The organism is Pseudomonas sp. BF-RE-25 (assembly GCF_019956105.1).
Taxonomy (GTDB): Bacteria; Pseudomonadota; Gammaproteobacteria; order Pseudomonadales; family Pseudomonadaceae; genus Aquipseudomonas; species Aquipseudomonas migulae.
In genome coordinates this window covers 56,315-112,255 of the sequence record NZ_JAHBDB010000088.1, presented here as the reverse complement: position 1 = coordinate 112,255, position 55,941 = coordinate 56,315, and the positions used below count along the sequence as shown (strand labels likewise).

Annotated in this window: 56 protein-coding genes, 1 other RNA gene, 1 pseudogene and 1 riboswitch (2 of these 59 only partly in view); of the genes and pseudogenes, 18 read left to right on the top strand and 40 right to left on the bottom strand. The window is 59.7% G+C overall.

All coding sequences use genetic code 11. The features are described from left to right. The 11 genes from ftsW to rsmI all read right to left on the bottom strand — a co-directional run. Nucleotides 1–550 carry the 5' end (the start) of a putative lipid II flippase FtsW gene (gene ftsW, locus KGB24_RS28160; protein WP_008025980.1) on the bottom strand. It extends 668 nt beyond the left edge of the window, so only the first 550 of its 1,218 coding nucleotides appear in the window; it begins with the start codon at nt 548–550; the stop codon falls past the left edge of the window. Next, nucleotides 547–1,893 carry a UDP-N-acetylmuramoyl-L-alanine--D-glutamate ligase gene (gene murD / locus KGB24_RS28155; protein ID WP_223415079.1) on the bottom strand — a complete coding sequence of 449 codons (1,347 nt, stop codon included), beginning with the start codon at nt 1,891–1,893 and terminating at the stop codon, nt 547–549. Before murD ends, ftsW begins: the two co-directional genes overlap by 4 nt. Nucleotides 1,894–1,899: 6 nt before the next feature. Next, on the bottom strand, nt 1,900–2,982 hold the full coding sequence (gene mraY / locus KGB24_RS28150; RefSeq protein ID WP_008025976.1) for a phospho-N-acetylmuramoyl-pentapeptide-transferase: 1,083 nt from the start codon (nt 2,980–2,982) through the stop codon (nt 1,900–1,902). Then, nucleotides 2,982–4,349: a UDP-N-acetylmuramoyl-tripeptide--D-alanyl-D-alanine ligase gene (locus tag KGB24_RS28145; RefSeq protein WP_223415078.1), complete on the bottom strand. Its 1,368-nt coding sequence runs from the start codon at nt 4,347–4,349 to the stop codon at nt 2,982–2,984. Before KGB24_RS28145 ends, mraY begins: the two co-directional genes overlap by 1 nt. Next, nucleotides 4,342–5,805, bottom strand: a complete 1,464-nt coding sequence (locus KGB24_RS28140) for a UDP-N-acetylmuramoyl-L-alanyl-D-glutamate--2,6-diaminopimelate ligase (protein WP_008025973.1) — start codon at nt 5,803–5,805, stop codon at nt 4,342–4,344. The genes KGB24_RS28145 and KGB24_RS28140 overlap by 8 nt, the downstream gene beginning before the upstream one ends. Continuing rightward, a complete protein-coding gene (locus tag KGB24_RS28135; RefSeq protein ID WP_177318160.1) occupies nt 5,805–7,544 on the bottom strand; it encodes a peptidoglycan D,D-transpeptidase FtsI family protein in 1,740 nt (579 codons plus the stop codon). The genes KGB24_RS28140 and KGB24_RS28135 overlap by 1 nt, the downstream gene beginning before the upstream one ends. After that, on the bottom strand, nt 7,544–7,837 hold the full coding sequence (gene ftsL, locus KGB24_RS28130) for a cell division protein FtsL (RefSeq protein ID WP_032828607.1): 294 nt from the start codon (nt 7,835–7,837) through the stop codon (nt 7,544–7,546). The genes KGB24_RS28135 and ftsL overlap by 1 nt, the downstream gene beginning before the upstream one ends. Further along, the gene (gene rsmH / locus KGB24_RS28125) at nt 7,834–8,781 is read right to left on the bottom strand and encodes a 16S rRNA (cytosine(1402)-N(4))-methyltransferase RsmH (protein WP_008037287.1); all 948 of its coding nucleotides are present in this window, start codon (nt 8,779–8,781) and stop codon (nt 7,834–7,836) included. The genes ftsL and rsmH overlap by 4 nt, the downstream gene beginning before the upstream one ends. Then, nucleotides 8,778–9,233, bottom strand: coding sequence for a division/cell wall cluster transcriptional repressor MraZ (mraZ, locus tag KGB24_RS28120; RefSeq protein ID WP_008025967.1), 456 nt, complete (start codon nt 9,231–9,233; stop codon nt 8,778–8,780). Before mraZ ends, rsmH begins: the two co-directional genes overlap by 4 nt. Nucleotides 9,234–9,586: 353 nt before the next feature. Beyond that, nucleotides 9,587–9,940, bottom strand: an RNA gene (rnpB, locus tag KGB24_RS28115) — RNase P RNA component class A. A 75-nt stretch (nt 9,941–10,015) separates the two neighbouring features. Continuing rightward, a complete protein-coding gene (rsmI, locus tag KGB24_RS28110) occupies nt 10,016–10,921 on the bottom strand; it encodes a 16S rRNA (cytidine(1402)-2'-O)-methyltransferase (RefSeq protein ID WP_223415077.1) in 906 nt (301 codons plus the stop codon). 176 nt (nt 10,922–11,097) lie between these two features. Here rsmI and KGB24_RS28105 point away from each other — a divergent pair, with 176 nt between their 5' ends. The 4 genes from KGB24_RS28105 (at nt 11,098) to KGB24_RS28090 (ending at nt 14,544) form a co-directional block, all read left to right on the top strand. Further along, nucleotides 11,098–12,909 carry a penicillin-binding protein activator gene (locus KGB24_RS28105; protein WP_223415076.1) on the top strand — a complete coding sequence of 604 codons (1,812 nt, stop codon included), beginning with the start codon at nt 11,098–11,100 and terminating at the stop codon, nt 12,907–12,909. Beyond that, nucleotides 12,909–13,271 (top strand): YraN family protein, encoded by a 363-nt coding sequence (locus KGB24_RS28100; protein WP_223415075.1) that lies wholly within the window; start codon nt 12,909–12,911, stop codon nt 13,269–13,271. Before KGB24_RS28105 ends, KGB24_RS28100 begins: the two co-directional genes overlap by 1 nt. Before the next feature lie 104 nt (nt 13,272–13,375). Then, the gene (locus KGB24_RS28095) at nt 13,376–13,969 is read left to right on the top strand and encodes a phosphoheptose isomerase (RefSeq protein ID WP_008025961.1); all 594 of its coding nucleotides are present in this window, start codon (nt 13,376–13,378) and stop codon (nt 13,967–13,969) included. Next, complete coding sequence (locus KGB24_RS28090) at nt 13,966–14,544, top strand: BON domain-containing protein (RefSeq protein WP_008025960.1); 579 nt, start codon at nt 13,966–13,968, stop codon at nt 14,542–14,544. Before KGB24_RS28095 ends, KGB24_RS28090 begins: the two co-directional genes overlap by 4 nt. Before the next feature lie 138 nt (nt 14,545–14,682). Here the strand turns inward: KGB24_RS28090 and KGB24_RS28085 are convergent, their stop codons facing one another. The 7 genes from KGB24_RS28085 to rplM all read right to left on the bottom strand — a co-directional run bounded on the left by KGB24_RS28085 (nt 14,683) and on the right by rplM (nt 19,571). Next, nucleotides 14,683–15,096 carry a ClpXP protease specificity-enhancing factor gene (locus KGB24_RS28085; RefSeq protein ID WP_008025958.1) on the bottom strand — a complete coding sequence of 138 codons (414 nt, stop codon included), beginning with the start codon at nt 15,094–15,096 and terminating at the stop codon, nt 14,683–14,685. A gap of 16 nt (nt 15,097–15,112) precedes the next feature. Further along, nucleotides 15,113–15,730: a glutathione S-transferase N-terminal domain-containing protein gene (locus tag KGB24_RS28080; RefSeq protein WP_007905304.1), complete on the bottom strand. Its 618-nt coding sequence runs from the start codon at nt 15,728–15,730 to the stop codon at nt 15,113–15,115. Nucleotides 15,731–15,881: 151 nt separating this feature from the next. Next, entirely contained in the window at nt 15,882–16,664 is a 783-nt protein-coding gene (locus tag KGB24_RS28075; protein ID WP_008025956.1) for a cytochrome c1, read from the bottom strand. After that, nucleotides 16,664–17,875, bottom strand: a complete 1,212-nt coding sequence (locus KGB24_RS28070; protein WP_007943720.1) for a cytochrome b — start codon at nt 17,873–17,875, stop codon at nt 16,664–16,666. The genes KGB24_RS28075 and KGB24_RS28070 overlap by 1 nt, the downstream gene beginning before the upstream one ends. Then, on the bottom strand, nt 17,875–18,468 hold the full coding sequence (gene petA / locus KGB24_RS28065) for a ubiquinol-cytochrome c reductase iron-sulfur subunit (protein ID WP_008025954.1): 594 nt from the start codon (nt 18,466–18,468) through the stop codon (nt 17,875–17,877). The genes KGB24_RS28070 and petA overlap by 1 nt, the downstream gene beginning before the upstream one ends. Before the next feature lie 267 nt (nt 18,469–18,735). Continuing rightward, nucleotides 18,736–19,128, bottom strand: coding sequence for a 30S ribosomal protein S9 (gene rpsI / locus KGB24_RS28060; RefSeq protein ID WP_003228056.1), 393 nt, complete (start codon nt 19,126–19,128; stop codon nt 18,736–18,738). 14 nt (nt 19,129–19,142) lie between these two features. Next, on the bottom strand, nt 19,143–19,571 hold the full coding sequence (gene rplM / locus KGB24_RS28055; RefSeq protein WP_007905295.1) for a 50S ribosomal protein L13: 429 nt from the start codon (nt 19,569–19,571) through the stop codon (nt 19,143–19,145). Nucleotides 19,572–19,816: 245 nt separating this feature from the next. On the opposite strand from rplM, the gene KGB24_RS28050 reads away from it, so the two are divergent. Next, nucleotides 19,817–20,857, top strand: a complete 1,041-nt coding sequence (locus KGB24_RS28050) for an NADP(H)-dependent aldo-keto reductase (RefSeq protein ID WP_008025952.1) — start codon at nt 19,817–19,819, stop codon at nt 20,855–20,857. A gap of 103 nt (nt 20,858–20,960) precedes the next feature. Here KGB24_RS28050 and KGB24_RS28045 read toward each other — a convergent pair whose 3' ends face one another. Next, nucleotides 20,961–22,097: an acyl-CoA dehydrogenase family protein gene (locus KGB24_RS28045; RefSeq protein ID WP_192228963.1), complete on the bottom strand. Its 1,137-nt coding sequence runs from the start codon at nt 22,095–22,097 to the stop codon at nt 20,961–20,963. Nucleotides 22,098–22,341: 244 nt separating this feature from the next. Here KGB24_RS28045 and KGB24_RS28040 point away from each other — a divergent pair, with 244 nt between their 5' ends. Further along, nucleotides 22,342–23,238 (top strand): GlxA family transcriptional regulator, encoded by an 897-nt coding sequence (locus KGB24_RS28040; RefSeq protein ID WP_177318159.1) that lies wholly within the window; start codon nt 22,342–22,344, stop codon nt 23,236–23,238. A gap of 183 nt (nt 23,239–23,421) precedes the next feature. Here KGB24_RS28040 and zapE read toward each other — a convergent pair whose 3' ends face one another. From zapE to KGB24_RS28025, 3 genes are all read right to left on the bottom strand, one after another. Beyond that, nucleotides 23,422–24,516 carry a cell division protein ZapE gene (gene zapE / locus KGB24_RS28035; protein ID WP_008025947.1) on the bottom strand — a complete coding sequence of 365 codons (1,095 nt, stop codon included), beginning with the start codon at nt 24,514–24,516 and terminating at the stop codon, nt 23,422–23,424. Nucleotides 24,517–24,606: 90 nt separating this feature from the next. Further along, nucleotides 24,607–25,962, bottom strand: coding sequence for a tryptophan--tRNA ligase (locus KGB24_RS28030; RefSeq protein ID WP_223415074.1), 1,356 nt, complete (start codon nt 25,960–25,962; stop codon nt 24,607–24,609). 24 nt (nt 25,963–25,986) lie between these two features. Then, nucleotides 25,987–26,616, bottom strand: coding sequence for an alpha/beta hydrolase (locus KGB24_RS28025; RefSeq protein WP_223415073.1), 630 nt, complete (start codon nt 26,614–26,616; stop codon nt 25,987–25,989). Nucleotides 26,617–26,760: 144 nt separating this feature from the next. On the opposite strand from KGB24_RS28025, the gene KGB24_RS28020 reads away from it, so the two are divergent. Then, nucleotides 26,761–27,195 carry a YhcB family protein gene (locus tag KGB24_RS28020; protein ID WP_008025941.1) on the top strand — a complete coding sequence of 145 codons (435 nt, stop codon included), beginning with the start codon at nt 26,761–26,763 and terminating at the stop codon, nt 27,193–27,195. A 276-nt stretch (nt 27,196–27,471) separates the two neighbouring features. Here KGB24_RS28020 and KGB24_RS28015 read toward each other — a convergent pair whose 3' ends face one another. From KGB24_RS28015 to KGB24_RS27985, 7 genes are all read right to left on the bottom strand, one after another. Then, nucleotides 27,472–28,176, bottom strand: a complete 705-nt coding sequence (locus tag KGB24_RS28015; protein ID WP_008025938.1) for an OmpA family protein — start codon at nt 28,174–28,176, stop codon at nt 27,472–27,474. Between the two features lie 102 nt (nt 28,177–28,278). Beyond that, nucleotides 28,279–28,920 (bottom strand): MBL fold metallo-hydrolase, encoded by a 642-nt coding sequence (locus KGB24_RS28010; RefSeq protein WP_008025937.1) that lies wholly within the window; start codon nt 28,918–28,920, stop codon nt 28,279–28,281. Nucleotides 28,921–29,007: 87 nt separating this feature from the next. Continuing rightward, on the bottom strand, nt 29,008–31,746 hold the full coding sequence (locus tag KGB24_RS28005) for a LuxR C-terminal-related transcriptional regulator (protein ID WP_223415072.1): 2,739 nt from the start codon (nt 31,744–31,746) through the stop codon (nt 29,008–29,010). A 174-nt stretch (nt 31,747–31,920) separates the two neighbouring features. Further along, nucleotides 31,921–33,285: a DUF1329 domain-containing protein gene (locus KGB24_RS28000; protein ID WP_008025932.1), complete on the bottom strand. Its 1,365-nt coding sequence runs from the start codon at nt 33,283–33,285 to the stop codon at nt 31,921–31,923. Nucleotides 33,286–33,313: 28 nt separating this feature from the next. Further along, entirely contained in the window at nt 33,314–35,251 is a 1,938-nt protein-coding gene (locus KGB24_RS27995) for a DUF1302 domain-containing protein (RefSeq protein WP_008025930.1), read from the bottom strand. 337 nt (nt 35,252–35,588) lie between these two features. After that, nucleotides 35,589–37,271: a fatty acid--CoA ligase gene (locus KGB24_RS27990; protein ID WP_008025929.1), complete on the bottom strand. Its 1,683-nt coding sequence runs from the start codon at nt 37,269–37,271 to the stop codon at nt 35,589–35,591. A 262-nt stretch (nt 37,272–37,533) separates the two neighbouring features. After that, nucleotides 37,534–38,163, bottom strand: coding sequence for a LysE family translocator (locus KGB24_RS27985; protein ID WP_008025927.1), 630 nt, complete (start codon nt 38,161–38,163; stop codon nt 37,534–37,536). Between the two features lie 243 nt (nt 38,164–38,406). Here KGB24_RS27985 and KGB24_RS27980 point away from each other — a divergent pair, with 243 nt between their 5' ends. From KGB24_RS27980 to KGB24_RS27970, 3 genes are all read left to right on the top strand, one after another. Further along, nucleotides 38,407–39,372, top strand: a complete 966-nt coding sequence (locus KGB24_RS27980; protein ID WP_223413686.1) for a 2-hydroxyacid dehydrogenase — start codon at nt 38,407–38,409, stop codon at nt 39,370–39,372. A gap of 33 nt (nt 39,373–39,405) precedes the next feature. Continuing rightward, entirely contained in the window at nt 39,406–40,404 is a 999-nt protein-coding gene (locus tag KGB24_RS27975; protein ID WP_008025924.1) for a class I SAM-dependent methyltransferase, read from the top strand. A gap of 40 nt (nt 40,405–40,444) precedes the next feature. Next, nucleotides 40,445–40,568: riboswitch (yybP-ykoY riboswitch) on the top strand. Between the two features lie 89 nt (nt 40,569–40,657). Further along, entirely contained in the window at nt 40,658–41,242 is a 585-nt protein-coding gene (locus KGB24_RS27970) for a TMEM165/GDT1 family protein (protein ID WP_008025922.1), read from the top strand. A 123-nt stretch (nt 41,243–41,365) separates the two neighbouring features. Here KGB24_RS27970 and KGB24_RS27965 read toward each other — a convergent pair whose 3' ends face one another. Further along, on the bottom strand, nt 41,366–42,184 hold the full coding sequence (locus tag KGB24_RS27965) for a M48 family metallopeptidase (protein WP_223413684.1): 819 nt from the start codon (nt 42,182–42,184) through the stop codon (nt 41,366–41,368). 19 nt (nt 42,185–42,203) lie between these two features. Here KGB24_RS27965 and KGB24_RS29530 point away from each other — a divergent pair. Further along, a pseudogene (locus tag KGB24_RS29530) lies at nt 42,204–43,745 on the top strand (HAMP domain-containing protein); the annotation flags it as partial. Nucleotides 43,746–43,757: 12 nt separating this feature from the next. Beyond that, nucleotides 43,758–44,600, top strand: a complete 843-nt coding sequence (locus KGB24_RS29525) for a methyl-accepting chemotaxis protein (RefSeq protein ID WP_411736649.1) — start codon at nt 43,758–43,760, stop codon at nt 44,598–44,600. Nucleotides 44,601–44,741: 141 nt separating this feature from the next. Here KGB24_RS29525 and KGB24_RS27955 read toward each other — a convergent pair whose 3' ends face one another. From KGB24_RS27955 to KGB24_RS27945, 3 genes are read right to left on the bottom strand one after another with little or no spacing between them, the layout of a single operon-like run. Further along, complete coding sequence (locus KGB24_RS27955; RefSeq protein WP_008025916.1) at nt 44,742–45,365, bottom strand: SOS response-associated peptidase; 624 nt, start codon at nt 45,363–45,365, stop codon at nt 44,742–44,744. A gap of 35 nt (nt 45,366–45,400) precedes the next feature. Further along, entirely contained in the window at nt 45,401–45,661 is a 261-nt protein-coding gene (locus KGB24_RS27950; protein ID WP_008025915.1) for a putative signal transducing protein, read from the bottom strand. 8 nt (nt 45,662–45,669) lie between these two features. Continuing rightward, nucleotides 45,670–45,852, bottom strand: coding sequence for a CPXCG motif-containing cysteine-rich protein (locus tag KGB24_RS27945; RefSeq protein WP_008025913.1), 183 nt, complete (start codon nt 45,850–45,852; stop codon nt 45,670–45,672). A 139-nt stretch (nt 45,853–45,991) separates the two neighbouring features. Here KGB24_RS27945 and KGB24_RS27940 point away from each other — a divergent pair, with 139 nt between their 5' ends. Continuing rightward, a complete protein-coding gene (locus KGB24_RS27940) occupies nt 45,992–47,158 on the top strand; it encodes a 1-acyl-sn-glycerol-3-phosphate acyltransferase (RefSeq protein ID WP_223413682.1) in 1,167 nt (388 codons plus the stop codon). A 137-nt stretch (nt 47,159–47,295) separates the two neighbouring features. Here KGB24_RS27940 and KGB24_RS27935 read toward each other — a convergent pair whose 3' ends face one another. Continuing rightward, entirely contained in the window at nt 47,296–47,580 is a 285-nt protein-coding gene (locus KGB24_RS27935; RefSeq protein WP_008025909.1) for a hypothetical protein, read from the bottom strand. A gap of 195 nt (nt 47,581–47,775) precedes the next feature. On the opposite strand from KGB24_RS27935, the gene KGB24_RS27930 reads away from it, so the two are divergent. Next, on the top strand, nt 47,776–47,982 hold the full coding sequence (locus tag KGB24_RS27930) for a hypothetical protein (RefSeq protein ID WP_008025908.1): 207 nt from the start codon (nt 47,776–47,778) through the stop codon (nt 47,980–47,982). A 207-nt stretch (nt 47,983–48,189) separates the two neighbouring features. Here the strand turns inward: KGB24_RS27930 and KGB24_RS27925 are convergent, their stop codons facing one another. After that, nucleotides 48,190–48,774, bottom strand: a complete 585-nt coding sequence (locus KGB24_RS27925) for a YajG family lipoprotein (RefSeq protein ID WP_223413680.1) — start codon at nt 48,772–48,774, stop codon at nt 48,190–48,192. Nucleotides 48,775–48,976: 202 nt separating this feature from the next. Here KGB24_RS27925 and KGB24_RS27920 point away from each other — a divergent pair, with 202 nt between their 5' ends. Both KGB24_RS27920 and mqo read left to right on the top strand, forming a co-directional pair. After that, the gene (locus KGB24_RS27920; protein ID WP_008025904.1) at nt 48,977–49,210 is read left to right on the top strand and encodes a hypothetical protein; all 234 of its coding nucleotides are present in this window, start codon (nt 48,977–48,979) and stop codon (nt 49,208–49,210) included. Between the two features lie 737 nt (nt 49,211–49,947). Continuing rightward, nucleotides 49,948–51,456: a malate dehydrogenase (quinone) gene (gene mqo, locus KGB24_RS27915; RefSeq protein WP_008025902.1), complete on the top strand. Its 1,509-nt coding sequence runs from the start codon at nt 49,948–49,950 to the stop codon at nt 51,454–51,456. Nucleotides 51,457–51,607: 151 nt separating this feature from the next. On the opposite strand, the gene KGB24_RS27910 is transcribed toward mqo, so the two are convergent. From KGB24_RS27910 to KGB24_RS27895, 4 genes are all read right to left on the bottom strand, one after another. Further along, nucleotides 51,608–51,895, bottom strand: a complete 288-nt coding sequence (locus KGB24_RS27910) for a PA4642 family protein (protein WP_223413679.1) — start codon at nt 51,893–51,895, stop codon at nt 51,608–51,610. A gap of 63 nt (nt 51,896–51,958) precedes the next feature. Further along, nucleotides 51,959–52,444: a hypothetical protein gene (locus KGB24_RS27905; RefSeq protein ID WP_223413678.1), complete on the bottom strand. Its 486-nt coding sequence runs from the start codon at nt 52,442–52,444 to the stop codon at nt 51,959–51,961. Between the two features lie 155 nt (nt 52,445–52,599). Then, nucleotides 52,600–53,073, bottom strand: a complete 474-nt coding sequence (locus KGB24_RS27900) for a WbuC family cupin fold metalloprotein (protein ID WP_223415262.1) — start codon at nt 53,071–53,073, stop codon at nt 52,600–52,602. Between the two features lie 4 nt (nt 53,074–53,077). Then, nucleotides 53,078–53,635 carry a hypoxanthine-guanine phosphoribosyltransferase gene (locus tag KGB24_RS27895; protein ID WP_008025895.1) on the bottom strand — a complete coding sequence of 186 codons (558 nt, stop codon included), beginning with the start codon at nt 53,633–53,635 and terminating at the stop codon, nt 53,078–53,080. A 163-nt stretch (nt 53,636–53,798) separates the two neighbouring features. Between KGB24_RS27895 and upp the strand changes: the two genes are divergently transcribed. Together upp and KGB24_RS27885 are read left to right on the top strand one after the other, a co-directional pair. Beyond that, nucleotides 53,799–54,437 (top strand): uracil phosphoribosyltransferase, encoded by a 639-nt coding sequence (gene upp, locus KGB24_RS27890; RefSeq protein ID WP_008025893.1) that lies wholly within the window; start codon nt 53,799–53,801, stop codon nt 54,435–54,437. Between the two features lie 2 nt (nt 54,438–54,439). Next, nucleotides 54,440–55,714, top strand: coding sequence for a uracil-xanthine permease family protein (locus KGB24_RS27885; RefSeq protein ID WP_008025891.1), 1,275 nt, complete (start codon nt 54,440–54,442; stop codon nt 55,712–55,714). 123 nt (nt 55,715–55,837) lie between these two features. Here KGB24_RS27885 and hemH read toward each other — a convergent pair whose 3' ends face one another. Further along, a protein-coding gene (hemH, locus tag KGB24_RS27880; RefSeq protein WP_223415261.1) for a ferrochelatase crosses the window boundary here: on the bottom strand, nt 55,838–55,941 show its final stretch. The gene runs 919 nt beyond the window's last position; the window shows 104 of its 1,023 coding nt (coding positions 920–1,023); its start codon lies beyond the right edge, outside the window — the gene reads right to left on this strand; the stop codon is at nt 55,838–55,840.

Genomic DNA, 55,941 nt, shown 5'->3' with positions numbered 1-55,941 from the left:
TCACGACGGTGGCACCGAAGTCCGGTTCCATCAGCAACAGGCCCGCCATCGGCAGCAGCACGATGAACGGCTTGAAGAAACCCATCCAGCTTTCACGCACTTCTTTCTGGCGACGCACCAGATAACCGGCGAGGTAGATCACCACGAACACCTTGGCAATCTCGGAAGGCTGAACGTTGAAGAAACTGAAACCGATCCAGCGCATCGAACCGTTCACTTCACGGCCGATCCCCGGGATGATCACCATCACCAGCAAGCCGAACGCACCGATCAGCATCAGCCAGCCCAGGCGTTGCCAGGTGGCGATCGGAATCATCATGGTGACGATGCAGGCAGCCAGGCCCAGCACCACGTAGATCAAGTGGCGAGTCATGTAGTACAGGGCACTGCCCGACTGCACGGCCCCCACTTCGGTCGAAGCCGAGGCGATCATGACCAGTCCGAGGCCGATCAAGGCCAGGCAACCGGCAAGCATCGGAAAATCGAGGTCGATGCCGCGCCCGGTGATGAGCGGCGAAGGAAACGGCTTGATGATGTTGAGCAGGCTCATGCCAGATCCTCCACTGCCTGGACGAACTGGTGACCACGGTCTTCGTAATTCTTGAACATGTCGAAACTGGCGCAGGCCGGCGACAACAACACCACGTCGCCCGGTTGCGCAGCGGCGCGGCATTGCTGCACAGCTTCGACCAGCGAAGCAGCGCGGATCAGCGGCACGGCGTCGCCAATGGCCTCACCGATCTTGTCGGAGTCGCGGCCCATCAGGATCACGGCGCGGCAGTTGGCCGCCACCGGATCACGCAGATCATTAAACTCGGCACCCTTGCCGTCGCCACCGGCGATCAGCACGACCTTGCCGTCGATGTCCGCGCCCAGGCCTTCGATGGCGGCCAGTGCGGCGCCGACGTTGGTGGCTTTGGAATCGTTGTAGTAGCTCACGCCGTCCAGGTCACGAACCCACTGGCAGCGATGTTCGAGACCGGCGAACGTGCGCAGGCTCGACAGCATGGCGTCGAACGGCAGGCCGACCGCGTGGCCCAGGGCCAGCGCCGCCAGGGCATTGGACTGATTGTGGGCGCCGCGAATTTTCAGCTCGCGCACCGGCATCAGATTCTGGAATTCGAAGGCGAGGTATTTCTCGCCGTCTTCTTCGCGGATACCAAACGCCTTGAAATCGGGTTTGCTCAAACCGAAGGTCCAGCAGGGCTGACCTTCGCCCATCAACGGACGGCTCAGGGCGTCCTGACGGTTGACCACGAACTGCCTGGCACCACGGAAGATCCGGTGCTTGGCCAGGTGATAGGCCGGCAGGCCGCTGTAGCGGTCCATGTGGTCTTCGCTGACGTTGAGCACGGTCGCCACTTCGGCGTTGAGCTGGTCGGTGGTTTCGAGCTGGAAGCTCGACAGTTCCATCACGTACAACTCGATGTCATCACGAAGCAGGTCCAGCGCCGGCGTGCCGAGGTTGCCTCCGACAGCGACGCGCTTGCCGGCCGCAGCTGCCATCTCTCCCACCAGCGTGGTCACGGTGCTTTTCGCATTGGAACCGCTGATGGCGACAATCGGCGCCTTCGCGTTATGCGCGAACAGCTCGATGTCGCCGGACAACTTCACGCCACGAGCAGCGGCGGCCTGCAGGGCCGGGGTCGCCAGCGCCAGACCAGGGCTCACGTAGAGCTCGTCGGCGCGGCACAGGAATTCGACGTCCAGTTCGCCACAACGCACTTCCACGTGCGGATAGTCACGCTTGAGCGTGGCCAGTTCCGGTGGATTTTCCCGCGTATCGGCCACGGCAAACGACGTGCCCCGGTTCGCCAGGAAGCGAACCAGGGACATGCCGCTCTTGCCGAGGCCGACAACGATGCGGAAGTGGTCAGAAGCGATCAGAGACACGAGTTTCTACCTCAGCTTCAGAGTGGCAAGGCCGATCAGCACGAGAATCACGGTGATGATCCAGAAACGGACGATCACGCGCGGCTCGGGCCAGCCCTTGAGTTCAAAGTGGTGGTGAATCGGCGCCATGCGGAATACGCGGCGGCCGGTCAACTTGAAAGAGGCAACCTGAATGACGACGGACAGGGTCTCCATCACGAACACGCCGCCCATGATGAACAGGACGATTTCCTGACGGACGATCACCGCGATGGTGCCCAGGGCCGCGCCCAGCGCCAACGCGCCGACGTCGCCCATGAAGACTTGTGCCGGGTAGGTGTTGAACCAGAGGAAGCCGAGGCCCGCACCGATCAACGCACCGCAGAACACGATCAGTTCACCGGCGCCGGGTACGTAAGGGATCAGCAGGTATTCGGCGAATTTCACGTTACCCGACAGATAGCAGAAGATCCCCAGGCCACCACCGACCATTACGGTCGGCATGATCGCCAGGCCGTCGAGGCCGTCGGTCAGGTTGACCGCGTTGCTCGAACCTACGATCACGAAGTAAGTCAGCACGATGAAACCTGCGCCCAGCGGAATGCTGTAGTCCTTGAGCATTGGCAGGATCAGGGTGGTTTCGACCGGCGTCGCGGCGGTCATATAGAGGAAGATCGCCGCGCCGAGGCCAAACACCGACTGCCAGAAATACTTCCAGCGGCTCGGCAAGCCTTTGGAGTTTTTCTCGATGACCTTGCGATAGTCATCGACCCAGCCGATGGCACCGAACAGCAACGTCACCAGCAACACGGTCCACACATAGCGGTTGCTCAGGTCAGCCCAGAGCAAGGTGCTGACGCCGATGGACGACAGGATCAGCGCGCCACCCATGGTCGGGGTGCCGGATTTGGACAGGTGCGATTGCGGGCCGTCGTTACGAACGGATTGACCGATCTGACGGTTCTGCAACGTGCGGATCATCCACGGGCCATAGCACAGCGACAAAACCAGCGCGGTCAGCACACCGAGAATCCCGCGCAGGGTCAGGTACTGAAAGACCGCGAAGCCTTTGTAGAACTGTTGCAGATACTCCGCTAGCAGCAGCAGCATTAATGTTTCTCCAGACTGGACCCGCACAAAGCGGCAACGATGTTTTCCATCGCAGCGCTGCGCGAGCCCTTGATCAAAATGGTGGTGTTTGTGTCTTGCTCGGCGCCGAGGGCCTTGATCAGTTCAGCCTGAGTGGTGAAGTGATAAGCCTGCTCGCCAAAAGCGTTTACGGCGTGAGTCATCAATGGCCCGACCGCGTAAAGCGCAGAAACCTTGCCACGGGCATACTCGCCCACGTCGCGGTGCCCCTGCTCCGCCCAATCGCCCAACTCGCCGATATCCCCGAGCACCAGAACGGTGCGGCCGGAAAAGCCGGCGAGTATATCAACGGCCGCGCACATCGAGGTGGGGTTCGCGTTGTAAGTGTCATCGATCACGCGCATGCCATTGCTGGCCAGTTGCGCGACGGTACGGCCCTTGACCGGCTGCACCGCGCCGAGGCCGGTGGCGATGCCGGACAGCGACACGCCCAAGGCGTGCGCGGCAGCGGTGGCGGCCATGGCATTGGTGACGTTATGGGTGCCGAGCAGGTTCAGTTGAACGCGCTCCACACCGTCAGGGCTGTGCAGATTGAACGCCGGGCAACCGCGCGCATCGCGGTCCAGATCGCTGGCGTAGAAGTCGGCGCTGACGTTGCTCAGGGCAAAGGTCAGCACTTTGCGACCGGCGGCGCGGGTCTTCCAGATGTCGAATGCCTTGTCGTCGAGATTGAGCACGGCGATGCCATCGGCCGCCAGCCCTTCAATAATCTCGCCCTTGGCTTCCACGATTTTTTCCGGCCCGCCGAACTCGCCGACGTGGGCGGTCCCGGCGTTGTTGAGCACGGCCACGTGGGGCTTGGTCATGCCAACGGTGTAGGCAATTTCGCCGAGCCGCGAAGCACCCAGCTCGATCACGGCGGCGGTATGTTCCGGCGCGAGTTCAAGCAAGGTCAGCGGCACGCCGAGGTCATTGTTCAGGTTGCCACGGGTCGCCAACACCGGACCGCGTGTGCGCAGGATGCTCGCAAGCATTTCCTTGACCGTGGTCTTGCCGCTGGAGCCGGTGATGGCGGCGACCGGGTGAGTAAACGCAGCACGGTTCATCGCCCCCAGTTGCCCGAGGGCCTGGCGGGCGTCCTTGACCAGCAATTGCGGCAGCCCACTGTCGGGCACTTCGCGCTCGACCAAGGCAGCCACCGCGCCTTTGTTCGCCACGTCGTTCAGATAGTCATGGCCGTCGAAGCGCGGGCCGGTCAAGGCAATAAACAGTTGGCCCGGCTTGATCGCACGGCTGTCGATGCTGACGCCATCGAACGTGGCATCGGCGATGATCATGCGGCCATTCAGCGCGCCGGTCAGTTCGCTCAGTTTCAAGTGTTTAAGCATGAGCCACCTCCCACGCGGTCAGTGCGCGATCAGCCTCGACCAGATCAGAGAAGTCATGACGCTGGCCGTTGATTTCCTGATAGTCCTCGTGACCTTTACCGGCCAGGACAATCACGTCATCCACCGAAGCACTGGCGATCAATTGCGCAATGGCCTGACCACGACCGGCGACGAACGTCACCTTATCCACGTTGGTGAAACCGGCGCGGATGTCATCGAAAATCACTGCAGGGTCTTCGGTGCGCGGATTGTCATCGGTGACCAGCACGCCGTCAGCAAGACGTTCGACCACTTCAGCCATCAGCGGGCGCTTGCCGCGATCGCGATCACCGCCGCAGCCGAACAGGCACAGCAAGCGACCTTTGGCGTGCGGACGCAGGGCCATCAATACTTTTTCCAGCGCATCCGGGGTGTGGGCGTAATCGACCACCACCAGCGGTTGAGTACCGCCGCCCAGGCGCTGCATGCGACCGGCCGGGCCTTCGAGTTTCGGCAGGACCTTGAGGATTTCGTCCAGCGCGTAGTCGAGACCGAGCAAGGCACCGACCGCTGCCAGGACGTTGCTCAGGTTGAAGCGACCAAGCAAGGTGCTGCGCAGATGATGCTCGCCTTGCGGCGTGACCAACGTGGCGCGCACGCCTTCGTCGTCGAACTGCGCTTCGCGGCAAAACAGGTAGGCGCTGCTGTCGAGCAAGCTATAGGTGATCAAGCGCGACTCACGTTTTTCAGCAGCCAGTTGCCGGCCGAAATCGTCGTCGAGGTTCACCACCCGGCATTTCAGGTCGTTCCAGTCGAACAGCTTGGCCTTGGCTTCGCCGTAGGCCTGCATGGTGCCGTGGTAATCCAGATGATCGCGGGACAGATTGGTCATCACCGCCACATCAAACGCCAATGCCGTTACGCGGCCCTGATCCAGACCATGGGAAGACACTTCCATGGCCACGGCTTTGGCACCGGCCTTTTTCAGGTCGGCGAGGGTCGCTTGCACGGCGATCGGGTTCGGCGTGGTGTGCAGGCCGCTTTCCAGCGCGCCGTAGAAACCAGTGCCCAGTGTGCCGACAATGCCGCAATGCTGGCCGAGCAAATCCAGTGCTTGCGCAACCAATTGGGTCACGCTGGTTTTGCCGTTAGTGCCGGTCACGCCGACCAGGTTCAGGTGGCGGCTCGGTTCACCGTAGAAACGCCCGGCGATATCGGACAGCTGCGCTGCCAGGCCTTTGACCGGAATCAGCGGCACGTCGGTGATCGGCAGCACGGTTGCGCCTTCGACTTCATACGCCACGGCTGCAGCACCGCGCTGCAAGGCGTCGGCAATGTGCGCGCGACCGTCAAACTTGCCACCAGGAACGGCAAGAAACAGATCGCCAGCCCGTACATTACGGCTGTCCAGTGTCAGTTCGCGGATCAACAGATCGCGGCCGGCGTGGGCGAAAATCTTGTTCAGGCTCAGAGACATCAGCCGCGCCCTCCATTGGCTTTCAGCGGAACGACCGGTGTTGCGTTGGCTTGTTGCACCGGCGGCAGGTTGTCCGGCGTGACGTTCATCAGGCGCAGGGTCCCGGACATCACTTTGCTGAACACCGGCGCCGATACCAGGCCACCGAAATAACCGGCTTTGGTCGGTTCATCGATCACCACCACGATGGCGTATCGCGGATCGCTCATCGGGCCGAAGCCTGCGAACAGCGAGCGGTAGGAATTCTCGGCATAGCCTTTGGTGCCGACCGACGTTTTACGCGCCGTACCGGACTTGCCGCCGACGTGATACGCCGGCACTTGCGCACGGAATACACCGCGCGGTGCTTCGATCACTTGTTGCAGCATGGTTTGCATGGTTTTCGCCACGGCTTCCGGCAGCACTTGCGTGGTTTGCGGTGCCTTGTCGGTCTTGATCAGGGTCAGTGGCGCGAGGCGACCGTTGTTGGCCAGGGCCGAGAAGGCGTGGACCAACTGGATCGCGGTCACGGAAATACCGTAGCCATAGGACAGCGTGGCAGTTTCAGCCTTGCGCCATTCGCGGTAGTTCGGCAGGTTGCCCACGCGTTCGCCCGGGAAGCCCAGGCCGGTGTCCTGGCCGAGGCCGACTTTCTGCGCCAGGCGGAAAATGGTTTCGCCGCCGATATCGAACGCGACCTTGCTCATGCCGACGTTACTGGAGTTGATCAGAATGCCGGTCAGGTCGAGTACCGGGCCTTCAGTCTTGGATACGTCCTTGATGGTGTACTTGCCAATCTGCAGGCTGCCCGGGTAAACCTCGACGGTGTCGGTCGGTTTCCAGCGGCCGGTTTCGATTGCGGCACTCATGGAGATCGCTTTCATGGTCGAACCCGGTTCGAACACGTCGATCATTGCGCGGTTACGCATCATCGCCGGTTGCAGGTTGCGACGGTTGTTCGGGTTGTAGGTCGGCTGGTTGACCATGGCGAGGATCTCGCCGGTCTTCACGTCCATGATCACCAGGCTGCCGGCTTTCGCGCCGTTCTCGATGATCGCGTTGCGCAGTTCGCGGTTGGCCAGGTATTGCAGACGCAGGTCAATGGACAACGCCAAGGGCTTACCGGCCTTGGCGTTTTTGGTCACCTGAACATCTTTGATAAGTCGACCGCGCCGGTCCTTGATGACCTGCCGCTTGCCAGGAACACCGGCGAGCCATTCGTCATAGGCCAGCTCGACACCTTCACGACCGTGGTCATCAATGTCGGTAAAACCGACCATATGTGCAGTCACTTCACCGGCCGGGTAGAAACGGCGGAATTCTTCGATGCCGTAGACGCCCGGCACTTTCAGGTCGAGCACGGACTGGCCTTGCTCAGGCGTCAGCCCGCGCACCAGATAGATAAATTCTTTATTAGCCTGCGCTTCGAGACGTTCGGCGAGGGCTTTCGGATCCTGACCCAACGCGGCCGCCAATGCCGGCCACTTCTCTTTGGCCGTTTGCATTTCCTTGGCGTTGGCCCACAGCGTGGTGACCGGGGTACTGACAGCCAAAGGCTCGCCGTTACGGTCGGTGATCAGACCACGGTGAGCCGGAATCGGAATGTGACGAACGCTGCGCGCGTCGCCTTGGCCTTTCAGGAAGGCACGGTCGACCACTTGCAGGTCAATGATGCGCCAGCAAATTGCCGCGACCATGACGCCGAGCAAACCCACCACCAGGCGAAACCGCCATGGAAAAAGTGCGCCTTCGAGTTTCATCATGGCGCCACCATCTGCACGTCAGCGGCGCCAGGAATGTGCATCTTCAGCTGCTCGGTGGCCAGTACTTCGATGCGGCTGTGCGCAGTCCAGGTGCTCTGCTCGAGAATCAACCGGCCCCATTCCGCCTGCGCCTTGTCGCGCACGCTCAACTCGTTGTAAAGCGAGTTCAACAGCTGACGGTTCCAGTGGGCGCTGTACGACACGCCGATGGCCGACACGAGCACGCCAACAAACAGCAGCAGCATGAAAAAGCTTCCGCCGGGAAGTGGCTTGGCGAAAAGCTTGCTCACCGCAGCTTCTCCGCCACGCGCATGACGGCGCTACGGGAACGTGGGTTGGCTTTGAGTTCGGCCTCGGAGGCGGACTGCGCTTTGCCATGGATTTTGATTTTCGGTTCGAACGCGACGTGACGTACCGGCAGGTTGCGCGGCAGGTTGTCGGCTTCGCCTTTTACCAGCTTGCGCATGAACAGTTTGACGATGCGGTCTTCCAGCGAGTGAAAACTGATGACCACCAGGCGGCCACCGATTTCCAGGGATTCCAGCGCGGCTTCAAGACCGGCTTCCAGATCACCCAGCTCGTTGTTGACGTGAATACGCAGGCCCTGGAATGCACGGGTCGCAGGGTTCTTGCCCTTTTCCCATGCCGGGTTGGCGACTTTCAGGACTTCAGCCAGATCGCCGGTGCGTTCGAATGGCTTGATGTCGCGACGCTCGGCCACGGCACGGGCCATGCGCCCGGAGAAACGTTCTTCGCCGTACTCCTTGAACACCCGGGCGATTTCTTCCACCGGCGCGGTGTTGACGAATTCGGCAGCGCTGATCCCGCGGGACGGGTCCATGCGCATGTCCAGCGGGCCATCATTGAGGAAACTGAAACCGCGCTCAGGGTCGTCGAGCTGTGGCGAAGACACGCCCAGGTCAAGCAGAACGCCGCTGACCTTGCCGGCCAGACCGCGTTCGGCGACTTCCGAACCGAGCTCGGCAAAGCTGCGCTGCACAACGACAAAGCGGCCGTCTTCGGCCGCTAGCGTCTGCCCGGTGGCAATCGCTTGAGGATCCTTGTCGAATCCCAGCAACCGACCCTCGGGACCGAGCTGGCTGAGGATCAACCGGCTGTGTCCGCCGCGCCCGAACGTGCCGTCCAGATAGCAGCCATCAGGACGTACGGCGAGAGCCTCGACGGCTTCGTCAAGCAGTACGGTGATGTGGTTAAAGCCGCTATCAATAGTCACAGGATCAAATCACGCAGTTCATCAGGCATGGCGCCCGGTTGTTGAATAGCAGCCAGGTCAGCGGCAGAAACCGCATCCCAGGCATCCTCGTCCCACAATTGGAACTTGTTCAGTTGGCCTACCAGCATCGCGCGCTTATCCAGCCGGGCATATTCACGAAGACGCGGCGGAACCAGGAAACGACCACTGCCATCGAGTTCGAGGTCGACGGCATTACCAATCAGTAAACGTTGCAGGCGGCGGTTCTCTTCGCGAAGCGAAGGCAGTGCGCGCAGTTTGGTTTCAATAATTTCCCACTCATCGAGGGGGTAAACACACAAACACGGATCAACGGCATCAATTGTGACGATTAACTGACCGGAACTACGCGAAACGAGCTCGTCACGGTACCGGCTCGGCATGGCGAGACGGCCCTTTGCGTCGAGACTGATAGCGTTAGCTCCGCGAAACACGTCAGCGTTTCTCCAAATATTAGCGTTTTGCGTTCAAAAAACCCACTTCATGCCACTTTCCACCACTTGCGCACACTATAGGAATGCGGCCACCGCACCGTCAAGGCGCGGATTAAAGGAAAACCCTTACAGAACTGAGATTTAGGAGCGTATTGGGAGGGGTAACGGCAATCTGGCGGATGAATTTGCTCGATAACTTGAATCAGCACAGAAGGCTGCGTTCAGAAGTTAAAGTAGTTTGTTAAGAGTAAGATTTTTTCGGTATTACAAAAGAGGTTATGCGATTGATTGTGCAGGAGGGAAATTGCCATTACGAGCGCCCTGCTCAACGATTCAAACAGGGAGGAAAAAAGGTGGAGAGTCGATCTGTAAGCCGGGTTCTGTCTTGAACAGTCATTCGTCTACGATGGCCATCACTGGACATCTTTAGCAACCTACCCGGTCCCAGCGCGGGCCACGCCTTGGGACCCTATTTGGTCTTGCTCCAAGTGGGGTTTACCTAGCCACGAACTGTTGCCAGACGTGCGGTGCGCTCTTACCGCACCTTTTCACCCTTACCGGCGCCGAAGCGCTTAGGCGGTTATTTTCTGTGGCACTTTCCGTAGGCTCACGCCTCCCAGGCATTACCTGGCACTTCGCCCTATGGAGCCCGGACTTTCCTCCCCCCCCTAATTTTCATAGAGGGCAGCGACTGTCCGATCGACTCTCCGCCGCGAAGGTTAACGGCAGAGCGGCCGAAGAACAAGCGTTAAACGCCATCAGCCACGCCTGCACGTCGGGATTTACTCGCCCTTCTGCTTATCCAGCGCGACCTGATACAGGACATTCTTGCGTTCGCCGGTAATTTGCGCGGCCAATGCTGCGGCCCGCTTGAGTGGCATTTCTTCGAGCAACAGATTGAGGATGCGCATGGCTTCACTGCTGACGGCATCTTCCGTCTCGGGGGCGGACCAGCCCGCCACCAACACCACACACTCACCGCGCTGCTGATTGCTGTCCGACTCGACAAACTCGCGCAGCTCGGCCAACGGCAGGCCTTTCAGGGTTTCGAAGGTTTTGGTCAGTTCGCGCGCCAGCAACGCCAGACGCTCGCCACCGAAGACCAGCTCCATGTCTTGCAGGCATTCCAGGATCCGGTGCGGGGCCTCGTAGAAAATCAGCGTGCGCGGCTCTTCCTTTACCAACTCCAGACGAGCCCGACGACCGACTGCCTTGGCCGGCAGGAAGCCTTCGAAGATAAAACGGTCCGACGGCAAACCCGCCGCCGACAGCGCCGCAATCAATGCACAAGCCCCCGGGACCGGCACGACATTGATTCCGGCCGCACGGGCCTGACGCACCAGATGATAACCCGGATCAGAGATCAGCGGCGTCCCGGCGTCGGAGATCAGCGCCACATCGTCACCGGCAAGCAGGCGGGTAATAAAGCGGCTACCTTCATCCCGCTCGTTGTGCTCGTGGCATGCCGCCAGCGGCGTGGGGATGCCGAAATGCTGCATCAACCGCTGAGAATGACGGGTATCTTCGGCAGCGATCAATGCCACTTCGCGCAGGATCTTCAGCGCGCGCGCACTGATGTCGTCCAGGTTGCCGATGGGCGTCGCCACCACATAAAGCGAGCCAGCAGCGGAATTCAAAGCACCTGGAGCAGTCAAAGCGCACACCTCATGATCGGTAAAAGCCGTCATTGTAGCGCGTAGCGACGATTGCGATACGCGCAAGCAACCCCGGGTTTTTCAGGCTACGGTGCAGTGCTGCAACATTTGTACGAGCTAAATTGATCGATTCACGCCAGTAACATCGCGCCCCGGCCAGTGCTTGGGTACAATTCCACGCTTATTTGATCGAGTATCAGGAACACTACATGATCGCTTGCCTGCGGCTGTTCACTGCCCTCTGCCTCGCTGCCTTGCTGGCGGCTTGCGCCAGCTCGCCCTCTTCCAGCCTTGGCGAACTCCCACGGACCCCGGATGCCAGTATCGAGCAACTGCTCGATCAGGCCGCTAAAAGCAAAACGCCGGAACAAGCCGCGCTGTTTCGCCTGAGCGCGGCCGACCTCGCTTATCGCCAGGGCAATGCCGGCCAGTCCGCGCAAATCCTGCAACAAGTGCCGGTCGAGCAACTCAAGCCAGGCCAACAGGTCTTCGCCAACACGCTGGCGGCTGAACTGGCCATGACCCGCAATCAGCCGAAAGCGGCGCTGACCGCTTTGAGCCATCCAAGCCTGCAACGCCTGGGTGAATTGCCGGAGGAACAACAGATTCGCACCGGCACCGTGCACGCCCGCGCCCTTGAGGCCGATGGCCAGACCCTCGCCGCCGCACGGGAGCGTATTTTCATCGCGCCGATGTTGAGCGGTGAAGCGGCAGGCAAAAACCACGAAGCGATCTGGACCCTGATCGCTTCGCTGCCAACCGACCAATTGCAGCCAACCACCAAGGACGACCTCGGTGGCTGGATGGGCCTGGCGCTGGTGGTTAAAACAGCCGGCACGCTTGAGCAGCAACAAGCTGCGATCGACAACTGGCGCACCCAGAACCCTAAACACCCGGCCGCCATTCAGTTGCCGCTGTCACTGACCAAACTCAAGGAACTGGCCAGCCAGCCTCTGAGCAAGATCGCCCTGCTGCTGCCGCAAGACGGCCCGCTGGCATCGGTCGGCAAAGCGCTTCGCGAAGGTTTCATGGCAGCACACTACCAGGCTCAACAGGCCGGCCAGAAGCCGCCTGCCATCGAGTTCTATGACAGCTCGCGCCTGACTTCCCTTGACGAGTTCTATCGCAAGGCTCAGGCCGATGGCGTGCAACTGGTCGTCGGTCCGCTGGAAAAACCACTGGTCAAACAGCTCAGCACTCGCCCACAGCTGCCGATCACGACCCTGGCGCTGAACTACAGCGAAGGCGAACAAGGCCCGGCCCAGTTGTTCCAGTTCGGTCTTGCCGCTGAAGACGAAGCCCGCGAAGTATCCCGTCGCGCTCGCGCCGATGGCCTGCATCGCGCCGCGATCATGGTGCCGAAAGGCGAATGGGGCGACCGCGTACTCCGAGCGTTCAGCCAGGACTGGCAGGCAAACGGTGGCAGCATCGTTGCCACCGAGCGCGTTGATCAGCCAGTGCAACTGGCCCAGCAGATTGCCGACATGTTCCAGCTGCGCCAGAGCGAAGGCCGCGCCAAGAGCCTGCAAAGCACCGTCGGTTCGCAGGTCGCTGCCCAGCCTTCGCGTCGCCAGGACATCGAGTTCATCTTCCTGGCCGCCACACCTCAGCAAGCCCAGCAGATCAAACCGACCCTGAACTTCCAATACGCAGGCGATGTGCCGGTTTACGCCACGTCCCACGTATTCAGTGCCAGCGGCGACGTGAACCAGTACAACGACATGAACGGCATTCGCTTCTGCGAAACCCCATGGTTGCTGGACGCCAACGACCCGCTGCGCAAGCAAGTGACCACACAATGGCCACAAGCCGCCGGCAGCCTGGGTCGTTTGTATGCGATGGGCGTCGACGCCTACCGCCTGGCTCCGCGCCTGGGGCAACTCAAGGCGCTGCCGGACAGCCGCATCGAAGGTCAATCGGGTAGCCTGGGCATGACTCAGAACCAGCGCGTCGTGCGCCAGTTGCCGTGGGCACAGTTCGCCAACGGCCAGGTTCAACGCCTGCCGGACACCCCGCGCTGATGCCTGACCGGTCACGCCAGCAAAGCGGTAAAGATGCCGAGCGCCATGCGCTCGAGCATCTGCAACAACAGGGTCTGCGCCTGCTGGCGCAGAACTGGTTGTGTAAACGCGGCGAGCTTGATCTGGTCATGCTTGATGGCGATACAGTAGTATTCGTTGAAGTTCGCTACAGAAAAAACACTCAATGGGGTGGCGCGCTCGATAGCATCGATGAGCGCAAACGGCAGAAACTGATTTCTGCCGCGCAGTATTTTCTTCAGCGCGAGTCGCGTTGGGCCAATTCCCCTTGCCGTTTCGACGTGGTTGCCATCGACAGCAGCCTCGATCAGTTGAACTGGCTGCAGAATGCCTTCGACAGCTGATCGCGTGCGTCCCGAACCGGACACTTTCACCCGACAATTTTGCTCTTTGCTTTGCGGGCTGCACATTCATGTGCCGAGTAGCCGCGCTAATTAAGGTCACACAGATGGACATGCAATCCCGAATTCGCCAGCTTTTTCAGGCCAGTATCGACACCAAGCAAATGGCGATGGACGTACTTGCACCGCACATCGAGCAAGCCAGCCAAGTGATGGTCAACGCCCTGCTCAACGAGGGCAAAATGCTCTCCTGCGGCAACGGCGGTTCCGCGGGCGATGCCCAGCATTTCTCGTCCGAGCTGCTCAACCGCTTTGAACGTGAGCGTCCGAGCCTGCCGGCCATCGCGTTGACCACCGACAGCTCGACGATCACCTCGATCGCCAACGACTACAGCTACAACGAAATCTTCTCCAAGCAGATCCGCGCGCTCGGCCAGCCGGGCGACGTACTGCTGGCGATTTCCACCAGCGGCAACTCGGCGAACATTATTCAAGCGATCCAGGCCGCACATGATCGCGAAATGATTGTCGTAGCATTGACCGGTCGCGATGGCGGCGGCATGGCGTCGCTGCTATTGCCCGAGGACGTCGAGATTCGCGTACCGGCCAACGTCACCGCACGTATTCAGGAAGTCCACCTGCTGGCGATCCATTGCCTTTGCGATTTGATCGACAGCCAACTGTTCGGGAGTGAAGAATGACCCCTAATCGCCTAGGCCTTCTGGCCTTGACCCTGTGCCTCGGCATCAGCGGCTGCACCTCGGTGGTGAATGCCAGCCGTGAAGCGCCGATCGATGATGATCGCGGCACACGCACCTTAGGCAGCAAGATCGACGACTCTCTGATCGACACCAAAGTCGGCGTGAACATCGCCAAGGCCGATCCAGCCCTGGACAACGATTCGCACATCGTCGTCACCAGCTTCAACGGCGTCGTACTGCTCGCCGGGCAAACGCCACGCGCCGACCTCAAGGCCAAGGCCGAACAGGCCGCTGCCGCCGTGCAGCGCGTGAAAACGGTGCACAACGAACTGCAGGTGCTGCCGCCTTCCGGTTTCCTCGCCCGCCAGAACGACACCTGGCTGACCTCCAAGATCAAGACCCAGATGCTCACCGATCCGAACATCCCGGGCTCGCGCATCAAGGTTGTCACTGAAAACGGCATCGTCTATTTACTGGGTCTGCTGACCAAGCAGGAAGCCGCCCAGGCGACCAATCTGGTGCAGGGTGTTTCCGGCGTGCAGAAGATTGTGAAGCTGTTTGAGTACATTGACTGATACTAGCGGCGATCTAGAGACCGTCATCACCCTGTAGGAGCCAGGCTTGCCGGCGAAGGCGATTTCGAGGACGCCTTCGCCGGCAAGCCGGCTCCTACAAGTAATAAAAAAGGCGATCCTTTCGGATCGCCTTTTTTATTACTTCACCACTTTCAAACTTGGCCGACCGCTTGGGCGCGGCGGCTCACTGTCCGGCGGCGGAAGATCATCATCCGGCTCGATCTCTTCCTCGTCTTCCATAGGCGATTCCAGATCGAACACCATGCCCTGACCGTTCTCCCGGGCGTAAATACCCAGGATCGCTGCGATAGGCACGTACAGGGTGTGCGGCACGCCACCGAAGCGCCCTTCGAAGCTGACCGCTTCGTTGTCCATGTGCAGATGACGCACGGCGGCCGGTGACACGTTCAGGACAATCTGTCCGTCACTGGCAAAACCCTGAGGCACCTGCACCGACGGATACTCGGAATTGACCAGCATGTGCGGGGTGCAATCGTTGTCCACAATCCACTCGTAGAGCGCGCGGACCAGATAAGGTCGACTGGAGTTCATAGCGGCTCCTTAAGCCTTAGCGCATATCGCGTTCGACGCCAGACAGACTTGCCTGGAAAGCCTCACGCGCAAACGAGCGCTCCATGTAATCAAGCAACGGCTTGGCGGGCCGTGGCAGTTCAATACCCAAAATCGGCAAACGCCAGAGTATTGGTAGTAGGCAGCAATCCACCAGACTTTGTTCCTCGCTGAGGAAAAACGGCTTGTCGGCGAACAGCGGCGACACGCCAGTCAGGCTTTCACGCAGCTCTTTACGAGCAACGACACGGGCAGCTTCCTTGGTCCGCGAATCCAGGATCAGATCCACCAGACCACACCAGTCACGCTGAATACGATGAATCAGCAAACGGCTGTTGGCACGCGCCACTGGATAAACCGGCAGCAAAGGCGGATGCGGGTAACGCTCATCCAGATATTCCATCACCACGGTCGACTCCCACAACGCCAGGTCACGATCGACCAGGGTGGGCAGGCTTCCGTAAGGGTTCACCTCAATCAGTTTAGGCGGCTGGCGGCCAGCTTCCACGTAAATGATCTCGGCGCTGACACCCTTCTCTGCAAGTACGATGCGCACTCGGTGGGAATAGTGGTCGGCGGGGTCGGAGTAACAGGCCAACCGATTGGTCACGCCCATGGCGGTCCTCCTCGCTTGTTGAAATTATCGGAAGCGGAAAAACGAGCGCGCCCAGAGGGCGTCTCCCGTAACGCCTGGATAAACCAGACTCGTTACACCTTCAGAGACGCCCTTGGGCGCGCGCGATTAACAGCAATTGCTTGAAACTTTATCAGTGCACATCTTTCCAGTATTCGCGCTTGAGCAAGTAGGCGAATACGAAGAAGAACGCCAGGTACAGCAAGACGTAGGTACCAATGCGCTGATGCTGCAGCTTAACCGGGTTAGCCGAGTAAGCGAGGAAGGTTACCAGATTCTTGACCTTCTCATCGAACTGCTCTTCGGTCAGAGCACCGCTCTTCGGCACGATGGTCAGCTGATCGCACGCTTCATGAGTCAGCGCGGTACCGGTCAGCGGATCATATTGCTTCTTGCCGTCTTCGACGATCTGGACCTGTTTGCAACCGACGACCTGACGACCTTGCAGGCCCACCAGGACGTTCGGCATGCCCACGTTCGGGAAGACCTTGTTGTTCACGCCCCAAGGACGCGACGGATCTTCGTAGAACGACTTCAGGTAGCCGTAGAGCCAGTCCGTACCGCGAACACGAGCCACCAGGGTCAGGTCGGGCGGTGCAGCACCGAACCAGGTCTTGGCGTCAGCCGGCTGCATGCCGATGCTCATGTGGTCGCCGATCTTGGCGCCAGTGAACACCAGCTTCGACAGCATCAGATCGTGAGGAATGCCCAGATCGTCGGCAACACGCTCGTAGCGCTGGAACTTGGCGCTGTGGCAGCCCATGCAGTAGTTGGCGAATGTACGCGCGCCATCTTGCATGGCGGCCTTGTCGGAAACGTCGATGTCGACCTTTTCCAACTCAGGGCCACCGTGCTCGGCAGCGAAGGACAGTACAGGCAAAGCAGCAAGAATCAGTACAGCAAATAGCTTTTTCATCAGCCAGTCACCCTTTCCGGAACCGGTTTGGTCTTCTCGAGCCTGGTGTAGAAAGGCATCAGAATGAAGTAGGCGAAGTACAGGAAAGTACACACCTGCGACAGCAACGTACGGCCTGGAGTCGGCGCCAGAACACCCAGCACGCCCAGAATCACGAACGAGATGCAGAACACCCAGAGCCAGATTTTGCTCAACCAGCCTTTGTAGCGCATAGACTTGACCGGGCTACGGTCCAGCCATGGCAGGACGAACAGTACAGCGATGGCCGCACCCATGGCGATAACGCCCAGGAGCTTGTCCGGAACCGCCCGCAGAATCGCGTAGAACGGTGTGAAGTACCAGACCGGAGCAATGTGCTCTGGGGTCTTGAACGCGTTCGCCACTTCAAAGTTCGGCTTCTCGAGGAAGTAGCCGCCCATTTCCGGGAAGAAGAACACGATCGAGCAGAAGATGAACAGGAACACCACCACGCCGACGATATCTTTCACGGTGTAGTACGGGTGGAAGGCAATGCCGTCCAGCGGTACGCCGTTTTCGTCTTTGTATTTCTTGATGTCCACGCCGTCCGGGTTGTTCGAGCCGACTTCGTGCAGCGCCAGTACGTGCAGCACCACCAGACCGAGAATCACGATCGGCAGGGCAACAACGTGCAGGGCGAAGAAGCGGTTCAGCGTGATACCGGAAATCAGGTAGTCACCACGGATCCACTGAGTCAGGTCGTTACCGATAACCGGGATCGCACCGAACAGCGAGATGATCACCTGGGCACCCCAGTAGGACATCTGGCCCCACGGCAGTAGGTAACCCATGAAGGCTTCCGCCATCAGCGCCAGGTAGATCAGCATGCCGAAGACCCACACCAGCTCACGCGGCTTCTGATACGAACCGTAGAGCAAGCCACGGAACATGTGCAGATAAACCACGATGAAGAACGCCGAAGCGCCGGTGGAGTGCAGCAGACGCAGGATCGAGCCGTACTCGACGTCACGCATGATGTATTCGACGGAAGCAAACGCTTCTTCCGCCGACGGGGTGTAGCTCATGGTCAGCCAGACACCGGTAACGATCTGGTTGACCAGAACGAGCAGCGCCAGGGAACCAAAGAAGTAGAAGAAGTTGAAGTTCTTCGGGGCGTAGTACTTGCTGAGATGGTCTTCCCACATTTTGGTCGCGGGAAAGCGCGCATCAACCCAATCCATGAACTTGCTCATCACGCTTTCTCCGTATCGACGCCAATGACAATAATCTCATTGGTCTCATAGGAATGCGGGGGAACTGGCAGGTTCAAAGGCGCAGGTTGCGACTTGTAGACGCGGCCAGCCAGATCGTAGTGGGAACCGTGGCACGGGCAGAAATAGCCGCCCACCCAGTCCTTGCCCAGATCAGCAGGTGCCACTTCGGGGCGGAAGGTCGGCGAGCACCCCAGGTGCGTACAGATACCGATCAGCAGCAGAACCTCTGGCTTGATCGAACGCGTTACCGGGTCGACATAGGTCGGTTGTGTCGAGTTCTTGGAGGTCGGGTCAGCCAGCTGGCCCTCGATCTTTTTCAGATTCCCCAGGATTTCCTCGGTACGGCGGACAATGAACACCGGCTGACCGCGCCACTCAGCAATCATCTGCTGGCCTGGCTCGATTTTGCTGACATTCACTTTCACCGGTGCACCTGCGGCTTTCGCCTTGGCACTGGGAAACCATGACCCCACGAACGGGACCGCAGCCCCCACCGCTCCTGCAGCACCCACCACGGATGTGGCTGCTACCAAGAAGCGACGCCGGCCTGCATTCACGCCGTCATTGCTCATTCAGTCCTCTCCCATCAGCTTTGTGGCCTGTTAAATCAGGCATCTACTAAGTAAAACTATGTACTTATAAAAATTTTGCCGAATGGTAATGAAAAGCCCCAATTCTGACAAGGTAATTACCGAAGGGCTCCACTGCCAAGCCTTGTAGTATAGGGGCTCTGCGGATGTGGCAAGTTGTCACAGAGCAATTCTTTGATAAATCGCACCCATAAAAAAACGCCCAGCTCCGTGAGGAAACTGGGCGTTCTTTTTGAACGTGAAAGCGAATTAACGCTTCGAGTACTGCGGACGCTTACGCGCTTTACGCAGACCGACTTTCTTACGTTCAACTTCACGGGCATCGCGAGTAACGAAGCCAGCTTTGCGCAGAGCGCTACGCAGGGTTTCGTCGTAGTCCATCAGAGCGCGAGTGATGCCGTGGCGGATTGCGCCAGCTTGACCACTTACACCACCGCCGATCACGGTGACGTAGATGTCGAACTTCTCGACAGTCTCAGTCAATTCCAGCGGCTGACGAACTACCATGCGGGCAGTTTCGCGGCCGAAGAAATTATCCAGCGAACGGTTGTTGATGGAGATGTTACCAGTACCCGGACGCAGGAAAACGCGTGCGGTTGCGGTCTTGCGACGGCCAGTGCCGTAATTTTGAGTCGCCGACATAATGAACTATTCCGTTAAAACTTCAGTTCTTGGGGCTGCTGAGCAGTATGAGGGTGTACAGCGCCCGCATAGACTTTCAGCTTACGATACATGTCGCGACCCAGCGGGTTCTTAGGCAGCATGCCTTTGACCGCGGTCTCGATCACGCGCTCAGGGGCTTTAGCGATCAGCTTTTCGAAGTTGATCGACTTGATGCCGCCCGGGAAACCGGAGTGGGAGTAGTAGATTTTGTCGGTGGTTTTAGCACCGGTTACACGAATCTGCTCGGCATTGATAACGACGATGTAATCGCCGGTGTCAACGTGAGGAGTGTACTCAGCTTTATGCTTGCCACGCAGACGGCTCGCGATTTCGGTGGCCAGACGACCCAGGGTCTGACCTGCAGCGTCGACGACAAACCAGTCGCGCTGTACTGTTTCCGGTTTAGCAGTAAAAGTTTTCATTCTTTATAGCCTCAGGGGCCGCCCTGTAAATTAGACGGCGGATCTTACTGAATAGTGCGTACTTTGACAAGTCAAAGGCAGCCGGATACAGACGCTTTCGGGGGCTCGGGTCGGCGCGTCCGTTCAACGGCAAGATTCTTCGGCGGCGGCGCATCACTTCCACTGCAGAAAGAGGTGCGCAATTATGCAGATTGCGAAAAATATTTCAACCTGCTTTTATGATTGTTTTGCCCAAGGAGCACCTGATGGATTATCGACAGCTAGGCCGAACCAATCTGAACGTGAGCGCCATCTGCCTCGGAACCATGACCTGGGGCGAGCAAAACAGTGAAGCTGAAGCCTTCGCACAGATTGAACGGGCCAAAAGCGCCGGGATCAATTTCATCGACACCGCCGAGATGTACCCGGTACCACCGAAAGCTGAAACCTATGCCACCACCGAGCGCTACATCGGCAATTACTTCAAAAGCCGCGGTGATCGTGCCGACTGGATCCTGGCCAGCAAGATCGCCGGCCCCGGCAACACCATCGACTACATCCGTGACAAAAACCTGCGCCACAACCGCCAGCACATCACCGAAGCCGTGGATGCGAGCCTCAAGCGCCTGCAGACCGACTATATCGACCTCTATCAATTGCACTGGCCGGAGCGCAGCACCAACTTCTTCGGTCAACTTGGCTACAAACACAAGAGCGAAGCGAACCTGACCCCGCTGGAGGACACCCTCGAAGCGCTGGACGAACAGGTCAAGGCCGGCAAGATCCGCCACATCGGCCTGTCCAACGAAACGCCGTGGGGCACGATGCGTTTCCTGGCACTGGCCGAAGCCCGTGGCTGGCCGCGTGCAGTGTCGATCCAGAACCCGTACAACCTGCTCAACCGCAGCTTCGAAGTCGGCCTGGCGGAAATCGCCATCCGCGAACAGTGCGGCTTGCTGGCCTATTCGCCGCTGGCGTTCGGTTTCCTGTCGGGCAAGTACGAAGGTGGCGCGCGTCCGCCGAAAGGTCGCCTGAGCCTCTACAGCCGCTTCAGCCGCTATTTCAATCCACAGTCGGAAGCCGCCTGCAGCCGTTATGTGGCGCTGGCCCGCGAGCACGGTCTGGACCCGGCGCAAATGGCCTTGGCGTTTGTGACGCAGCAGCCGTTCGTGACCAGCAACATCATCGGCGCGACGACGCTGGAACAGCTGGACAGCAACATTGCCAGCTTCGAGCTGAAACTTTCCGATGAAGTGCTGGCGGGGATCGAGGCGATCCACAAGGATCACCCGAATCCAGCACCGTAACTCGCACATGCAGGAGCGAGCTTGCTCGCGATGGACGTGAACGATAACGCGTGCAACCTGGAAAGACGTGTCGTCCTCAAATTCATCGCGAGCAAGCTCGCTCCTACAAGGATCTGGCAATAATCTCCTTCATGATTTCGTTGGTGCCGGCATAAATCCGCTGCACCCGCGCATCCGCCCACGCCCGGGCGATCGGGTATTCCCACATGAACCCGTAGCCGCCATGCAACTGCACGCACTCGTCGAGCACCTTGCATTGCAGGTCCGTGCCCCAATACTTGGCCATCGCCGCCGTCGGCACATCGAGCTTGCCTTGCAGGTGCAACTCCAGGCAGCGATCGACGAAGACCCGGCCAATCTGGATCTCGGTCGCCATCTCCGCCAGCTTGAAACGGGTGTTCTGGAAGTCGGCAATCGCCTTGCCGAACGCCTTGCGCTCGCGGGTGTATTCCAGCGTCCATTGCAGCGCAGCCTCAGCCGACGCCAGTCCGCCAACAGCAACCGTCAGACGCTCTTGCGGCAATTCCTGCATCAGATACGCGAAGCCCATCCCGGCCTGGCCCAGCAGGTTTTCTTTCGGCACGCGAACATCCTGGAAGAACAGCTCCGAGGTGTCCTGCGCTTTCATGCCGACTTTTTCCAGGCGCTTGCCCTTGGCAAAGCCCGGCGTGTCGGCCTCGACCAGAAACAGGCTGGTGCCTTTCGCGCCTGCCTTCGGATCGGTCTTGGCCACGACAATCACCAGGTCCGCGAGATAGCCGTTGGTGATGAACGTCTTCGAACCGTTGATCACATATTCATCGCCATCGAGCACCGCCGTGGTTTTCACCCCTTGCAGGTCGGAACCGGCACCCGGCTCGGTCATGGCAATAGCGGTGACCATTTCGCCGGACACCAGTTTTGGCAGGTATTTGTGTTTCAGCGCTTCGCTGCCGTAATGCAGGATGTACGGCGCGACGATGTCGGAATGCAGGGAAAAACCGATCCCGGTAAGCCCCAGACGCCCCACCTCTTCGATCACCACCGCACTGTAGAGAAAATCCGCTCCCAGCCCGCCGTACTCTTCCGGCAGATGCGAGCAGAGCATCCCCGCCTCCCCTGCCTTGTTCCAGAGTTGGCGGTCGATATAGCCTTGTTTTTCCCATTGCCCATGAAACGGCACGGCCTCTTTTTCGAGGAAGGTTCGCACGCTGTCGCGAAAAAGTTCGTGCTCGGAACTGAACAAGGTTCTGGGGATCATGCGGCACCTGTCGTTATTGTTAGAAGGAATAGACCTTCAGAGACTAAGCCTCGCTTCCGATACAGGACACTGGACACATCCGACAAAAAATAAGACGATCCAGCCGTCTGGTGACCACTTTCCCCTATAAGAATAAAGTTGAATTATGTCTAACCAAGTCTCCACGCCCTTGCGGCGCGTCAGCATCCTGGCTATCGACCGGGTTTTCGCTTCCACCCTCATGCAAGCCAAGGATTTCTTCCACCTGGCCAGCCTGCGTTACGGCAAACAACTGGGCCAGGGCCTGACACCGGCGTTCGAAACGCGCCTGGTCAGCCCCGACGGCAAACCGGTCAACAGCTTCAGCGACGTGATCATGCCGGTGGACGGCGGCCTGGAAAACGCTGACGTCATCATCCTCCCGGCGTTCTGGGACGATTTCGAAACCCTTTGCCAACGTTACCCACAGATCCTGCCGTGGTTGCGCCAGCAGCATGCGCGCGGCGCGGTACTGTGCGGCGAGGCCACCGGGGTGTTCTGGCTCGCCGAAGCCGGGTTGCTCGACGGCAAGGAAGCGACCACTTACTGGCGCTTCTTCAACGCGTTTGCCGAGCGTTTCCCGAGGGTTTATCTCAATCAGGACAAGCACCTGACCGACGCCGACAACCTCTATTGCGCTGGCGGCACCACGTCGGCGTGCGATCTCTATATCTACCTGATCGAGCGCTTCTGCGGCGCCAACGTGGCCCAGGCCGTGGCCCGCGACATTCTCTATGAAGTGCAGCGCAGCTACTCGCCGGGACGCATCGGTTTCGGTGGCCAGAAGCTGCACCAGGACGTGATCATCCTGCAGATCCAGCACTGGCTCGAAGAGCACTTCGCCGACAAGTTCCGCTTCGAGGACGTTGCACGCGAACACGGCATGAGCATCCGCAACTTCATGCGCCGCTTCCAGACCGCCACCGGCGACAAGCCGCTGCATTACCTGCAACGCCTGCGCATTGAAACGGCAAAGGGCTTGCTGTCCGGCAGCCGCAAGAGCATCAAGACCATCAGTTATGAAGTCGGTTACGACGATGCGAGCTTCTTCGCGCGGCTGTTCCGCCAGCACACCGAGTTGTCGCCGAACCAGTATCGCCAGCAGTTTCAGCAAGCGGCGTAAGGACGAGGCACACAAATCCAATGTGGGAGCGAGCCTGCTCGCGATGGTCGTCAACGATGACGCGTAAAATCTGGTGCCCCGCGGCGAACTCGGGTTCATCGCGAGCAAGCTCGCTCCTACATGGGATCTTGGGCGCATAAAAAAGGCCTGCAATTGCAGGCCTTTTTCATTTTCCGAAATTTCCTACGGCTTGTGTGCCCGGGACAGGAATTCGTGGGATTGCATTTCCAGCAGACGGCTGAGGGTGCGCTGGAATTCGAAATTCAGGCGACCGCCGGTGTAGAGGTCTTTGAGCTCGACTTCGGCGGAAATTATCAGCTTCACGTTACGGTCGTAGAACTCGTCGACCATGTTGATAAAGCGTCGGGCGATGTCGTCGGTGGTGACGCTCATCTGCTCGACACCGCTGAGCAGCACGGCGTGGAAGATCTTGCCCAGTTCGATGTAATCGTTCTGGCTGCGTGGGCCGTCGCAGAGTTCGCGGAAGTCAAACCAGGCCACGTCATCGCAGGTGCGCAAGGCACGGATTTCGCGGTTCTCGATGATCAGCACATCGTTCTCGATGGCCGCCGTGCATTCCGGCGTCAGCGCACGGAAGCTCTTGCGCAGGCTTTCGTGAGACGCCTCATCGAGCGGGAAGTGGAACAGCTCCGCTTGCTCGAGGTGACGCAGACGATAATCGACGCCGCTGTCGACGTTGACGATCTCGGTGTTCTGCTTGATCAGCGCGATGGCCGGCAGGAAGCGCGCACGCTGCAAGCCGTCTTTGTACAAACCGTCCGGGACGATGTTCGAAGTGGCAACCAGGGTCACGCCGTTCTTGAACAGCTCTTCCATCAGCGTGCCGAGGATCATCGCGTCGGTGATGTCGGAGACGAAGAATTCATCAAAACAGATCACTCGCGACTCGTCGGAGAAACGCTTGGCGATGATGGTCAGCGGGTTTTTCTCGCCGCCGAGGGTCTTCATCTCTTCGTGCACACGCTTCATGAAGCGGTGGAAGTGAGTCCGGGTCTTTTCCTTGAACGGCAGCGCTTCGAAGAAGGTGTCGACCAGGTAAGTCTTGCCACGGCCTACGCCGCCCCAGAAATACAGGCCCTTGACCGGCGCCTGTTCTTTCTTGCCAAACAGTTTGCCGAGCAGGCCCGGTTTGTTCTGCGAGGCCGCGACCAGATCGTCGTACAGGCGCTGCAAATGGCGCACGGCGGTTTCCTGCGCGGCGTCATGGAAGAATTCCGGGCGTTTCAGATCAGCTTGATATCGTTCTAGGGGCGTCATAATTCGTTAGCAAGGCAACAAAAACGGGCCGTCACTGTAGCGATGGCCCGTGGGAATGGCAATCGGCCCTTGGTCGGACCGAGCCGTTGATTATTCCTGAACCGGCGTCAGCGCAATCCGCAGAGCGCCGATGGCAACGTCACGGGCCGCCGTGTCGGCGAACGCCGGGCTATCGGCCACGCACTCACCTTCCAGCCAGACGCTGAAGCTCAGGTCTTCATTCCGCACGTCCAGAGGCTGGCCCGCTTGCAGTTGCTTGGTCACCTGACCAGCGGTTTTACCGTCGGCGAAGTTGCGCGACAACAGCAGTTGCTCGCCATCGGCCGCCAGCAGGCGGAAGCGGAAACTGCCGTCGTCTTCGCGGAAGCTGACAAAACGTGCAGCTTTCGCGGCTTTCTTCTTGGTGGTCGCCGCGACTTGCGTCTGGGCCACGAAAGAACGCAAGCCGACCGCTTCGCGCAATTCGTTAAGGAAAGGCGTCGCTACGGCACGGGCCTTTTTCGCACCGATTTGCAGGATGTCTTCCAGATCAGCCGGGCGTTCGATCAGTTGGTGATAACGCTCGCGGGACTCGCCCAGTTCGCTGTCGAGCAGCTGGAACAGACGATTCTTCGCCTCGCCCCAACCCAGGCCCTGCAACAATTCGCTGCGGAATTCGTCGGACTGTACCGGGGTGGCAAAGGCCTGGAACAGCGTGAACAGGTGCGAATTGTCCGGATCTTTGGCTTCGCCCGGCGCGCGGGAGTCAGTGACAATCCGCGAGATCGCGTCTTTCATCTCTTTGGCGCTGCTGAACAACGGAATGGTGTTGTCGTAGCTCTTCGACATCTTGCGACCGTCGAGGCCGGGCAGCGTCGCGACGCTTTCTTCGATCAGCGCCTCGGGCATGGTGAAGAATTCTTTGCCCTGGCCAAACAGATGGTTAAAGCGCTGACCGATATCCCGGGCCATTTCCACGTGCTGGATCTGGTCACGACCGACCGGCACCTTGTGCGCGTTGAACATCAGAATGTCCGCGGCCATCAGCACCGGATAGCTGTACAGGCCCATGGTGATACCGGCATCCGGGTCTTCGCCGGTTTCGACGTTCTTGTCCACCGAAGCCTTGTAGGCGTGGGCGCGGTTAAGCAAGCCCTTGGCCGCAACACAGGTCAACAGCCAGGTCAGCTCCGGGATTTCCGGGATGTCGGACTGGCGATAGAACGTCACGCGGTCCACATCCAGGCCACCGGCCAGCCAGGTCGCGGCGATTTCCAGACGCGAGCGCTGGATGCGCAGCGGGTCATCGCATTTGATCAGGGCGTGGTAGTCGGCCAGGAAGTAGAACGAATCGGCATTGCTGTCGCGGCTGGCAAGGATCGCCGGGCGGATGGCGCCGGCGTAGTTGCCCAGGTGCGGCGTGCCGGTGGTGGTGATGCCGGTGAGGATACGGGTACGAGTCGTCATGGGTAATCGCTTGTCAGACTGCAATCAATTCGAAAGACGCGGCAGGATCAGATCCTTGAGATCGGTCAGCTTGCCATGAAAAAAGTGTCCGCATTCTGCCACTTTCAGCAGCTCATGGGGACGATCGAGTTTCTCGGACCAGTCGTAGACGGCTTGCGGGTCAATGACTTCATCTGTTTCCGGCTGGATCAGGGTCAGCGGGCAGTTCACCGGCAGCAGGTCGTAACCATTGAGCCGGGTAACAGCGGCGGCCACCATGAACAAATGCTTGAGCTGTTCGCCCTTGGCCTCCAGTCGTCCGCCGAGACTTGCTGCAACAAAACCGCCGAAGGAAAAACCGAACAACGTCAGCGGCAAATCAGGATGTTTCGCCCGTAGCCATGCGGCCGCTGCCTGGGCGTCGTCGACTTCGCCGGTCCCCATGTCGTGCGAGCCTTCGCTGGCACCGACGCCACGGTAGTTGAAACGCAAAGTAATCAAACCGGCATCGCGCGCGGTGCGCTGCAGGGTCGAGACCACTTTGTTGAGCATGGTGCCGCCCTGCACCGGGTTCGGGTGGCAGATCAGCGCGATGCCGCGCGGCTGCTCGATATCCAGGTAAAGTGCTTCCAATTGCCCGACCGGGCCGTCAATCACTACAGGGGTTTCGCGCATAAGCAAGGAAGGAACTCCGTGACCTCGAATCGGGTCGACTCGTCTAGCAAATTGTCTGTGCCGATGTATTGCGAGTGAATCGCGGTATACAGCGCAGGTTCGAGCCGTTAACGTAAAGCAAAGCCGTTTATAGAGGAAGGACTCGTGGAACACTCGCTCTTAGTTTGGTTGTTGCCGACTCTTGCCCTGGTTGTGGGTGTCGCCATTGGATTCCTGATCGCTCGCCTGGTGCCGAACGCCGCGCCGAGCAGTACCCAACGTCAGCTGGATGACATTCAGGAACGTTTTGACAGTTATCAGAACGAGGTGGTTACCCACTTCAACAGCACTGCAAACCTGGTCAAGAAACTGACTCAGAGCTATCAGGAAGTGCAGGATCACCTCGCCGAGGGTGCCAACCGCCTGGCCCTGGACGAGCAAACCCGCCAACGCCTGCTGGCTTCGCTGCACGCCGACGCGGCAGCGGCCCCACGGGAACGCCTGACGCCACCGCGCAATCAGGAGCCGCCTCGCGACTACGCCCCCAAAGCCCCGAACGCGCCGGGCATGCTTGATGAGCATTACGGCCTGAAGAAGTAATCAGGTTTCGCGCGATACACAAAAGCCCTCGGACGAGTGATTGTCCGGGGGCTTTTTTTTTGCTGATCCAATACCTTTGGTGCCGACTCGGCCCCTTCGCGGGCAAGCCCGCTCCCACAGGGATCGCGTACCTATCAAGCGACTCGGTCACTGTGGGAGCGGGCTTGCCCGCGAAGGGGCCAGAACTTTCGACACAAAAAAAACCGCCCGATCTGTTTAGGATCGGGCAGTTTTTTTTACGCCTGGGGTTCAGTCAGGTGGGTAAAGGGGCTGCGTTTACTGCTGTGGATACTCTTGACCCGGAATCGCCTTGAGGTTGACCTCGACGCGACGGTTCTGTGCCCGGCCATTGGCATCGGCATTGCTGGCAACCGGGCTATCCGGGCCGGCGCCACGTGCCGACAGGTTGGCACCACTGACACCTTGGGACGTCAGGTAAGTCGCCACGCTCTGCGCACGACGCTGGGACAGGTCCATGTTGTGCTGACGGCTCCCGGTGCTGTCGGTGTAGCCAACGATTTCGATCTGGTTCTGGTTGAACTCTTTGAGCGAACCGGCCAGGTTGTTCAGTGGCTGATAGAAGCTGGAAGCGATGTTCGCCGAATCGGTGGCGAACGTGATGTTGCCCGGCATGATCAGCTTGATCTGATCGCCCTGGCGCTGCACTTCAACACCGGTGTTGGCCATGCTGGCGCGCAGTTTTTTCTCTTGCTGGTCGGCGTAGTAACCGTACCCGGCAGCCGAAGCACCCACTACGGCGGCGCCGATCAGCGCACCCTTGCCACGGTTATCGTGGCTGATGGCGGCACCGGCCAACGCACCCGCCAGAGCGCCGAGGCCGCCGTACTTGGCGGTTTTGCTCATGCCCGTGGAACCACCGTCGGCCTGCCCCTGGCTGCTGTCATATGGGTTGGGCGAGGCGCAGCCTGACAGCAAGGCCACAGCCGTAGCGACAATAATCAAACGCTGCTTGGTGAACATGAAGAGCTCCTACTTTTTGCATTCTGGGATGCAACGGGTCTTAGGCATTGGTTCTTTGCGGGTGTTGGATCATTTCGGGCGCAGAAAATTCCGTCGCCCCCCTTAAGCCCGCACAAAAGGGTTGTCGCGCATTTCATCACCCAGACGCGTATCCGGACCATGACCGGTCACCACCGTTGCGTCCTCATCAAGGGTGTACAGGCGCTGTTTGATCGACCGCACGATGGTCGCCTGATCGCCACCCCACAAATCCGTGCGCCCTACCCCGCGACGAAACAACGTGTCACCGGCAATCAGCAGCTTAGCCTCTGAAAACCAAAAGCTCATGGAACCCGGCGTATGACCTGGCGTGTGCAACGCCACGCCGCAACCGCAGGCGAGTTCTTCATCGTCGGCCAACCAGCGATCCGGCGATGGAACCGGCGTGTACGGCACACCGAACATCTGGCATTGCATCTCCAGATTGTCCCAGAGGAACTGATCCTCTTTGTGCAAGTGCAGGGTCGCGCCGGTTTTCTCCTTCAACTGACCGGAGGCCAGGAAGTGATCGAGGTGCGCATGGGTATGGATGATGCTGACAACCTTCAGACCCAGGGCATCGAGCCGTGCGAGGATCAATTCGTGATTGCCGCCCGGATCGACCACGATGGCCTTCTTCGTCACCGGATCGCCGATGATCGTGCAGTTGCACTGCAAAGGGCCGACGGGGAAGGTTTCGCGGATGAGGGTCGGTTGCTGGGACATCGGGGCATGCTCGATAAAAACGGGGACGAGGGATTTTCGCACACAATTGCGTCCAGCCATTGACCGCCTGTGTATCGTCACACTACGTCAGCCCAACACTCCCAATGCCTTGGCCCGTGCCACCGCTTGCGTGCGCCGTTCAACCCCGAGTTTGCTGTTGATGTGGCTGGCGTGGGTTTTCACCGTGTGCAGGGAAATGAATAGCTGATCGCTGATTTCCTGGTTCGAGCAGCCTTGGGCAATGAGTTTCAGAACCGACAGTTCGCGGGAACTGAGTTGCTCGCAGGCTTGTGAGGGCTCCGGAGCAAGGCGTGCAGCGGTAACGGGGAGTCGCTCCGACAGGCTCTGCGATACCGTCGCTTTCGCGCAGTTCTGCAGTTGATCGCGAAGCCAGTCAGGGCATTTATTCAACAAGCCATCAAAAGGCTGCAGCGCGCCGCCACTGGCCGCTTCAAGGGCCTGAGCGAAGGACTGCCGGGCTTCAGGCTCGCGGTTGTGCGCAAGGAGCAGTTCGGTTTTTTGTGTCAGCGCCATCACACTGAGCAACTGACGACCGGTTTGCTGACCATGCTCGAGTAACGCATTCAATCGCCCTTCGGCCAGCATCGGCTGCGCCTGAATGACCTCAAGCAAGGCCTGCTGCAACTCGATATGCAGTGGCAGTTGCGGATGGAATTCCGGCGGTGCCGCAGGCGTTTCGCCGTTGTAGGTCTGGCCCAGTCGTGCGAGCCAGGCTTCCGCAAGATCGGTGCGTCCCTGGGCCAGCCAGAGTTCGCATTTGACCAGGGTAATCATCGCCAGGTAGTAAATCGGCGGGACGTCCCAGATATGCATCAGCCGTTCGGCTTCGGCGAGTTCGGCAAAGGCCTTGGCGAACTCGCCGCTGCTGCCTTCGAGCCGGGCAATCACGCAATGGCCGATCAGGACACTGATGTCGCGACAGGCGCGGGCCTCAGTCAAACCGGCCTGTAAACGCAGCCGCGCGGTCTGAGGTTGCAGACGCAGGGCCAGAAGAAATCCTTCGTACAAGGTCAATCGAGCGCGCACGGCATACAGCCGCTGCGGCGACAACCCTTGCAGGCGTTGCAGCCCCTGACGGACTTCGTCCAGCGAGCGCAGGATTTCCCCTCGCGCCTGCAACACGCGCGCCCGGTCGTAATGGGCCAGCGCTTCGAACAACGGATTACCCACCCGTTGCGCCAGTTCAAGAGAGTCGCGGTTCAAGCCACGGGCACGCCACAAGTCGCCGTCGGCAATGGCCAGGTTGGAAAGGGTCGAGAGACACATCAGGCGCTGGCCGTAGCGTTTCGATGGCAGGCTTTCCAGCGCTTCGGTGCAATACAGCAGCGTCAATTCGCGGTTGCCGCGCCCGCGGGCAATGATCCCGCTCAAGGCCAGCCATTGCGCCAGCATGGATTTCTGCGCAGTGGCCGACGGTGCCGGCAGGAAGCGGCTCAGATGACTGGCCAACTCTTCGGCGGCGTCGAGCTGACAGGCCAGCCCCAAGGCCCAGCTGTAAAGCACGATCAACCGTGGCGTGCTGATCAGCAGGCTGTCGGGCAAGTCCATTTTCCAGCGCAGCAACATGCCGACATTCTGTTCCGCCAGCAATTGCTCTTCCGAAAGGTTCTGCACCAGGTTGGCCGCGACATCCAGATGCCCGGCGCGCAACGCTTGCTCCACCGCCTCATCGAGCAGGCCCTGGGCATTGAACCAGCGACACGCGCGCAGATGCAGGCTGGCCGCCGGCACCATCGCCTGTGAGGTTGGTCGAGTGCGCAGCAGGTCGGAAAACAGATGGTGATAGCGGTACCAGTGGCCATGCTCGTCCAGCGGTACGAGGAACACTTGGTGCGCAAGCAGAAAACGCAGGATCTCGGCGCTGTCATGCGCCTCGCGAACAGCATCGCACAGCTCGCTGCAAAAACGCTCTTGAGGGGCCGTGTCATAAAGGAACGACTGCACCTCGGCGGGCAGACAATCGATGACCTCTTCGAGCAGGTAATCGCGAATCAGCCCTTCCCCACCGTGCAGGGACTGGGGTAACGCACCGTCGGAGCCCGCTTCGGAGGCCGCCAGCAACCAGAAACGCAAGCCGGCAACCCAGCCTTCACTGCGCTGGATCAGGTTTTCCAGTGCTTCGCCGCGCAACGAACTGCTGTGCCGATCGAGCAGGGTCAAGGCTTCATCGTGGGTCAGGCGCAGATCCTGCTCATTCAACTCGAGCAGTTGTCGCGACAACCGCAGCCGTGCCAGATGCCAGTCCGGACGCTGGCGGCTGGTGACCATCACCAGCAAGCCGTCGGGAAGGTGATTGAGGAAAAACTGCAGGCAACGATCGAGCACCGGCCCCTGGGCCAGATGATAGTCATCGAGGACCAGTAGCAATGGCGCCGTCGGCAACAGGTGCACGGCCAACTCATCGAGCAAACCGTCCAGCCATTCTTCAAAAGCAAACGGCTGATGCCGCTGACGCATTTTCAACAGCCCCAGAGACTGGCGGCCCAACTGCGGAAAAAAGTCCTGAAGACCTTCGAGCAATCGCTCCAGAAAACGGCCTGGATCGTTGTCCCGCGGACTCAACCCCAGCCAGAGACTTTGCCAATGCGCCGGCAGCCCCTGGCAGAACTCCACAGCCAATGAGCTCTTGCCAAACCCCGCCGGCGCGCTGACCAGCAGCAGCCTGCCGCCGAGACCGGCACTGAGGCGCTCGCATAAACGAGGCCGCAGCACATGGCCGTCGGGCAGCGGAGGCCGATAAAAACGCCCGTCCAATGTTGCGACGGTAACGCTTGCAGGGCCCGGGAGTGGGGACAGATCAGTCATGGCCGGCTCTTGTTTGAAATGCTGTTGGCGGCGTTGCAGATGTCCGCAGACTAGCGGTAAACGAAGAGGTAATGAAGGTTATTGCTACAAATGGCTACAAAAAGTCTACGAACAAAAAAAAGCCCCGAACCAGTCGGGGCTTCTTTCGAGGATGCGGCCTCTGTTCAGTTCAGGTTAACGAACCCCGGTCTGACGCAATGCCGCAGGCGTGAAGTCGCTGGTGGTGGCAGTGAAACCGAAGTTGTATGCCGACTTCTCTTCGTTCTTCATGCCCAGTGCCAGGTAACGGCCGGACTGCAGGTCGTACAGGGCTTCCAGGGTGTACCACGGCACTTGAACGTTGTAGTAGTTCTGGGAGTGAGCTTCCGCTACACGCCAGAGTTGATTGCGACCGTCGTAGTGATCGATCACCGCTGCTTGCCAGGTGTCTTCGTCGATGTAGAAGTCACGCTTGGCGTAGATGTGACGCTGACCTTCCTTCAGGGTTGCAACCACATGCCAGACCCGACGCAGCTCGTAACGAGCCAGGTCCTGGTTGATGTGACCGGCCTTGATGATGTCGGCGTACTTCAGCTTCGGATCGTCGAGCTTGTAGCTGTCGGAGGCGATGTACATCTCTTTCTTGCCTTCGAGCTTCCAGTCGTAACGATCCGGCGCACCGTTGTACATGTCCAGGTTGTCGGAGGTACGCAGGCCGTCCGCCGCGGTACCCGGCCCGTCATAGGACACTTGCGGTGCACGACGCACACGACGCTGACCGGCGTTGTAGACCCACGCCGAACGTGGTTCCGCCACCTGATCGAGGGTTTCGTGCACCAGCAGCACACCACCGGCCAGACGCGCCGGCGCGGTCACTTCCTGCTTGAAGTAGAACAGGATGTTGCCCGGGTTCGCCGGATCGAAATCCTTCATCTTGTCGCGGAATACGAACTGGTCCTGAAAGTAGACCAGGCTGTACGAGCCATTCGGCTGCGGAGTGGCCTGGGTCACCAGACGGGTCACGCTGCCACCGCGATAGCGGGTGATGTGGTTCCAGATGACTTCGACACCGGTTTTCGGAATCGGAAACGGTACCGCGGTTTCGAAGTTTTTCAGCCCGTTGCCGCCGGACACCAGCTCAGTGGCGGTGGCGTTTTTCTTGATGGCAGCGAACACGTCATCCGGCACGGTAGCGCCGCGATGGGACGGGTAAACCGGCATCTTGAAGGTTTCCGGGTAACGCTTGAACATCGCGTACTGGCCCGGAGCGAGCTTGTCCTTGTACTGGTCGACGTTCTGCGCCGTGATGGTGAACAGCGGTTTTTCACTGGCGAACGGGTCGGACAGGAAACCTTTGGCGTCGGCGGTGCCGGCGTTTTTCGCCATCGGCTTCCAGGCTGGAATCGAACCGTCGGCATTACCCGCCATCTCGGCGCCCATTGGCGTCAGGCTCTTGCCCAGCTTGTCCGCTTCGGCCGCAGGGACCGCTGCCATCACGCTGGTCGCCAGCAGCGTAAGCCCCAGAAATCCGGCGTGGAACAGACTCTTTGTTGTTTTCATAGGTGTGTTCGTCCTGAAAATGCAGTGCTTAGAAGTTCACGCCGAAGCTGAGCGCAACGAAGTCGCGGTCATCCACGGTGGTGTACTTGCCGTCAAAGAAGTTGGTGTAGGCCAGGGACGCGGTGTAGGTGTTCTGGTACTCGGCATCGAGACCCAGGCTGACCGCTTTGCGACCTTCCTCGAAGTTGCCGCCAGGGCCAGGCGAGTAACCGTCGACGTCATGGGACCAGGCGATGTTCGGCTTGAAGTTCACACCGGCGATCACGTCGTTGTATTCCCAGATCGCACGAGCGCGATAGCCCCAGGAATCTGTGGTGGTGAAGCCATCGTTTTCACAGTAACGACTGACGTTGTTTTGTGGTCCACCCGCCAGAGTCGAAGCGTTCAATGCCTGGCACTGCCCACCTGGCAATGGGCCAGGGCCGTAGCTCGGGTCACGCCCGTAACGTGCTTTCGATGTGCTTTCCAGGCCGCCGACGTGAGTCCAGCCCACCTCGCCCACCAGCGTCAGTCGCTCAGCGCCCATCACCTGATCGAAGAAGTGCGTGAAGGTCGTTTGCAGCTGGCTCACTTCCTTGCGGCGATAACCATGTTGATCTTCCCCTGGACGCCCTTGAAGTACGGAAACGTTAGGGTTCAGTGGCGTCAGGCCGGAAAAGAGAATGTCGGTGGTGTTGAGCTGAACCGGTGCGTTCGGACGGTAGCTGAACTCACCACTCCAGGCGGTACCCGTAGGCAACGTGGTGGAGAAGCTCAGGCCATACAGGCGAATGTCTTCCGGGTATTCGACGAAGTAGCTGGAGTTACCCGCCACTTGCAACGGCAGCAAGGTCGGAGCCAGGCCAGCCGCGACACCTAACGGAACACCCGCGCCAACCAGGGAGCCCACCAGGCCCGCCGCGCTGTAAGCGCTCGCCGGGGCACCCTTGCCGCTGAAAATCGGCGCACGGCTGTGGTAGTTCATGAAATAGGCACCGAATTCGGTGTCCAGTGGATCGAACATGTACTTGAAGGACACGCCGAACTGGCCGCTGTCACGTGCATCGCGATCCGGGCCGCGACGAACGATGACACCTTCATCCGGGTTACCCCAGGACACACCACGGGCAGCCAGGGTGTTGATGGCGGCATTACGCAACCCGGCCGGCAGTCCCGCGCCCGCCAGTGCGCTATTGAGGCCGTTACGGGTACGCAGCACGGCCAGGTTTTGGTCGCAGCCATCCGCAATCACGTCCGGTTGCGAGAAGAATGTGCCGCAGTTGTCGGCAACGGTCTGGTCCCACTCGATTTGATAGAACGCTTCGGTCGAAAGGTTCTCGGTCAGGCTCTGGGACACGTAGAACATGTTGACCGGGATCAGGCCTTCCTTGATCTCGGCACCTGGACGGCGGAACGCGGAAACGTCGATCGGGTTGATCGAGTTGATGCCGCCACCGATGAACGTACTCTCGCCCCAGCTGACCACTTGCTTGCCCAGACGCACGGAACCCGGCTGATCGGCAACCGAGTAGTTGTGGTAGACGAAGGCGTCGAGAATTTGCCCGCCGGAGGACTTGGCGCCTTCCTTGCGGTTGTTGTCGCTGATGTCCTTGAACGGACGGTCTTCGTCCTTGAGTTCGAAGTCATACCAGTATTTGCCCCGGACGAAGATACCGGTGTCGCCGTATTTCAATTCAAGGTCATGGATGCCTTTGAAGATCTTCGAGAAAGTTTCCCCGCTCTTGAAGTTCAAGTGGCCGTCATCGGAGGTCTGGGACAGGCCACGGCCACCGTTGTTGACGCCGATGAGGTTCTTGTTGGCACTCTCGGTAGACCAACTGGCACCAATCGACAGGGATGAGTCGAATTGACCTTCGATTTCACCAACGTTGAAACTGACGCCGAATGCGGGCCCGGCGAGCGTAGAGGCAAGACTGACAGCCAGAGGCAGTTTTGCCCGGCGCCAGAACTGGTTTACTGATGTCATCGACGCTACTCCATGTGCATTATTGTTATGGCATTGAGTACTTTTAAAAACGCTGTGGTTGACCGGAAGCCAAGGCATTCCGAATTCACTCCAAAGTTGCATCGCCCCGTTTTGTGCGTGTGCCCCGTTCTTAAAAATCCTTGAGCGGACTATAGCCAGCAGGTAGTACTGCTTGATCCCTCTAAAGTGTGATTTGCAGCTGCCGGCCACTCTGGAACAGTCCTTTCGCCAGGCCGACACCTGTCGGCACGGCAAGGATGGCTGAAAATTCTGATTTCACAAGCCAAGCGCTTGCTTGGTGGGGCTGGCGTGCCATTTCGGGCACGCCGGAAGACGCTTAAAGCGTCGAAAGGAAGGTGCTGTTGTTGGCCTGCCACTCAGTGATGTCGAGGCGGATCCGCTTCTTGTCGAGTTTGCCGACACTGGTCTTGGGAATTTCAGTAACAAGGGCGATCTGGCTCGGGATGGCCCACTTGCTCAGGTGCCCCAGTTCCACAAATGGCTTGAGGTGTTCCTTGAGTTCCCTGGCCCCGATTACATGGCCCTCGCGGATCACCAGCAAGGCAAACGGGCGCTCCCCCCACTGCGGATCGGCAATGCCCACCACTGCTACTTCACGTACCGCTGCATGGCGACTGATCAGGTCTTCCAGGTCCAGGGAGGAAATCCATTCGCCACCGGTCTTGATCACATCCTTGATCCGGTCGCGAATGTCGATCACGCCCATGCTGTCCAGCGTCGCCACGTCCCCGGTGTGCAGCCAGCCACCGGCCCAGAGCTCGGCACCCTTCTGCGGTTCATTGAAATAGCCTTCGGTGAGCCACGGCGCACGCAGCACCAGCTCACCCTGGGTCTCGCCATCGGCGGGCAGGAAGTTACCGTCGGTGTCGACAATGGCCGCTTCCACCAAAGGCCCCGGCACACCGGCCTTGATCCGGTACGTGGTGCGTTCGTCTTCGGTGCCCGCCATCAGCTCATCGTTGAGGTGCGCACAGGAAACCAGCGGGCCGGTTTCCGACATGCCGTACGCGGCGGTCAGCTGAATGCCTTTGGCTTTGGCGGCTTCGTACAACGCACGATTCAATGCACTGCCGCCGATGACGATTTTCCAGCCGCCGAAGTCGGTGCCTTGCGCTGCCTTGGCGTTGAGAACCATCTGCAGGATGGTCGGTACGCAATGCGAGAAGGTGACCTTTTCCTTGCGCCACAGCTCCACCAGGTATTCGGGATCGTAGCGCCCCGGATAAACCTGCTTGAGCCCGAGCATGGTCGCCACATACGGCAAGCCCCAGGCGTGCACATGGAACATCGGGGTGATCGGCATGTACACGTCGTTGGTGCCCAACAGCCGCACGCTGTCGATGGCGCCCATGATGGTCGACACGCCCATGGTGTGCAGCACCAGTTGCCGATGAGTGAAGTACACGCCTTTGGGATTGCCGGTGGTGCCGGTGGTATAGAAGGTGGTCGCGACCGAATTTTCGTCGAAATCCTGGAAGTCGTACTGCGTGCTCGCGGCCGCCAGCAACTGCTCGTATTCACCGACGAGGTTCGGCAGGTCGGCGGTTTTTTCCGGCAGGTCGGTCAGCAGCAGGGTTTTCTCGACCGTGGTCAGGTGCCCGGCAATCGCGTTGTACAGCCCGACGAATTCGCTGTTGACCAGCACGAAGCGGTCCTCGGCGTGATTCATGGTGTAGAGGATCTGTTCCGGCGACAGGCGCACGTTGATGGTGTGGATCACCGCGCCGATCATCGGAATGGCAAACATGCATTCCAGATAACGATGGCTGTCCCAGTCCATCACCGCCACGGTATCGCCGGCCTTGACGCCGGCCGCCGTCAGCACGTTGGCCAGGCGTGCGACCCGTTCGATCAGGGTCGGATAGCTGTAGCGCAATTGATCGCGGTAAATGATCTCGCGGGTTTTCTCATAGCGCGCGCCGGACATCAGCAGCCGTTTGATCAGCAGCGGATACTGGTAAGCGCCTTCGGCTGGGGGGATAACGCGAGTCTGCAACATAAGAATCCCTTTTCTGACTGCACGGTCGTGGCTGAAAGTAAGCACTCTAGTGCCCTTCCATGACAACCAAATCAGCCGAAGGAATGATTTGCAACATTCAGCAAATGCTAGCGTTGCGCCAGCATTTAACAGCTATCCAGACCTGTAGGAGCCGGCTTGCTGGCGATGGTCTTGCAGGCGCCGCATCCTTTCCAGAATAGATGCGTCATCGTTAAAGACCATCGCCAGCAAGCTGGCTCCTACAAAGGGTGGTGTTCGTCGATCAGTGCATCTCGGTAAACGCGAGTTTCACGCCGATGGCGATCAGCACGGCGCCCATGGTCCGGTCGAACCAGTGGCCCATGCGGGCGAAACCGGCGCGTACACGCTGCTGGCTGAACAGCATCGCCACCAGGCAGAACCAGAAAGCCGTCGCCGCCGCCAGGTAAACCCCGTAACCGGCCTGCACCGCCAATGGCGTATGCGGATTGATCACCACGGTGAACAACGACAGGAAGAACAGCGTGGCTTTCGGGTTCAGACCGTTGGTCACGAAACCCGAGGTGAAGGCGCCGCGAGCGGTGCGCTCACCCGCTTCCTTGTGCAGATCGTCAGTCACCGGTTTGGCCGGTTGCGCGCGCAGGGCCTTGAAACCGATGTACAGCAGATACGCGGCGGCGGCCCATTTCAAGGCGTTGAACAGCACGATCGACTGGGACACGATCAGGCCGATACCGAGCAGCGAATAACCGACGTGCAGGAAAATCGCCGTACCGACCCCCATCGCCGTCCAGGTGCCGGCGCGACGACCGTGGGTCACGCTCTCACGCACCACCACGGCGAAATCCGGGCCGGGGCTGGCGACGGCCAGCAGGTGAATCAGGGCAACGGTCAAGAACTCTGTCCAGTACATGGGGGCTCCTCTGGGGGGCAAATTGGTCGAATTAACACGTGCAGACTGACATCGTCCCTGTGGGAGCGGGCTTGCTCGCGAAGGCGTTGTGTCAGACAACATCAATGTCGACTGACACAACGCCTTCGCGAGCAAGCCCGCTCCCACAAGGTTCGGCGTAGGCCTGGCATTGCGTAACGATTTGTTTCATCTGGTAGGCTCGGCAGATTACGCCTTCAGTTCAATGCACAAAAGGTACAGTTGATGACGAACTCTCGCCGCGCCGTTTTCCTCGACCACCCCTCGCTGGACCTCGGCGATCTCGACCTCAGTCCTTTGCGCGCCTGCTTCGATGATTTGCAACTGTTTGCGCAGACCACGCAGGATCAAGTAATCGAACGCCTCAAGGGCGCCACCGTCGCCATCAGCAACAAAATCCTGATCGACGCCGCCGCCATCGCCGCCAGCCCCGAACTGAAGCTGATCCTGATCACCGCCACCGGCACCAATAACGTCGATCTCGCCGCCGCCCGCGCCCATGGCGTGACCGTCTGCAACTGCCAGGGTTACGGCACGCCATCGGTGGCGCAACACACGATCATGCTGCTGCTGAACCTGGCGACGCGCCTCGCCGATTATCAGAAAGCCGTCGGTGAAGGTCGCTGGCAACAGGCGAAACAGTTCTGTCTGCTGGACTACCCGATCGTCGAACTGGAAGGCAAAACCCTCGGCTTGCTCGGTCATGGCGAACTGGGCGGCGCGGTCGCACGACTGGCCGAAGCCTTCGGCATGCGCGTGCTGCTTGGGCAGATTCCGGGGCGCCCCGCCCGACCGGACCGTTTGCCGCTGGATGAACTGCTGCCGCAAATCGACGCGCTGACGTTGCACTGCCCGCTCAACGAACACACTCGCCACTTCATCGGTGCCCGCGAACTGGCCTCGATGAAACCCGGCGCTTTCGTGGTCAACACCGCTCGTGGCGGCCTGATTGATGAACAGGCGCTGGCCGACGCCTTGCGTAGCGGCCACCTCGGCGGTGCGGCCACCGACGTGTTGAGCGTCGAACCGCCGAGCGCCGGCAACCCGTTGCTCGCCGCCGACATTCCACGCCTGATCGTTACGCCGCACAACGCCTGGGGCAGTCGCGAGGCGCGGCAGCGGATCGTTGGCCAATTGACCGAAAACGCGCGGGGATACTTCAGCGGTAAGGCGCTGCGGGTCGTCAGTTGATAAACTGCTGCACTTTTTTTCAAGGAGCAGAGTATGGATCCGCGCAGTGAAGTACTGCTTCGTCAGGCCGAGTTGTTCCAGGGTTCGGTGCTGCTGGCCGGTTTGCCCGCCGATGATTTGCTCGGGCGCCTGCCCGACGCCCACGGCTGGTGCTGGCACGCCGGCGATCAGGCCGCGCTGGATGCCCGCTTCACCGAGCGCAGCCATTTTGGCGTGACCGCGCCCGAGCGCGAATTCGACACCGCCGTGGTGTTTCTGCCCAAATCCAAGGACCTCACCGATTACATCCTCAACGCACTCGCCTCACGCCTGGCCGGACGCGAGTTGTACCTGGTGGGTGAAAAACGCAGCGGCATCGAAGGCGCGGCCAAACAACTGAACCCGTTTGGCAAACCGCGCAAGCTCGACAGTGCGCGTCATTGCCAGCTGTGGCTGGTCACCGTGGCCGATGCGCCGCAAGCCAAATCCCTGGAAAGCCTGGCCCAGACCTACGAGTTGCCGCTGGCCGAAGGGCCACTGAAGGTCATCAGTCTGCCGGGTGTATTCAGCCACGGCCGGCTGGATCGCGGCAGCGCGTTGTTGCTGGAGCACCTGGATAAACTGCCAAGCGGCCATTTGCTGGACTTCGGTTGCGGCGCCGGTGTTTTGGGCGCGGCGGTCAAACGTCGTTATCCGCACAATCAGGTCACGCTGCTCGACGTGGATGCGTTTGCCGCTGCCAGCAGTCGCTTGACCCTGGCTGCCAATGGTCTGGAAGCAGACGTCATTACCGGTGACGGAATCGATGCCGCGCCGATGGGTTTGAGCGCGATTCTGAGCAACCCGCCGTTCCATGTCGGCGTGCACACCGATTACTTCGCCACCGAGAACTTGCTGCGAAAAGCTGCCAAACATCTGAAAAACGGTGGCGAACTGCGGCTGGTCGCGAACAGCTTCCTGAAGTACCAACCGCTGATCGAAGAGCACCTCGGCGTGTGTGCGATCAAGGCCGAAGGTCAGGGTTTCCGAATCTACCGGGCCAAACGCGGTTAGCAATTTGTACTTGCCCTATCGGATTTGCCTAGGCAGAATCCGCTCCGTCCTAGGGGAGTAGTCTCCCACGAGCGCCATGCTCGTCCGGCATACGTCAACATACTTGGTCCTCAGACCATGGCGTATGCGACCCAAGCGTCCGCATCAGACGGATCGCCAGGGTTTGACAAGACCTATGACACGAACACCTTACCCGGGGCGGGAAGGCTGTACGTGTCATAGCCGTGTCGACCCGCCCCTTAGGAAAACCCTGATGCTGGATTCACTTCTCGTTCCCACCGCAATCGTTGCCTTGGCCGAAATCGGCGACAAGACGCAACTGCTCGCGCTCATCCTTGCTGCCCGCTTTCGCAAACCGTGGCCAATCATCGCCGGCATCGTCGCCGCCACCCTGGCCAACCACGCGGCAGCCGGTGCGGTAGGTGCCTGGGTTGGCAGTTTCTTCTCGGATGCGGTGTTGCACTGGATCCTCGCCGCGAGCTTCGCTGCGACGGCATTGTGGACTTTGGTGCCGGACAAGATGGATGACGATGAAGCCAGCACCGCCCGCAAATTCGGGCCGTTCCTGACGACATTGATCGCGTTCTTCCTCGCGGAAATCGGTGACAAGACCCAGATCGCGACCGTGATGCTGGCCGCGCAATACCCGGAACTGTGGCTGGTGATCATCGGCACCACCCTGGGCATGTTGATTGCCAACGTGCCGGTGGTTTTGGCGGGTAACTTTGCGGCAGACAAATTGCCATTGACCCTGATTCGTCGACTGGCGGCGTCGGCGTTCTTCGTCCTGGCGATTGTCGCGGTGTACAAGGCGATGCAGAGCAGTGGGTGGGTTTGACGTCGTAGGTCGTTAGACCGCGTTATCGTTCTTCGCGGGCGAGCCTCGCTCCTACAGGATTTTTACTGACCTGTAGGAGCGAAGCTTGCCCGCGAAGGCGTCAGCGGCATCAACGCCGATCGATCAGGACTTCCGCGCGTTCTCGTACAACGGCATCACCTTCGGAATCGCCGCCTGCAACGAAGCAATCCGACTGGACGATGCCGGGTGAGTGCTCATGAACTCCGGTGGAGAACCTTCCGAGGCCTTGCTCATCTTGTTCCACAGGGTGATCGCGGCGTTCGGGTTGTAACCGGCACGGGCCGCCAGTTCCAGGCCGATCAGGTCCGCTTCGTTTTCGTTGGCGCGACTGTTGGGCAGCGTCATGCCGTAGTTGGCCACGGTGTCCGCCAGAGCCAGGCTGTCCGGGCCCAGACCGAGCAAGGCGCCCGCGCCCTGCTTGGCCATTTCGATACCGTACGCCTTGGACATCGCTTCACGACCGTGCTCACGCAGGGCGTGGGCGATTTCATGGCCCATGATCGCGGCGATTTCATCGTCGGTCAGTTGCAGGCTGTCGATCAGCCCGGTGTAGAAAATGATCTTGCCGCCAGGCCCGCAGTTGGCGTTGAGCTCGTCACTCTTGATCAGGTTGACTTCCCATTTCCACTGGGCCGAATCCGGACGGAAAATCGGCGCCTGGGCGATCAGCCGATCAGCGATCACCTGGATGCGCTTGGCATCGTTGCTGGTCTTGTCCAGCACACCTTTGTTGGTCGCCTCGCCAACGGTCTTTTGATAAGACTGGGCGTACATCTGGTTGACCTCATCCGAGGACAACATGCTGAACATGTACTGCTTGCGCTCCACGCCCACGGCACCGCCGCTGGTGGTGTTGACCGACTGACAACCCGCGAGCAGCAGACCCGCGCTCAGAGCACACAAAACCAATCGCTTGTTCATCACAAAACTCCCTCGAAACATGCCGCGTATCCTAGGCGTCGATTTGTATCGGCGCCAGATACAACAGACATACAGACGCGGATTTCGGACAAAGCTCTCATCAACAGTAGGAAAAAATTCACATACCGCCACCCGCCACGGCCAGTCACGGCCGGCAATGATTCAATTGCGACATCGACGGCTCCAAAACAGCCATTTCGTCGCACCTCACTCATGGCCCTCGAGCCCCCTGCCGATACAGCACCGCAGAAGTCCTCTTGCGTGCGGAGCACCCATGAAATTCAAGTCCATCCAGTTTTCCGTGGCGGCCCTCGCTGGCGCCATCGTATTAAGTGTCGTGGCAGCCCTGGTGCTGTACGCGCTGTTTTCCGGCGCACGGACGCAAGACATGGTTCAGGATCGGACCCAGGCGCAATTCGAGCAAGTCATCGAGCAGCGCCTGACGTCCCTGGCGCAAACCCAGGTCAGCCAGATCCAGCGTGAACTCGAAGCGCCGCTGCTGATTGCCGGCGGACTGGTGCGGGTCAACGCCCTGATCGGCACGCCAGGCGCCGATGGCCAGCCGCAACTGAACCTGAGCCGCGAGCAATTGATCAGCCTGATCAAGGAAAACGTCGCCAAAAACCCGAAGATTCTCGGCACCTACATCGGTTGGGAAAAAAACGCCCTCGACCACAACGACGCAGCGTACGTCGACACCAAGGTCATCGGCATCGACGCCAGCAACGGGCGCTTCCTGCCGTGGTGGTTCCGCAACGAAGACGGCAGCCTGGGCCTGGACAAACTGGTAGACGTCGACGACCAGAAAACCCTGTCTACCGGCGTGCGCGCCAGCGAGTACTATCTGTGCTCGAAAGAAACCAAAAAATCCTGCGTGATCGATCCGGCACCCTACAAGGTCGGCGACAAAATCGTCATGCTCGCCTCCTTTATTGAACCGATCATGCTGAACGGTGCGTTCCAGGGCATCGTCGGCGCCGACCTCTCGGTGAACTTCATCCAGGAAATGCTCCTGGGCGCGAACCAGAAGTTGTACAACGGCTCGGGCGTCATGGCGCTGATCGGCGGTAATGGCCGGATCGTTGCCTACACCAAGGACCCGAGCAAATTCGGCGAGAAGGTCAGTGACATCCTCGACAGCCAGCAGATCGCCAACATGGCCAATCTGAAGCGCGGCGAAGTCACCTACACCGTCGACAAGGCCCAGGGCCGGATCGAGTTGTACCTGCCGTTCGGCATCGGCCAGACCGACGCTCGCTGGACGCTGATGCTGCAACTGCCGCTGAACGCGGTGATGGCCGACCTGCAAAAACTCCAGGCCGACCTGAACACCCAGCGCAAATCCGACACCTTCGGCATGGCCATGGTGGGTCTGCTGATCGCCAGCGTCGGCTTGCTGGTGATCTGGCTGGTGGGCCACGGCATTGCTCGCCCACTGAAACAAATGGTGGCCATGCTCGACGACATTGCCAAAGGTGAAGGCGACCTGACGCGCCGCCTGACCAGTGATCGCGCCGACGAACTGGGCTCGATCGCCAAAGGCTTCAACACTTTCCTCGCCAAGTTGCAGGCGATGATCACCCAGGTGGTGACGTCGGTGCAGAGCGTCAGCGACTCGTCGGAACACACCGCTGATATCGCGATTCGCACCAACATTGGCGTGCAGAAACAAATGGTCGAGATCGATCAGGTCGCCACGGCGGTGCATGAAATGACCGCTACCGCCCAGGACGTGGCGCGCAACGCGACCCAGGCGGCGCAAGCGGCCAGCCATGCGGATCAGGCAGCCTCTCAAGGCAAACAGATCGTGCGAGATACGTCGAACTCGATCGGTGTGCTGGCCGTGGAAATCGGCAAGGCTGTCGGTGTGGTGCAAAACCTGGCCAAGGACAGCGAGAACATCAACGCGATCCTCACCGCCATTCGCGGCATCGCCGAGCAGACCAACCTGCTGGCCTTGAACGCCGCCATCGAAGCGGCACGCGCCGGCGAGCAGGGCCGTGGCTTTGCGGTGGTGGCCGATGAGGTGCGCAACCTCGCGCAGAAAACCCAGAAGGCCACCGAAGAAATCCAGACCATGATCCAGCAGCTGCAACAAGGCACGCGCGATGTGGTGCGGGTCATGGAAGACAGCCAGAACCGCACCGACGAAAGCGTGCAGCATGCGGCGAAAGCGGCCGAAGCGCTGGATGCGATCACTCAGGCGGTGTCGGTGATCAACGACATGAACACGCAGATTGCCAGCGCGGCCGAGGAACAGAGTGCAGTGGCGGATGACATCAACCGGAACGTGATCAACATTGGGCAAGTGGCCAATGAAGTGGCGGGCGGTGCGGATGAATCAAGTGCGGCGAGTGCGGGGTTGACCAAGCTGGCCGAGCAGCAGCGGCGGTTGATCAATCAGTTCAAGGTTTAAGGATTGCCGGAAGGTCCTGCGGACCTTATCGCGAGCAGGCTCACTCCCACAGGGGATCTGTGTAGCACACAAATTTTGTGTTCACTGAAGATCAACTGTGGGAGCGAGCCTGCTCGCGATGGGGCCAGCCCAGACACCCCATCAACCGGGGGTCAAACACTCCGGCCCATTCAACTTCGGATCATTCACCAGATTCGCCAACACCCGCTCGCGCAACGCCGCAGGTTCACTGGCCAGTAATCCCTGCAACACATGCAACGGCGTCTCGGGGTCGAGCCACGCCTCCTGTCCCGCCGCATCCAGGATCAACGGCCGACGCTGACTCGCCGCCGGTTGCGTGATCACGGCCGTGCTCAGCCACACCTGTTCCTGCACCGGATACGCCTCCCAGATCGCCGCGAAAAACAGCGTCGAGCCCTCCCCCGGCGTCAGCCAATACGGACGCTTGCGGGTGCCGCCGCGCCATTCGTAAAAACCGTTGGCCGGCAACAGGCAGCGGCGCTCGCGCAGGGCCTGGCGAAACATCGGTTGCTCGGCCACGGTTTCGGCGCGGGCATGGGCCGGCGTGCGGGACAGATCGGTGAGCCACGGCGGCGTCAAACCCCAGCGGGCGCGGGCCAATTCACGCTCGCCGTCGGCGCCGGCACGCAGCATCAACACCGAATCATTGGGGGAAATATTCCACTGGGCCTGCTGATCGGCGGGGAAGCCAGGCAGGGCCGCGAAGGCGGGATTCCAGCGAAACAGGGCATAACGTCCACACATGGGGCAGCACGACTCTTGATCAAACGAACGTCAGCCTAACAGACCAGCGTGCCGGGAAAGCTTTCCGGTTCATCGCCGGGCATCGGCAGCGCGGCATTGTACGCGGTGATCAACTCCCGGGCGTATTCGGCCTGGTCGTTATCCACCGACAAGCCCAGCAGGCCGAAGATCGGCAATTCGCCGGTGCCGCCGAGCAAATCGCGGCCGACCAGATGCGCCTCGACGCCCTCGCTGGCCAACATGCTTTGCAGCAACTCGCCTTCCATCAGGTTTTCCGGTTCGTAGATTCGCTGCATGGATGCCCTCACTCGTTCTCGCTGAACACTTCGAGATGCCACTCCTCTCCATGAACCTGCAACACAAACGTAATTGGCCGACAACACACCTGACAGTCCTCGATATAGGTCTGATCACCCGCCGACAAATCCACAGTCGTCTCGACCTCTTCACCACAATACGGACATTCATACACTGCAGCTTCCAGCATCGCGGTCTCCCAAGTGACTTGTGCGTATAATCGCCGGTCTATTTGCAGGGCTATTTTTGTCTGGCTAACTTTTCAGACCGTGCCCCGTTGGTTTTCGATCAAAACCTTTACTTACCCTAGCCGTTTCTAACAAGAGAGCATGATGGGCGAATTCGATGCCATCCGACCTTACGACGACAGCGAAGTCCCAGCGGTGCTGGCACGCTTGCTCGGCGACAAGGCGTTTCTAGATATCCTCACCCACTTCCGCTTCCCGCGTTTTGCCGGTGCCTTCGGCTGGATGCTCAAACCTCTTATAGCTCATCGGCTGCGCCGTGAGTTCGCCGGCATCGATTCGGTGGCCACGCTGCAGGACAAAGTCGAGTATTACGTCGACCACACCATCGAGCGCGCCACGGACGGTGTCACGTACACCGGCGTCGAGCAATTCAAGTCCGGCAGCGCCTACCTGTTCATCGCCAACCACCGCGACATCGTGATGGACCCGGCCTTCGTCAACTATGCCGTGTACCACGCCGGCCTGCCGACGCCGCGCATCGCGATTGGCGACAACCTGCTGCAAAAGCCCTTCGTCAGCGACCTGATGCGCCTGAACAAGAGCTTCATCGTGCACCGTTCGATCACCGGTCGCCGCGAGAAAATGGCGGCTTATCAGCTGTTGTCGGCGTACATCAACCACTCGATCCGCAACGATTGCGCCTCGATCTGGATCGCGCAGGCCGAAGGCCGGGCCAAGGACGGCGATGACCGCACCGAGTCGGCGATCCTCAAGATGTTCCACATGAGCCGCAAGGACGAGCCGTTCGGCGAAGTCATCCGCTCGCTGAACGTCACCCCGGTGTCGATCAGCTACGAATATGACCCGTGCGACCAGGCCAAGGCCCGCGAACTCTACATCCGCGCCACCACCGGCACCTACACCAAGGCGCCAGGCGAGGACGATGTGAGCATCGCCAAGGGCATTACCGGCTACAAGGGCCGTGTCCACGTGAATTTCGCCGCGCCGATCACCGAGCTGTTCGAAGACACCAAGCAATTGGCGATCGAGATGGACAAGCAGATTCTCGGCGGCTACCGCTTGTTCCCGGTGCACTACCTGGCTTACGCGCAATGGAAGGATGCCGACCCGCAGTTGCAGGTGCCGAAAGCGTCTGATGTGTTTGCCGCCGACGAACTGGCGAAAGCCCAGGAAGAATGGCAACAGCGCCTGGACGCTTGCCCGGAAGAACATCGTCCGTTCCTGGTGCTGCAATACGCTACGCCGGTGCGTAATCAGTACCGTGTGAAGGCTGGGTTGCCACTCTAGCAGTGGCCTGGGCAAGCATTCTGTAGGAGCGAGCCTGCTCGCGAAAAACGTTCAGACACCGCGTTTATTCAGACTGCACGCGTTATCGTTGACGTCCATCGCGAGCAGGCTCACTCCTACAGGGGGTTACGGTGTGTTCAAACGCGCGTGCTGATCCATGACACAAGCAGCGCCAACCCCAGGCAGGCGAAACCGAAGCGATAGAAAAACCGGTTCATGCGCAAGGTCGCGCCATCCAGCGTCAACATCGGCTCATCGATGCGACGGCTCTGGCTCTGCGCTTCGAGGCTGGCCAACGCGCGTTGTTCGCGACGACGCGTGGCGTGCAGCAGCCAGCTGCCCGGAAAGGCCAGCAGCAAGGCGAGCAGGTTGATCAATTTGGCGGGATGGGCGGTAAACAGCGTCATCAAATGCAGCGACATCACGAACCTCGGACAAAACAGGTGTGGCGGAAGCCAGATCGACGACCGCGGCGCGGATTCTACCGAAAGCCGTCCCTCCTGCCCGCCGCTATACGATAAATAACTCACCATTTGGCAGATTCCTGCCCTGCGTCACGGCTTCGTCATCTGAATGCGCCAATCTCTCGCCCCACCAAAACTGACATGGACACCGTCATGCTGCACGCTGAAAACCAGGATCGCCTCTACCTCATTGCTCAAAGCGACGAACAACAAACCTTGGTCGGCAGCCTTGCCTTCAACGTTCAGGATCGTCATTGGCTGGTGTATTGCGCGCTGGGCGGGCATCAACATGCGGACCTGCCGGAGGCGGATTTGCTGACAGGGGTGAGTGTGCTGGAGTTTTACTCGCAAGCAGCCTGACACCGCGGCCCCCTTGTAGGAGCGAGGCTTGCCCGCGAAGGCGGCCTCTCATTCAACATTGATGTCGCCTGACACACCGTCTTCGCGGGCAAGTCGGATCGCCGCACCGCTCGCTCCTACAGGGGGCTAGGTGAATTCGAGATATCAGCAGGCACAAAAAAGCCCGGGGCCATTGCTGGCGCCGGGCTTTTTGATTTCAGCGAAAACTTATTCGCCGAGAATCTGACCCACGGTCGGGTCCTTGAACAGGCGCGTCAACGCATCGCTCAACACATCGCTGACCAGCTTGGTGTTGGTTTCCTGGTTCGGCGCCATGCCGAAACGCTGGTCCAGGGATGCACCGTAACGACCGCTGTAGCGGCGGTTGGCGTTCTGCACGTCAGAGCGGAAGGTCGCGCCGATGGTTGCCTCGGTCACATACATGCCTTCTTTAGGCGACTGATACTTCAGCTCGGCCAGGGTCACGGTCAGTTGCGGGGCATTCGGCGCGTTGGAGGTCGGGGTAAAGCCGAGCAAGCGCACGGCCGCTTCGGCCTGGGCCTGCAGCTTCGGCAGAATCTGCGCGCCCTGCACCGTGATCGCGCTGGTCTCCGGATACAGGCCGCCACGGGTGCCCAGGGTTGGCGACGGACGACCGTCCACCACACGCACCACGACTGGCTGGCCATGGCCGACCGGGGCCAGCTGAGTGGTCAGCTTCGGCTCCGGACTCAGTTGTTGCGGACTGTGGGCGCAGCCGACCAGGGTCAAACTGGTCACAGTGATCAAACCGAACAACAAGCGTTGCAACATGCTCTTCTCTCCAGAATCAGGCACAAACAGGCCGGCAGTATAGCGGTGCGCCACTGCGGGTAACTAGCGTCATGCAACGAATACCGGAATCTCAGACAAACCCCGTGGACCGCGGTTCCTGTCACACATCGTTCACCCTCCTTTCACCGGCACGTCACGACTTGCTGACAACGTATGCGGTAAATCCCATGAGGTATTTCCCATGCGCCTTCTCGTCTCCCTGTTCACACCGCGCCCGTTGCATCGCTGCTTCGCCCTGCTCGACCGCAACGGCCATTGCCAGGCATTCAAGCAGTGCAGCCTCCAGCCGATGGGCGATGGCTGGGTCGAAATCGAAGAAATCCGCCTCAACTGGCTGCACCATCCCCTGCCCGCCAGCGCCCGTGTCAACCAGCGCCAACCCCGCGCTCGCGCTCAACAACTGCTGGCGACCTGACCAGACGCCTAATAAAAGTCATTAAACACGTCCATTTCCCCGCGTTTCTTAGATACAATCTCCCCCCGATTATAAGGACGTCTCCTGATCGGGCCTCGCAGCAATCGTCAATGCTTCGGTATTGGCACCCCGCACCGCCCACAGAGAGCCGCCCACACAGATCGAGTGAAGCTGGCGCGCTTGCTGTTCCTTGAGCAAAAACCCCACTTTTCGCGAATCTGCAGAGCTGTCATTACGCTCGGTCACTGAGCTGTTTGCCCGTTTTGCCTGTCATGTATTCCATGGCGGCGATCCATCCGGGCACGGTGCCAGGCTGGGACAGCCCTTTTTTGAGGTTCACGTCTTCAAAAGAGCGTGAAAAAAACGGGTTTTCACAACTTCACAAGAGTGTGGCGAGCAAATGAATAGTTTTGCGTCTGAACATGCACCATTAGCGTCTGAAACAGCCCAACGACACAGGACCGAGTATTCCTCGAACACCGGAGCCTGAAGCCTGTCCGCTACGGATTTGGTTGCACAAACGGATGTCTCGACCATAAGTCGAATTGCCAGTCGCGCGTTGAAATGAGTTCATTGACCTCATAAACCCGGCCGGTAGCGTCCGTCGAAGTTGCGATAAATTGCGAAGATTCGGACATGGCGACACTGCCATGGGTACCTGGGGCATCACTGACACGCCCTGAACGCCTGGCAGCCATGCCGACAATTTGGTGCTGCAGATTTTGGAGACGCGTTAAATGGCGCATAACGAAGCAGTCGACGTAGTACTGGTTGGGGCCGGCATCATGAGTGCCACCCTCGCTGTACTGCTCAAAGAGCTCGACCCCGCGATCAAGCTGGAAGTCGTCGAGCTGATGGATTCCGGTGCCGCGGAGAGTTCCAACCCGTGGAACAACGCCGGTACCGGTCACGCCGGGCTGTGTGAGCTCAATTACACGCCGCAGGCCGCCGACGGCACCGTCGACATCAAGAAAGCCGTGCACATCAACACTCAGTTTGAAGTGTCGAAGCAGTTCTGGTCCTACCTGACCAAAAAAGGCACCTTCGGCTCGTGCAAGACCTTCATCAGCCCGGTGCCGCACCTGAGCTTCGTCCAGGGCGACAGCGGCGTGTCCTTCCTCAAGGAACGCTTCAAGGTGCTGAGCAAGCACCACGCCTTCGCGGACATGGAATACACCGAAGACAAGGCAAAAATGGCCGACTGGATGCCATTGATGATGCCGGGGCGTGACGCTGGCGAAACCCTCGCCGCCACCCGTGTGATCAATGGCACCGACGTCAACTTCGGCGCGCTGACCAACCAGTTGCTCAAGCACCTGACCAGCGCACCCGATGCCCAGGTCAAGTACTGCAAGCGCGTGACCGGCCTGAAGCGCAACAACGGCGGCTGGACCGTCAGCATCAAGGACGTCAACAGCGGTAACACCCGCGAAGTCGACGCCAAATTCGTGTTCCTCGGCGCGGGCGGCGCGGCATTGCCGCTGTTGCAGGCCTCGGGCATCGAAGAAAGCAAAGGCTTCGGCGGCTTCCCGATCAGCGGCCAGTGGCTGCGTTGCGACAACCCGGAAGTGGTCAAGCATCACCAGGCCAAGGTGTACAGCCAGGCTGCCGTGGGTTCGCCACCGATGTCGGTGCCGCACCTGGACACTCGCGTGGTCGATGGCAAGAAGTCCCTGCTGTTCGGACCTTACGCCGGTTTCACCACCAAGTTCCTCAAGCACGGCTCCTTCATGGACCTGCCGATGTCGGTTCGCGCCGGCAACATCGGCCCGATGCTGGCCGTGGCGAAAAACAACATGGACCTGACCAAGTACCTGGTCAGCGAAGTGATGCAGTCGATGGAGCAGCGTCTGGATTCCCTGCGCCGCTTCTACCCTGAAGCGAAAGCCGAAGACTGGCGCCTGGAAGTGGCCGGCCAACGGGTGCAGATCATCAAGAAAGACCCGAAAAAGGGCGGCGTTCTGCAGTTCGGTACCGAACTGGTCGCGGCCAAGGACGGTTCCCTTGCTGCCCTGCTGGGCGCTTCGCCAGGCGCGTCGGTGACTGTTTCGATCATGCTGGAACTGATCGAAAAATGCTTCCCGGCCCAAGCGTCCGGCGAGTGGGCAGCCAAACTGGCGGAAATCTTCCCGGCCCGGGAAAAGGTTCTGGAAACCGATGCTGCGCTGTATCGCAAGATCAACGCGCAGAACAACATCGCGCTGGAACTGGTTGAAGAAAGCAGCGAGACACCAAGCTTCGCTTGATTCGGCCCCATAAAAAAACGCCCCGTCGGGGCGTTTTTTTTGCCAATCTCACCCCTGTAGGAGCCGGCTTGCTGGCGATGGCATCACCTCGGTCTGTCAGATCCACCGAATTGATGCCATCGCCAGCAAGCCGGCTCCTACAAAAGCGGGTTTAGCCGCGGGCTTTTTCGATCAGTTCGATGTAGTCCGGCGCATTGCGCTGATCCTTGATCAGGGCAATGAAGTCATTGCCGTGCTCATCCTTGCCATTCACGTCATATCCCGCCTCGACGAAGAACGTCAGAAAACGCTCGAAGTCGTCGATACGCAGGCCACGGTAGGCCTTGATCAGTTTGTGCAGGGACGGCGAAGTGGCGTCGACCGGTTCGAAATCGAGAAACAACTTGATCTGCTCGTCGCCGATCTCGTCACCAATCACTTGTTTCTTATCTTTACGCATTGCCGACTCCAGCTCGCAGACATTTCACGGGGCGGGCAGTTTACCCCTCACTGGCCGCCGGGCTCAACGCGGACGAACGGCTCCGGTGTGCAAGTCGGCCCAGACATGACCGTTGGCGTAGCTGAGGAACTGGCAATACACCGTGTCATTGCGCAGCAAGTCGATCACTACGCGGTATTGCGCCATCGGGTAAAACAGCGTCAGGGTTTTGCTCTTGTCGTCGTAGATCGGCTTTTTCAGGCTTTTGCTTTCGCCATCGAAATTGACCAGCACCTGATTGATGGTCGCGCCCTTGTTCAAGGATTTGCCCTTGAGGCGGATCAGCAGCGGAGAGGTTACCGGGATCGGCTGTTGGGTGGACTGCCGTTGGCTGCCGACCACCACCGAATACTCGGTGACCTGCAGCAATTGTTGCTGCTCCGGTTCGGCATCACGCAGCATCAGGTCGTCAGGCGGCAGAAACTGCCCGTGCATCAGCGCCGGCGCGGCGGCCAGCGGCAGGCTGAGGGTCAGCAACAGGGCGGCGCAGCTGCGGATCAAAAGGCTCATGACGGGCTCCGAAAGGCGGGGCCTGGCACTTTATCATGGGTACACACCGTCCCTGTAGGAGCGAGGCTTGCCCGCGAAGGCGGTGTGTCAGTCGATAACTAAGGGACTTACACACCGCCTTCGCGGGCAAGCCTCGCTCCTACAAGGGCCGGGTATCAATCGAACTGCGCGCGCATCCAGGCCTGATACTCGGCCACGCCCGGCTCGCCTTCGCGTGGTGCCCAGTGAGCAAGCTCACCTTCGCCCACAGGACGATAAGGACCAGCCTTGCACTCGAACATCAGGCTGTCGGCTTCCAGCACCACCAGGCCATGAAACACACCGGTTGGCAGGTCCACGCCGACGCAGTCGCCACCGGCCTGCAGGACTTGCTTGCGCACCACCGCGCCGGACTCGTCGAAGATCAACACGCCAAGCCGTCCCTTGAGGACCAGCAAGGTTTCAGCCTTGTTCTCCCCCAGATGCCGATGGGGCGGGATGTACGTGGCCGGCTGCAAACCCACCGCCATACGATGGCACGCGTCTTCCATTTGATGAAAGTTGTGGTGCTGGCGTCCACGCGGATTGGCTGCTGCTTTATCGGCCAACTCAGTGAACAGGGCTTGATCAAGAAAGCTCGGCGCGGCCATGTGCTTACATTCCTTTAACGGCAAAAATCCCGTTGGCGTTACGCCAGTAGCCTTTGTAGTCCATGCCGTAACCGAAGATGTAGCGGTCGATGCACGGCAAACCGACGAAATCGGCTTTCAGGTCCGGACGAGCCTTGCGGTCGTGGTCCTTGTCGATCAGCACGGCGGTGTGCACTTTGCGCGCGCCGGCGTGTTTGCAGAAGTCGATGATCGCGCCCAGGGTGTGACCTTCGTCGAGGATGTCGTCGATGATCAGCACGTCACGGTCGATAAACGACACTTCAGGCTTGGCTTTCCAGAACAGGTCGCCGCCGCTGGTTTCGTTGCGATAACGGGTGGCGTGCAGGTAGGACGCTTCCAGCGGGAATTGCAGATGGGTGAGCAGCTTGCCGGCGAAGATCAGGCCGCCGTTCATCACGCAGAACACCACCGGGTTAGTGTCAGCCATTTGTTCGTTGATATGTGCACCAACGCGGGCGATGGCCGCCTCGACTTCAGCTTCGGTGTACAGGCAGTCAGCCTCTCGCATGATTTGACGGATATGCTCGAGATCAGCGGACATGGCGCTCTCCAAGGGGTGGCATTCAGGAAAAGCGGGCAAAGGTACGCATCCCGCACGGCCAGATCAAGCGTTTGTGGACTAACGTACTCTATTGTCTATAGGACAACACCCTCGGATAGATTAATCTAGGCCGGTTTTTTTGCCCGCCGCCGGAGCCTTTCCCATGCCCATCCTCGAGATCCGCCATCCGCTGATCCGTCACAAACTCGGCCTGATGCGCCGCGCAGACATCAGCACCAAGAATTTCCGCGAGCTCGCTCAGGAAGTCGGTGCCCTTTTGACCTATGAAGCCACCAAAGACCTGCCGCTGGAATCCTACGACATCGAAGGTTGGTGCGGCACCGTGTCGGTCGAGAAAATCGCCGGCAAGAAAATCACCGTGGTGCCGATCCTGCGCGCCGGCATCGGCATGCTCGAAGGCGTGCTGAGCCTGATCCCGGGCGCCAAAGTCAGCGCCGTGGGCGTGGCCCGCAACGAACAGACGCTGCAAGCCCACACGTATCTGGAAAAACTGGTTCCGGAAATCAACGAACGCCTGGCAATGATCATCGACCCGATGCTCGCCACCGGCAGTTCCATGGTTGCCACCATCGACCTGTTGAAAAAAGCCGGTTGCCGCGACATCCGCGCCATGGTGCTGGTCGCAGCGCCGGAAGGCATCGCCGCTGTGGAGAAGGCTCACCCGGACGTGACCATCTACACCGCATCCATTGACGAGAAACTCAACGAACACGGTTACATCATCCCGGGTCTGGGCGATGCTGGTGACAAGATCTTCGGCACCAAGCAGAAGGACGCTTGAGCATGCAGCAAGAGTTCAACGATCCGCTCTGGCGCACGGTGCTGTCGGGTGCGCAGATGCTGTTCGTGGCCTTTGGCGCGCTGGTATTGATGCCGCTGATCACCGGCCTCGACCCGAACGTGGCGCTGTTCACCGCCGGTTTGGGGACGATTCTGTTCCAGATCGTCACCGGGCGTCAGGTGCCGGTGTTCCTGGCGTCGAGCTTCGCCTTCATCACCCCGATCATTCTCGCCAAAGGCCAGTTCGGCCTCGCAGCGACCATGGGCGGCGTGATGGCGGCGGGTTTTGTCTACACCTTCCTCGGCCTCGCCGTGAAGATCAAAGGCACCGGTTTCATCGACCGTTTGCTGCCACCGGTGGTGATTGGTCCGGTGATCATTTCCATCGGCCTGGCCATGGCGCCAATCGCCGCCAACATGGCGATGGGCAAGGCTGGCGACGGTAGTGAGCTGATTCACTACCAGACAGCCATGCTGATCTCGATGCCGGCGCTGCTGACCACGCTGATCGTTGCGGTGTTCGGCAAAGGCATTTTCCGCCTGGTACCGATTATCTCCGGCGTGCTGGTCGGTTTTGCGATGGCGTTCTATTTCGGCGTGGTTGATACCGCGAAGATTGCCGCTGCACCGTGGTTCGCGATCCCGAACTTCACTGCGCCGGAATTCAACTGGCAAGCGATTCTGTTCATCGTTCCGGTGGCATTGGCCCCGGCCATCGAGCACATCGGTGGCGTGATCGCCGTGGGCAGCGTGACCGGTCGCGACTACCTGAAGAAGCCAGGCCTGCATCGCACGCTGCTTGGCGATGGCATCGCCACCACCGCTGCCGGCCTGTTCGGCGGCCCGCCCAACACCACGTACGCCGAAGTGACCGGCGCGGTGATGCTGACCAAGAACTACAACCCGAAAATCATGACCTGGGCGGCGATCTTCGCCATCAGCCTGGCGTTCATCGGCAAGTTCGGCGCGTTGCTACAAAGCATTCCAGTGCCGGTAATGGGCGGGATTCTGTGCCTGTTGTTCGGTTCGATTGCGGCGGTGGGGATGAACACGCTGATTCGCCACAAGATCGACCTGGGCGAGGCGCGCAACCTGGTGATCGTGTCGGTCACGCTGGTGTTCGGGATTGGCGGCGTGCTGGTGGGCACCGGCACCGGCCCGGACGACTTCGGCCTCAAAGGCATCGCGCTGTGCGCGGTGGTGGCGATTGCGCTGAACCTGTTGCTGCCGGGGAATGACAGCTGGAAGCACAAGAAGGCGGATGAGCCTTTGTTGTAAACCGTAGATTTTTGTCGCGGTTCAGGACGCTATCGCCGGCAAGCCGGCTCCTACAGGTTTTGTGTTGTTCACGCGACCTGTGTAGGAGCCGGCTTGCTGCGGGCGGCGTTCCGACGATGCTTTTTAAAGCGCCAACGGCGCTCGCTCACACAATGCGTTCAACGCCTTCGCCCACTGCGGATCATCGTTGAGGCACGGCACCAGCACCAACTCCTCCCCTCCCGCTT

Coding starts and splice junctions, on each gene's coding strand:
- mraY (WP_008025976.1), bottom strand. CDS start 2,982: ATGCTGCTGCTGCTAGCGGAGTATCTGCAACAGTTCTACAAAGGCTTC.
- KGB24_RS28145 (WP_223415078.1), bottom strand. CDS start 4,349: ATGCTTAAACACTTGAAACTGAGCGAACTGACCGGCGCGCTGAATGGC.
- KGB24_RS28140 (WP_008025973.1), bottom strand. CDS start 5,805: ATGTCTCTGAGCCTGAACAAGATTTTCGCCCACGCCGGCCGCGATCTG.
- KGB24_RS28135 (WP_177318160.1), bottom strand. CDS start 7,544: ATGAAACTCGAAGGCGCACTTTTTCCATGGCGGTTTCGCCTGGTGGTG.
- rsmI (WP_223415077.1), bottom strand. CDS start 10,921: ATGACGGCTTTTACCGATCATGAGGTGTGCGCTTTGACTGCTCCAGGT.
- KGB24_RS28105 (WP_223415076.1), top strand. CDS start 11,098: ATGATCGCTTGCCTGCGGCTGTTCACTGCCCTCTGCCTCGCTGCCTTG.
- KGB24_RS28100 (WP_223415075.1), top strand. CDS start 12,909: ATGCCTGACCGGTCACGCCAGCAAAGCGGTAAAGATGCCGAGCGCCAT.
- KGB24_RS28095 (WP_008025961.1), top strand. CDS start 13,376: ATGGACATGCAATCCCGAATTCGCCAGCTTTTTCAGGCCAGTATCGAC.
- KGB24_RS28090 (WP_008025960.1), top strand. CDS start 13,966: ATGACCCCTAATCGCCTAGGCCTTCTGGCCTTGACCCTGTGCCTCGGC.
- KGB24_RS28085 (WP_008025958.1), bottom strand. CDS start 15,096: ATGAACTCCAGTCGACCTTATCTGGTCCGCGCGCTCTACGAGTGGATT.
- KGB24_RS28080 (WP_007905304.1), bottom strand. CDS start 15,730: ATGGGCGTGACCAATCGGTTGGCCTGTTACTCCGACCCCGCCGACCAC.
- KGB24_RS28075 (WP_008025956.1), bottom strand. CDS start 16,664: ATGAAAAAGCTATTTGCTGTACTGATTCTTGCTGCTTTGCCTGTACTG.
- KGB24_RS28070 (WP_007943720.1), bottom strand. CDS start 17,875: ATGAGCAAGTTCATGGATTGGGTTGATGCGCGCTTTCCCGCGACCAAA.
- petA (WP_008025954.1), bottom strand. CDS start 18,468: ATGAGCAATGACGGCGTGAATGCAGGCCGGCGTCGCTTCTTGGTAGCA.
- rpsI (WP_003228056.1), bottom strand. CDS start 19,128: ATGTCGGCGACTCAAAATTACGGCACTGGCCGTCGCAAGACCGCAACC.
- rplM (WP_007905295.1), bottom strand. CDS start 19,571: ATGAAAACTTTTACTGCTAAACCGGAAACAGTACAGCGCGACTGGTTT.
- KGB24_RS28050 (WP_008025952.1), top strand. CDS start 19,817: ATGGATTATCGACAGCTAGGCCGAACCAATCTGAACGTGAGCGCCATC.
- KGB24_RS28045 (WP_192228963.1), bottom strand. CDS start 22,097: ATGATCCCCAGAACCTTGTTCAGTTCCGAGCACGAACTTTTTCGCGAC.
- zapE (WP_008025947.1), bottom strand. CDS start 24,516: ATGACGCCCCTAGAACGATATCAAGCTGATCTGAAACGCCCGGAATTC.
- KGB24_RS28030 (WP_223415074.1), bottom strand. CDS start 25,962: ATGACGACTCGTACCCGTATCCTCACCGGCATCACCACCACCGGCACG.
- KGB24_RS28025 (WP_223415073.1), bottom strand. CDS start 26,616: ATGCGCGAAACCCCTGTAGTGATTGACGGCCCGGTCGGGCAATTGGAA.
- KGB24_RS28015 (WP_008025938.1), bottom strand. CDS start 28,176: ATGTTCACCAAGCAGCGTTTGATTATTGTCGCTACGGCTGTGGCCTTG.
- KGB24_RS28010 (WP_008025937.1), bottom strand. CDS start 28,920: ATGTCCCAGCAACCGACCCTCATCCGCGAAACCTTCCCCGTCGGCCCT.
- KGB24_RS28005 (WP_223415072.1), bottom strand. CDS start 31,746: ATGACTGATCTGTCCCCACTCCCGGGCCCTGCAAGCGTTACCGTCGCA.
- KGB24_RS28000 (WP_008025932.1), bottom strand. CDS start 33,285: ATGAAAACAACAAAGAGTCTGTTCCACGCCGGATTTCTGGGGCTTACG.
- KGB24_RS27995 (WP_008025930.1), bottom strand. CDS start 35,251: ATGACATCAGTAAACCAGTTCTGGCGCCGGGCAAAACTGCCTCTGGCT.
- KGB24_RS27990 (WP_008025929.1), bottom strand. CDS start 37,271: ATGTTGCAGACTCGCGTTATCCCCCCAGCCGAAGGCGCTTACCAGTAT.
- KGB24_RS27985 (WP_008025927.1), bottom strand. CDS start 38,163: ATGTACTGGACAGAGTTCTTGACCGTTGCCCTGATTCACCTGCTGGCC.
- KGB24_RS27980 (WP_223413686.1), top strand. CDS start 38,407: ATGACGAACTCTCGCCGCGCCGTTTTCCTCGACCACCCCTCGCTGGAC.
- KGB24_RS27975 (WP_008025924.1), top strand. CDS start 39,406: ATGGATCCGCGCAGTGAAGTACTGCTTCGTCAGGCCGAGTTGTTCCAG.
- KGB24_RS27970 (WP_008025922.1), top strand. CDS start 40,658: ATGCTGGATTCACTTCTCGTTCCCACCGCAATCGTTGCCTTGGCCGAA.
- KGB24_RS27965 (WP_223413684.1), bottom strand. CDS start 42,184: ATGAACAAGCGATTGGTTTTGTGTGCTCTGAGCGCGGGTCTGCTGCTC.
- KGB24_RS29525 (WP_411736649.1), top strand. CDS start 43,758: ATGATCACCCAGGTGGTGACGTCGGTGCAGAGCGTCAGCGACTCGTCG.
- KGB24_RS27955 (WP_008025916.1), bottom strand. CDS start 45,365: ATGTGTGGACGTTATGCCCTGTTTCGCTGGAATCCCGCCTTCGCGGCC.
- KGB24_RS27950 (WP_008025915.1), bottom strand. CDS start 45,661: ATGCAGCGAATCTACGAACCGGAAAACCTGATGGAAGGCGAGTTGCTG.
- KGB24_RS27945 (WP_008025913.1), bottom strand. CDS start 45,852: ATGCTGGAAGCTGCAGTGTATGAATGTCCGTATTGTGGTGAAGAGGTC.
- KGB24_RS27940 (WP_223413682.1), top strand. CDS start 45,992: ATGATGGGCGAATTCGATGCCATCCGACCTTACGACGACAGCGAAGTC.
- KGB24_RS27935 (WP_008025909.1), bottom strand. CDS start 47,580: ATGTCGCTGCATTTGATGACGCTGTTTACCGCCCATCCCGCCAAATTG.
- KGB24_RS27930 (WP_008025908.1), top strand. CDS start 47,776: ATGCTGCACGCTGAAAACCAGGATCGCCTCTACCTCATTGCTCAAAGC.
- KGB24_RS27925 (WP_223413680.1), bottom strand. CDS start 48,774: ATGTTGCAACGCTTGTTGTTCGGTTTGATCACTGTGACCAGTTTGACC.
- KGB24_RS27920 (WP_008025904.1), top strand. CDS start 48,977: ATGCGCCTTCTCGTCTCCCTGTTCACACCGCGCCCGTTGCATCGCTGC.
- mqo (WP_008025902.1), top strand. CDS start 49,948: ATGGCGCATAACGAAGCAGTCGACGTAGTACTGGTTGGGGCCGGCATC.
- KGB24_RS27910 (WP_223413679.1), bottom strand. CDS start 51,895: ATGCGTAAAGATAAGAAACAAGTGATTGGTGACGAGATCGGCGACGAG.
- KGB24_RS27905 (WP_223413678.1), bottom strand. CDS start 52,444: ATGAGCCTTTTGATCCGCAGCTGCGCCGCCCTGTTGCTGACCCTCAGC.
- KGB24_RS27900 (WP_223415262.1), bottom strand. CDS start 53,073: ATGGCCGCGCCGAGCTTTCTTGATCAAGCCCTGTTCACTGAGTTGGCC.
- KGB24_RS27895 (WP_008025895.1), bottom strand. CDS start 53,635: ATGTCCGCTGATCTCGAGCATATCCGTCAAATCATGCGAGAGGCTGAC.
- upp (WP_008025893.1), top strand. CDS start 53,799: ATGCCCATCCTCGAGATCCGCCATCCGCTGATCCGTCACAAACTCGGC.
- KGB24_RS27885 (WP_008025891.1), top strand. CDS start 54,440: ATGCAGCAAGAGTTCAACGATCCGCTCTGGCGCACGGTGCTGTCGGGT.